55 protein-coding genes (1 of these 55 running past the window's edge) are annotated in these 57,671 nt (G+C 44.4%); 33 read left to right on the forward strand and 22 right to left on the reverse strand.

Features of this window, described 5'->3' with window-relative positions; translation table 11 throughout:
- Nucleotides 1–272: 272 nt before the first annotated feature.
- Nucleotides 273–2,366 (reverse strand): putative porin, encoded by a 2,094-nt coding sequence (locus tag F8C76_RS09390; RefSeq protein ID WP_170284014.1) that lies wholly within the window; start codon nucleotides 2,364–2,366, stop codon nucleotides 273–275.
- Between the two features lie 146 nt (nucleotides 2,367–2,512).
- Between F8C76_RS09390 and rnhB the strand changes: the two genes are divergently transcribed.
- The 4 genes from rnhB (at nucleotide 2,513) to F8C76_RS09410 (ending at nucleotide 7,741) form a co-directional block, all read left to right on the forward strand.
- Entirely contained in the window at nucleotides 2,513–3,109 is a 597-nt protein-coding gene (rnhB, locus tag F8C76_RS09395; protein WP_152131512.1) for a ribonuclease HII, read from the forward strand.
- 29 nt (nucleotides 3,110–3,138) lie between these two features.
- Nucleotides 3,139–5,592, forward strand: a complete 2,454-nt coding sequence (locus F8C76_RS09400; protein ID WP_152131513.1) for a ribonuclease HII — start codon at nucleotides 3,139–3,141, stop codon at nucleotides 5,590–5,592.
- A gap of 128 nt (nucleotides 5,593–5,720) precedes the next feature.
- Entirely contained in the window at nucleotides 5,721–7,037 is a 1,317-nt protein-coding gene (locus F8C76_RS09405; RefSeq protein WP_152131514.1) for an OmpA family protein, read from the forward strand.
- Nucleotides 7,038–7,048: 11 nt separating this feature from the next.
- On the forward strand, nucleotides 7,049–7,741 hold the full coding sequence (locus F8C76_RS09410) for a TapB family protein (RefSeq protein WP_152131515.1): 693 nt from the start codon (nucleotides 7,049–7,051) through the stop codon (nucleotides 7,739–7,741).
- 27 nt (nucleotides 7,742–7,768) lie between these two features.
- Here F8C76_RS09410 and lipB read toward each other — a convergent pair whose 3' ends face one another.
- From lipB to F8C76_RS09425, 3 genes are read right to left on the reverse strand one after another with little or no spacing between them, the layout of a single operon-like run.
- Nucleotides 7,769–8,485, reverse strand: a complete 717-nt coding sequence (gene lipB, locus F8C76_RS09415) for a lipoyl(octanoyl) transferase LipB (protein WP_152131516.1) — start codon at nucleotides 8,483–8,485, stop codon at nucleotides 7,769–7,771.
- Between the two features lie 31 nt (nucleotides 8,486–8,516).
- A complete protein-coding gene (locus F8C76_RS09420) occupies nucleotides 8,517–9,257 on the reverse strand; it encodes a hypothetical protein (protein WP_152131517.1) in 741 nt (246 codons plus the stop codon).
- Between the two features lie 7 nt (nucleotides 9,258–9,264).
- Nucleotides 9,265–9,420, reverse strand: coding sequence for a YqaE/Pmp3 family membrane protein (locus tag F8C76_RS09425; RefSeq protein ID WP_152131518.1), 156 nt, complete (start codon nucleotides 9,418–9,420; stop codon nucleotides 9,265–9,267).
- A gap of 91 nt (nucleotides 9,421–9,511) precedes the next feature.
- Between F8C76_RS09425 and F8C76_RS18845 the strand changes: the two genes are divergently transcribed.
- The 5 genes from F8C76_RS18845 to F8C76_RS09450 all read left to right on the forward strand — a co-directional run bounded on the left by F8C76_RS18845 (nucleotide 9,512) and on the right by F8C76_RS09450 (nucleotide 17,594).
- The gene (locus F8C76_RS18845; RefSeq protein ID WP_211372143.1) at nucleotides 9,512–10,561 is read left to right on the forward strand and encodes a helix-turn-helix transcriptional regulator; all 1,050 of its coding nucleotides are present in this window, start codon (nucleotides 9,512–9,514) and stop codon (nucleotides 10,559–10,561) included.
- Between the two features lie 100 nt (nucleotides 10,562–10,661).
- Nucleotides 10,662–11,207, forward strand: a complete 546-nt coding sequence (locus F8C76_RS09435) for a thioredoxin family protein (RefSeq protein ID WP_152131519.1) — start codon at nucleotides 10,662–10,664, stop codon at nucleotides 11,205–11,207.
- 65 nt (nucleotides 11,208–11,272) lie between these two features.
- Nucleotides 11,273–12,964: a lysine--tRNA ligase gene (lysS, locus tag F8C76_RS09440; RefSeq protein WP_152131520.1), complete on the forward strand. Its 1,692-nt coding sequence runs from the start codon at nucleotides 11,273–11,275 to the stop codon at nucleotides 12,962–12,964.
- Between the two features lie 241 nt (nucleotides 12,965–13,205).
- On the forward strand, nucleotides 13,206–16,058 hold the full coding sequence (locus F8C76_RS09445; RefSeq protein ID WP_152131521.1) for a TonB-dependent receptor: 2,853 nt from the start codon (nucleotides 13,206–13,208) through the stop codon (nucleotides 16,056–16,058).
- A gap of 105 nt (nucleotides 16,059–16,163) precedes the next feature.
- Nucleotides 16,164–17,594, forward strand: coding sequence for an SLC13 family permease (locus tag F8C76_RS09450; protein WP_152131522.1), 1,431 nt, complete (start codon nucleotides 16,164–16,166; stop codon nucleotides 17,592–17,594).
- Between the two features lie 498 nt (nucleotides 17,595–18,092).
- Here the strand turns inward: F8C76_RS09450 and F8C76_RS09455 are convergent, their stop codons facing one another.
- Complete coding sequence (locus tag F8C76_RS09455; RefSeq protein WP_152131523.1) at nucleotides 18,093–18,824, reverse strand: hypothetical protein; 732 nt, start codon at nucleotides 18,822–18,824, stop codon at nucleotides 18,093–18,095.
- Nucleotides 18,825–19,091: 267 nt separating this feature from the next.
- Between F8C76_RS09455 and F8C76_RS09460 the strand changes: the two genes are divergently transcribed.
- From F8C76_RS09460 to F8C76_RS09485, 6 genes are all read left to right on the forward strand, one after another.
- Nucleotides 19,092–21,590, forward strand: a complete 2,499-nt coding sequence (locus F8C76_RS09460; protein ID WP_152131524.1) for a zinc-dependent metalloprotease — start codon at nucleotides 19,092–19,094, stop codon at nucleotides 21,588–21,590.
- 176 nt (nucleotides 21,591–21,766) lie between these two features.
- Nucleotides 21,767–21,955: a hypothetical protein gene (locus F8C76_RS09465; RefSeq protein ID WP_152131525.1), complete on the forward strand. Its 189-nt coding sequence runs from the start codon at nucleotides 21,767–21,769 to the stop codon at nucleotides 21,953–21,955.
- Between the two features lie 105 nt (nucleotides 21,956–22,060).
- Nucleotides 22,061–22,507, forward strand: a complete 447-nt coding sequence (locus F8C76_RS09470) for a DUF4890 domain-containing protein (protein ID WP_152131526.1) — start codon at nucleotides 22,061–22,063, stop codon at nucleotides 22,505–22,507.
- 170 nt (nucleotides 22,508–22,677) lie between these two features.
- Entirely contained in the window at nucleotides 22,678–23,493 is an 816-nt protein-coding gene (locus F8C76_RS09475; RefSeq protein WP_152131527.1) for an SH3 domain-containing protein, read from the forward strand.
- 127 nt (nucleotides 23,494–23,620) lie between these two features.
- Nucleotides 23,621–24,220, forward strand: a complete 600-nt coding sequence (locus F8C76_RS09480) for a transcriptional regulator (RefSeq protein ID WP_129653388.1) — start codon at nucleotides 23,621–23,623, stop codon at nucleotides 24,218–24,220.
- Nucleotides 24,217–24,939, forward strand: a complete 723-nt coding sequence (locus F8C76_RS09485) for a DUF3307 domain-containing protein (RefSeq protein WP_152131528.1) — start codon at nucleotides 24,217–24,219, stop codon at nucleotides 24,937–24,939. Before F8C76_RS09480 ends, F8C76_RS09485 begins: the two co-directional genes overlap by 4 nt.
- A gap of 50 nt (nucleotides 24,940–24,989) precedes the next feature.
- Here the strand turns inward: F8C76_RS09485 and F8C76_RS09490 are convergent, their stop codons facing one another.
- The 5 genes from F8C76_RS09490 to F8C76_RS09510 form a co-directional block, all read right to left on the reverse strand.
- Nucleotides 24,990–25,820: an NmrA family NAD(P)-binding protein gene (locus tag F8C76_RS09490; protein WP_152131529.1), complete on the reverse strand. Its 831-nt coding sequence runs from the start codon at nucleotides 25,818–25,820 to the stop codon at nucleotides 24,990–24,992.
- A gap of 31 nt (nucleotides 25,821–25,851) precedes the next feature.
- Nucleotides 25,852–26,256 carry a DUF5367 family protein gene (locus tag F8C76_RS09495; RefSeq protein WP_152131530.1) on the reverse strand — a complete coding sequence of 135 codons (405 nt, stop codon included), beginning with the start codon at nucleotides 26,254–26,256 and terminating at the stop codon, nucleotides 25,852–25,854.
- A 128-nt stretch (nucleotides 26,257–26,384) separates the two neighbouring features.
- On the reverse strand, nucleotides 26,385–27,242 hold the full coding sequence (locus tag F8C76_RS09500; protein ID WP_152131531.1) for a helix-turn-helix domain-containing protein: 858 nt from the start codon (nucleotides 27,240–27,242) through the stop codon (nucleotides 26,385–26,387).
- A gap of 99 nt (nucleotides 27,243–27,341) precedes the next feature.
- Nucleotides 27,342–27,896: an FMN-binding protein gene (locus F8C76_RS09505; protein ID WP_152131532.1), complete on the reverse strand. Its 555-nt coding sequence runs from the start codon at nucleotides 27,894–27,896 to the stop codon at nucleotides 27,342–27,344.
- Complete coding sequence (locus F8C76_RS09510; RefSeq protein ID WP_152131533.1) at nucleotides 27,880–28,803, reverse strand: DUF6607 family protein; 924 nt, start codon at nucleotides 28,801–28,803, stop codon at nucleotides 27,880–27,882. Before F8C76_RS09510 ends, F8C76_RS09505 begins: the two co-directional genes overlap by 17 nt.
- A gap of 101 nt (nucleotides 28,804–28,904) precedes the next feature.
- Here F8C76_RS09510 and F8C76_RS09515 point away from each other — a divergent pair, with 101 nt between their 5' ends.
- From F8C76_RS09515 to F8C76_RS09540, 6 genes are all read left to right on the forward strand, one after another.
- Nucleotides 28,905–31,046: a TonB-dependent receptor plug domain-containing protein gene (locus F8C76_RS09515; protein WP_152131534.1), complete on the forward strand. Its 2,142-nt coding sequence runs from the start codon at nucleotides 28,905–28,907 to the stop codon at nucleotides 31,044–31,046.
- A 22-nt stretch (nucleotides 31,047–31,068) separates the two neighbouring features.
- Nucleotides 31,069–32,487 (forward strand): HmuY family protein, encoded by a 1,419-nt coding sequence (locus tag F8C76_RS09520; protein ID WP_152131535.1) that lies wholly within the window; start codon nucleotides 31,069–31,071, stop codon nucleotides 32,485–32,487.
- Between the two features lie 362 nt (nucleotides 32,488–32,849).
- Nucleotides 32,850–33,380, forward strand: coding sequence for a hypothetical protein (locus F8C76_RS09525; protein ID WP_152131536.1), 531 nt, complete (start codon nucleotides 32,850–32,852; stop codon nucleotides 33,378–33,380).
- Entirely contained in the window at nucleotides 33,377–33,745 is a 369-nt protein-coding gene (locus F8C76_RS09530; RefSeq protein WP_152131537.1) for a hypothetical protein, read from the forward strand. Before F8C76_RS09525 ends, F8C76_RS09530 begins: the two co-directional genes overlap by 4 nt.
- A 157-nt stretch (nucleotides 33,746–33,902) precedes the next feature.
- Nucleotides 33,903–34,358 carry a DUF6932 family protein gene (locus F8C76_RS09535; RefSeq protein ID WP_152131538.1) on the forward strand — a complete coding sequence of 152 codons (456 nt, stop codon included), beginning with the start codon at nucleotides 33,903–33,905 and terminating at the stop codon, nucleotides 34,356–34,358.
- A complete protein-coding gene (locus F8C76_RS09540) occupies nucleotides 34,345–35,274 on the forward strand; it encodes a hypothetical protein (RefSeq protein WP_152131539.1) in 930 nt (309 codons plus the stop codon). The genes F8C76_RS09535 and F8C76_RS09540 overlap by 14 nt, the downstream gene beginning before the upstream one ends.
- Before the next feature lie 49 nt (nucleotides 35,275–35,323).
- Here F8C76_RS09540 and F8C76_RS09545 read toward each other — a convergent pair whose 3' ends face one another.
- Entirely contained in the window at nucleotides 35,324–35,617 is a 294-nt protein-coding gene (locus F8C76_RS09545; protein ID WP_152131540.1) for a hypothetical protein, read from the reverse strand.
- A 150-nt stretch (nucleotides 35,618–35,767) separates the two neighbouring features.
- On the opposite strand from F8C76_RS09545, the gene F8C76_RS09550 reads away from it, so the two are divergent.
- A complete protein-coding gene (locus F8C76_RS09550; protein WP_129653400.1) occupies nucleotides 35,768–35,962 on the forward strand; it encodes a helix-turn-helix transcriptional regulator in 195 nt (64 codons plus the stop codon).
- 72 nt (nucleotides 35,963–36,034) lie between these two features.
- On the opposite strand, the gene F8C76_RS09555 is transcribed toward F8C76_RS09550, so the two are convergent.
- Nucleotides 36,035–36,328 carry a hypothetical protein gene (locus F8C76_RS09555; protein ID WP_152131541.1) on the reverse strand — a complete coding sequence of 98 codons (294 nt, stop codon included), beginning with the start codon at nucleotides 36,326–36,328 and terminating at the stop codon, nucleotides 36,035–36,037.
- A 111-nt stretch (nucleotides 36,329–36,439) separates the two neighbouring features.
- Between F8C76_RS09555 and F8C76_RS09560 the strand changes: the two genes are divergently transcribed.
- Nucleotides 36,440–36,670: a helix-turn-helix transcriptional regulator gene (locus tag F8C76_RS09560; RefSeq protein ID WP_249042390.1), complete on the forward strand. Its 231-nt coding sequence runs from the start codon at nucleotides 36,440–36,442 to the stop codon at nucleotides 36,668–36,670.
- Nucleotides 36,671–36,841: 171 nt separating this feature from the next.
- Here the strand turns inward: F8C76_RS09560 and F8C76_RS09565 are convergent, their stop codons facing one another.
- A complete protein-coding gene (locus F8C76_RS09565) occupies nucleotides 36,842–37,141 on the reverse strand; it encodes a GIY-YIG nuclease family protein (protein WP_152131542.1) in 300 nt (99 codons plus the stop codon).
- Between the two features lie 259 nt (nucleotides 37,142–37,400).
- Here F8C76_RS09565 and F8C76_RS09570 point away from each other — a divergent pair, with 259 nt between their 5' ends.
- The gene (locus tag F8C76_RS09570) at nucleotides 37,401–38,300 is read left to right on the forward strand and encodes a leucine-rich repeat domain-containing protein (protein WP_152131543.1); all 900 of its coding nucleotides are present in this window, start codon (nucleotides 37,401–37,403) and stop codon (nucleotides 38,298–38,300) included.
- Nucleotides 38,301–38,312: 12 nt separating this feature from the next.
- Here the strand turns inward: F8C76_RS09570 and hemL are convergent, their stop codons facing one another.
- The 4 genes from hemL to F8C76_RS09590 all read right to left on the reverse strand — a co-directional run bounded on the left by hemL (nucleotide 38,313) and on the right by F8C76_RS09590 (nucleotide 41,959).
- Nucleotides 38,313–39,590 carry a glutamate-1-semialdehyde 2,1-aminomutase gene (hemL, locus tag F8C76_RS09575; RefSeq protein ID WP_152131544.1) on the reverse strand — a complete coding sequence of 426 codons (1,278 nt, stop codon included), beginning with the start codon at nucleotides 39,588–39,590 and terminating at the stop codon, nucleotides 38,313–38,315.
- A 273-nt stretch (nucleotides 39,591–39,863) separates the two neighbouring features.
- A complete protein-coding gene (locus F8C76_RS09580; protein ID WP_152131545.1) occupies nucleotides 39,864–40,718 on the reverse strand; it encodes a glucosaminidase domain-containing protein in 855 nt (284 codons plus the stop codon).
- The gene (locus tag F8C76_RS09585) at nucleotides 40,715–41,620 is read right to left on the reverse strand and encodes a 1-aminocyclopropane-1-carboxylate deaminase/D-cysteine desulfhydrase (protein ID WP_152131546.1); all 906 of its coding nucleotides are present in this window, start codon (nucleotides 41,618–41,620) and stop codon (nucleotides 40,715–40,717) included. Before F8C76_RS09585 ends, F8C76_RS09580 begins: the two co-directional genes overlap by 4 nt.
- Nucleotides 41,621–41,629: 9 nt before the next feature.
- A complete protein-coding gene (locus tag F8C76_RS09590; RefSeq protein ID WP_116216163.1) occupies nucleotides 41,630–41,959 on the reverse strand; it encodes a hypothetical protein in 330 nt (109 codons plus the stop codon).
- A 173-nt stretch (nucleotides 41,960–42,132) separates the two neighbouring features.
- Between F8C76_RS09590 and F8C76_RS18725 the strand changes: the two genes are divergently transcribed.
- From F8C76_RS18725 to F8C76_RS09600, 3 genes are all read left to right on the forward strand, one after another.
- Entirely contained in the window at nucleotides 42,133–42,294 is a 162-nt protein-coding gene (locus F8C76_RS18725; protein WP_170284015.1) for a C1orf53 family protein, read from the forward strand.
- 63 nt (nucleotides 42,295–42,357) lie between these two features.
- Complete coding sequence (locus tag F8C76_RS09595) at nucleotides 42,358–42,930, forward strand: DUF4136 domain-containing protein (protein ID WP_152131547.1); 573 nt, start codon at nucleotides 42,358–42,360, stop codon at nucleotides 42,928–42,930.
- A 102-nt stretch (nucleotides 42,931–43,032) separates the two neighbouring features.
- Nucleotides 43,033–44,790 carry an aromatic amino acid hydroxylase gene (locus F8C76_RS09600; RefSeq protein ID WP_152131548.1) on the forward strand — a complete coding sequence of 586 codons (1,758 nt, stop codon included), beginning with the start codon at nucleotides 43,033–43,035 and terminating at the stop codon, nucleotides 44,788–44,790.
- Here the strand turns inward: F8C76_RS09600 and F8C76_RS09605 are convergent.
- Genes F8C76_RS09605 through alaS form a run of 4 tightly spaced genes read right to left on the reverse strand, consistent with a single transcriptional unit; the run spans nucleotide 44,758 to nucleotide 49,639 of the window.
- Nucleotides 44,758–45,384, reverse strand: coding sequence for a DUF4230 domain-containing protein (locus F8C76_RS09605; RefSeq protein ID WP_152131549.1), 627 nt, complete (start codon nucleotides 45,382–45,384; stop codon nucleotides 44,758–44,760). The genes F8C76_RS09600 and F8C76_RS09605 overlap by 33 nt on opposite strands.
- On the reverse strand, nucleotides 45,385–46,344 hold the full coding sequence (locus F8C76_RS09610; protein WP_152131550.1) for a GSCFA domain-containing protein: 960 nt from the start codon (nucleotides 46,342–46,344) through the stop codon (nucleotides 45,385–45,387).
- An 11-nt stretch (nucleotides 46,345–46,355) separates the two neighbouring features.
- Nucleotides 46,356–47,012 carry a hypothetical protein gene (locus tag F8C76_RS09615; RefSeq protein WP_152131551.1) on the reverse strand — a complete coding sequence of 219 codons (657 nt, stop codon included), beginning with the start codon at nucleotides 47,010–47,012 and terminating at the stop codon, nucleotides 46,356–46,358.
- Nucleotides 47,013–47,014: 2 nt separating this feature from the next.
- The gene (gene alaS / locus F8C76_RS09620; protein ID WP_152131552.1) at nucleotides 47,015–49,639 is read right to left on the reverse strand and encodes an alanine--tRNA ligase; all 2,625 of its coding nucleotides are present in this window, start codon (nucleotides 49,637–49,639) and stop codon (nucleotides 47,015–47,017) included.
- Between the two features lie 104 nt (nucleotides 49,640–49,743).
- Between alaS and F8C76_RS09625 the strand changes: the two genes are divergently transcribed.
- Genes F8C76_RS09625 through F8C76_RS09645 form a run of 5 tightly spaced genes read left to right on the forward strand, consistent with a single transcriptional unit; the run spans nucleotide 49,744 to nucleotide 52,878 of the window.
- A complete protein-coding gene (locus F8C76_RS09625) occupies nucleotides 49,744–50,721 on the forward strand; it encodes a M23 family metallopeptidase (RefSeq protein ID WP_152131553.1) in 978 nt (325 codons plus the stop codon).
- Nucleotides 50,721–51,050, forward strand: a complete 330-nt coding sequence (locus tag F8C76_RS09630; RefSeq protein WP_152131554.1) for a MerR family transcriptional regulator — start codon at nucleotides 50,721–50,723, stop codon at nucleotides 51,048–51,050. Before F8C76_RS09625 ends, F8C76_RS09630 begins: the two co-directional genes overlap by 1 nt.
- A 16-nt stretch (nucleotides 51,051–51,066) precedes the next feature.
- Nucleotides 51,067–51,666: a LemA family protein gene (locus F8C76_RS09635; RefSeq protein WP_152131555.1), complete on the forward strand. Its 600-nt coding sequence runs from the start codon at nucleotides 51,067–51,069 to the stop codon at nucleotides 51,664–51,666.
- Nucleotides 51,667–51,668: 2 nt separating this feature from the next.
- On the forward strand, nucleotides 51,669–52,106 hold the full coding sequence (locus F8C76_RS09640) for a TPM domain-containing protein (protein ID WP_152131556.1): 438 nt from the start codon (nucleotides 51,669–51,671) through the stop codon (nucleotides 52,104–52,106).
- Entirely contained in the window at nucleotides 52,087–52,878 is a 792-nt protein-coding gene (locus F8C76_RS09645; RefSeq protein ID WP_152131557.1) for a TPM domain-containing protein, read from the forward strand. Before F8C76_RS09640 ends, F8C76_RS09645 begins: the two co-directional genes overlap by 20 nt.
- A gap of 8 nt (nucleotides 52,879–52,886) precedes the next feature.
- Here the strand turns inward: F8C76_RS09645 and F8C76_RS09650 are convergent, their stop codons facing one another.
- Entirely contained in the window at nucleotides 52,887–55,586 is a 2,700-nt protein-coding gene (locus tag F8C76_RS09650; protein WP_152131558.1) for an outer membrane beta-barrel protein, read from the reverse strand.
- 336 nt (nucleotides 55,587–55,922) lie between these two features.
- On the opposite strand from F8C76_RS09650, the gene F8C76_RS09655 reads away from it, so the two are divergent.
- A protein-coding gene (locus F8C76_RS09655) for an alpha-2-macroglobulin family protein (protein ID WP_152131559.1) crosses the window boundary here: on the forward strand, nucleotides 55,923–57,671 show its 5' end (the start). It continues 3,807 nt past the right edge of the window; only the first 1,749 of its 5,556 coding nucleotides appear in the window; it begins with the start codon at nucleotides 55,923–55,925; the stop codon falls past the right edge of the window.

Consider the following 57,671-nt stretch of genomic DNA (forward strand, 5'->3'; position numbering starts at 1 on the left):
CACCCGGAAACCAGAGTCCCCGCATCAAAATGGTTCTTAATTCTCTTTACGCTGTCGTTACAATATGTATATGAACTTCTTGTTTCTTTTTTCTCCTGTTTCCGGCCTCTCGGCCTCCCAGAAGCGCCCTGCCTTATCAGCTAAGCGGGTGCAAATATACGCACGTTATTTTCTTTCCGCAAAATGTTTTGAGGTATTTTTTTTCAAAAAAATGCATTAAAAATGTAAGCCGCTGTTTTTCAGATACCATTGTTTTCAATTTACTTTTTCTTTTAAGAAAAGAAATTCCAAACCAGCCCAAAACGGATAACAAAATCCCTGTACGGGTAGTTAGGGGCCGAATAATAATTGGGCTCTGAAAACATCGAGTTAAGGTGTTCCGCTTTTAGGTATATGCGAGTTTGTCTTACCTTGGCATTTATAAAAAAGTCCAACAAAGGATAGCCCCCCAACTCCTCATTGTTCTGTATATAGAACTCCCCCAAAAGAGGATTATATGCATTCATGTTGTATGAAGTAAAGTATTTGAAGGTAACCCCGGTCTGTATATACATTGCCTTTTTAAAAACATCACTTGAAAAATACAGGCTGTTTCTGGTCAATAGCTGGGGAAGGTTCAAAACTTGATTGTCCTGCGTTACCTCTTGATACAGTATTGTATTGACCAACGCCCACTTTCTCCATTTGAACTCCTTGGTATATTTTGCCCTCAGATGGTTTATGGTGGAAGACTCTTGAAAAGGTTTCACAAAAGCAGTCTCCTGCGCATTATCTATTTGTTCCTGCGTGGCGGTCGACATGAAATAGGTGTAGTTGTCTATGGCGCTGAATTCAGCTTCGAGCCTTCCGAACAACTTTGAATCAAACCCAGCCTTTATACTTTGCACTTGCTGCTTTTCAAAAGTATCCGAGTTCTGCCAATTATAGTTCCTGTAATCACTCTGATACAATAGATAATTGAAATCTGGCATTCGGGATGACATGTGGATCCCCCCAAACACTGCATTATTTTTGTTCAATTGATAATGGACTCCAGCATTTAAAATATTCCCCGTAAGGTCCCCTACCACCGTATAGTTTAAATCGCCATACAAAGACAGCGGACCAATACGTTTTGAATATGCCCCACCTATGGCAATTTCCTGTCCATCCAATTTATTTTGGATGGTTCCTTCTTCGGTTATTATGATTCTGTTGAAGTAATAGTTGTAATTGTACAAGCTGGCGCTTCCCGTCAGCTTACCCAAGGTCCTGTTGGAAAACTCCACACTCCCTTTATTGAACATGGTCTTCAATCTGGCCCTGTCCTCAATGGGAACTTCATAAGGGTCATCCCCAAATGTATCATTCTGTGCTGATTGTTCAAAATCATACAGTTTGGTTTCATAGGTAAATTCGTGGCCAATGGTCAAGGTAGTCGGGTCTGTATCGGTGGAATCCTTTTTATGGTTGACCAATTTGTAACGCTGGTCAAAGAAATACCGCTTCCCCAAAACCCGATTGTTGGCATTGGTATACCGCACATCTATCTTGGATCTATCTTGAAAATCGGGCAAATCCCCTTCAAACTGATTTCGGTTCAACAATCCCCCGTTTTCCTGTCCTTCCAATTCTTGCGCCGCAATATGACCTCGAACCGCATACCTGCCATTTTGGGTGATATAATTAAAGGTAGTCCTGAAATTTCCCGATCGGGCCTGCTCATACCTATATTTCCCCAAGGACCTAAATCCATTGAACGCCAACGAAGCATTGAAACGCTTTGATGTATTAAAGGTAAGCATGGCATCCAAAAACTGCCCTTGCTCCATGGATGTCTTGAACATCAGTTCTGTCATGGGCGTTGCCACATTGTAGTAGTCAACATCCTCCACCTCAAAATATCTGGCGTGCTTCGCGGTTGCGCCCATACGCGGATAGTAGGATCCTTTGGAAAAGGTTTTTCCCAATTCATTATAAGGTTGCCCCATATTGGCAAAAGGCATCAACTCAAAATCATCCTCCCTTATATAATTGTATTTGTACTCCTTATATATGGTAAGGGTCGTATCCAGAATGGTGGTATCCCTAGCGTAGGAAATAATCTTATAATCCGCAATGGAAACAGAGTCGGCCTCCACTATTTTTTTCTCCATGCGTATAAACCTGCTCCTTTTTTCAGGATCAACCTGTGACGAAGAATCTTTTTGTTTTGTTTTTGGGGGACCCTTCTTTGCCACTTTTATAGAATCCATCTGCTGTATCAGCAAGGAATCCTTCTCGGCAATTTTTAAAGAGTCTGTCTCTTTTTGCGGGGGTATGGAATCCTGCTGTGCAAAAAGAACCTGTCCCAAAAAAAAGAGTAGGGCAAAAAATAGAAATCTCATTCCATGGTATTGGTCTGACAAAGGTATACGTTTTGTTTCTAAAGAAATGTGAAAAATTTCCCGGCAAGCTATAGCGGCACACCCTGAGAAGTCCAATATTTGGTGTTGAACAAATGAGCCCTTATCTTTCACATTCATTGACCAACATGCTACAGGCACTATATAAACATCCGAACGAAGCGGGAACCGATGAAGCGGGAAGAGGCTGTTTGGCCGGACCGGTGACCGCGGCCGCCATTATCCTTCCCGAAGGTTTCACCAACAACGTCCTAAACGATTCCAAACAGCTTACGGAAACCAAAAGGGATACCCTACGCCCCATTTTGGAGCAAGAAGCCGTTTCTTTCTCGGTATGCCATGTTTTTCAGGATGAAATTGATGAAATCAATATCCTCAATGCATCCTTCCTGGCCATGCACAGGGCACTGGACACCATGTCCCATAGACCCAGCTTTATTTTGGTGGACGGAAATCGGTTCAAACCCTACCCTGCCATTGCCCATGAATGCATCATCAAAGGAGATGGCAAATACATGAGCATTGCCGCCGCTTCGGTATTGGCAAAAACGTATCGAGACGAATACATGGCACAAATCCATGAAGAATTCCCCATGTACAATTGGAAAAAGAACAAAGGATACCCCACCAAAGAACATCGAGAGGCCATAAAAAAATACGGATTGACGCCATATCACAGAAAAAGCTTCAGACAGCTGCCCGAACAATTGACTCTGGATATTTAAAAATTCTAACTTTGTTCCAAACTTCAAAAATGAGACGTAAGGTACTTTTTTGCTTGCTCCCACTTTTCATCCTATCCTGCAAAACCGAGGTAAAGACCAAAGATTCGTTATTGGACCACCTGCCTCCCAACGCCGCTTTGATCATAAAGATCAATAATCTGGCCAATTTCAAGAGCGAACTCAAGAACAATTCCTTCTTGGCCAAGACCAAAGGTTTTTCCATTCATGACGAACTTATGGACCAACTAAATGGCATGAATCATGTCTCAACGGACCAGCCTTGCGTTCTTGCTTTTTATGAAATGGGCAAGGACAACTATGATTTTGTCCTAATATCCAATAAAAATCCAGACCTCTTCAACGTTCAAGAGGTGACCAACAAAACCGTTGAGACCCTTTCCTATGAAGGAAAAGACCTAACAAAATACAGCCTGGACGATTATGAGGTATTTGCCATGGCCCATAATGGTGATATGATCCTCGCTTCTTCCCAAATGCTCATGGAAAACATGATACGGGCCAAGGGCAGTACTCCCATCAATCCCACTTTGGAGAAACTTTATGAAACTGCAGGTATCAACAAATCGGCCACGTTGTTCATGAATTTGGACGGAAACCCCTCACTTTTATCCTTGAACGAGAAAAACAAAAGTGTAAAGCCTTTCTCAGAATGGGTGTCCCTTGATTTTACGGCCAACTCGGACGAGGTGAGTCTCAACGGCATTGCCATGGCCCCGGATTCCACCAAAAATTTTATCAATCTGTTCAAAGGGACGGCGCCTCTTGCCAATAAAACCCCACAGTATGCCCCTTTGAACGCGCAGGCCATTCTTTCATATACCTTTGACGATTACCAGGTTTTTGCCAAGAACCAGAACACCTATCTGGACCGAATAAAACCCGTAGATTCCCTTTTCAATACCATTGAGGAGGTGGGTATTATTTATTTGAACAACCAAAAGGTGGTACTCTTGAACTCCTATGGCACCGAAAGCTTCTCGGACTTTTTGGATCGGGACAAGGCTTCTTCACAATCCTACCAAGGCAGTGAAATCATTGAACTGCAAAAGAAAAATTTATTGACAGAGGGATTTGCCCCTTTGGTTTCCGGTTTTGAGGCCAACTATTGCACCATTCTGGAAAACAGCTTTGTTTTTTCCGAAAGCAAAGAGGCCTTGCAGACCATCATTAACAATCACAGTAGTGGCACCTCGTTTAGCAACAGTCCCATATTCCAAACCGCAAAGGCTCCTTTGGCCAACGAATCCAGCATGTTGTTCGCATCAACAGATTCCGGCATTGATTTTTTTGCCGAACAAGAACTGGCTCCCAAACTTTTTGAGCCTATCCAAAACACGGATTTGGACGAATATGCCTTTGCTACGCAGATAGTGGCCGATAGCGATTTTGCCCATCTTAATATATTGGTCTCCAAAGTGGGAAAGAAGGTAACCTCCAACACCGTGACCCCTCTGTTTACTTTGGAATTGGATACCGATCTGGCCATTGACCCCCAATTTGTGAAAAACCACAGGACCAATAAGCAGGAAATCGTGGTACAGGACCGCAACAACGTCCTTTACTTGATCTCCACCGAAGGCAAAGTGCTCTGGACCAAACAACTGGACAGTAGGATTCGAGGCCCAATCCAGCAAGTTGATATTTACAAAAACGGAAGACTACAGTTGGCATTCTGTACCAGCAACCAGTTTATGATCATAGATCGAAACGGCGAGGATGTCCCTCCGTTCAAGATCAGTTTTGAGGGAGGCAACCTAAATCCATTGGCCATCTTCGATTACGATGGAAGAAAAGACTATCGATTTGTAATCACACAAGGAAGAAAGGTCCATATGTACAACAACAAGGCAAAGGTTGTGGGCGGATTCACTTTTACCGAAGCTTCCAGCCCCATCATTGCCACCCCAAAACATTTTAGGATGGCCAATAGGGATTATTTGGTCTTCCAATTGGAAGACCAAACCCTCAAAATCCTACACAGGACAGGAAAGGACCGCATAAAGGTTACGGAAAAGATAGATTTCTCCAGCAACGAAGTGTTCCTATACAAGAACAAGTTCTCCATGACCAACAAAAAAGGGGTGCTCCACCAAATAGACACCAATGGCAAACTCACCGCTACCAATTTCAACCTCAACAAAGACCATGGCATGTATGCCACAAGCAACACTTTGGTGTTCATGGATGACAATATCCTTAGCATTAAAGGCAAGAAAGTGGAGTTGGACCTTGGTGTATATTCAAAACCCAAGATTTTCTACATCTACGATAAGATTTATGTAAGCGTGACCGATATCCAAAACCAAAAAATATACCTGTTCGATAGTCAAGCGGAGCCCATTCCCAATTTTCCCGTGTTCGGAAACTCCCTTATTGATCTAACCGATATGGACAACGACCGAAAGTTGGAGCTGGTGGCCAAGGACCAAGAAAATTCATTGATCGTATACAAAATGAATTAAGAAGACCTTCATTGCGGCTTATACATTGGTTTGCACGAGTTACACATTTTAACCAGCTATGAAGAGTACTGTTTTGTACTTTGGATGGAATTATTTTTCATCAAAAACCATAAGTAAAGTACACAATAATGAAAACCTCCAACAAAACCGTCTTCAGTTTATTGATTGTTCTGATGATTGGCTCCAGCATCAACGCCCAATTCCTGAAAAAACTGGGCAAAAAAGCCGAACAAGCCGCTCAGCGAACCATTGAACGAAGGGTTGACAAAGAAACCAGCGAAAAGACCGACCAGGCTTTGGACAGCATTTTGGAACCCGGTTCTGGCCAAAAGCAAGGTCCCAAAACTCCACAAGGAAACGATTTGCCCACAAACACCGGAAACGATTCCGGCAACAATAATAGCGGAAGTGCCACAGCTTCACAGGCCAAGAGCATTACCGTATACAGTAAGTTCGATTATGTCCCGGGGGACAAACTCATGTTCTTTGACGACTATTCCAAAGATTTTATAGGAGACTTCCCTGCCAAATGGAACACCAATGGCAGTGGCGAGGTCGTTACCATTGATGATTCCCCACAGCGTTGGATGGAGCTTGTTCCGGGATACGGCATCCATTACATTCCCAACATGCCCGAACTGCCAGAGGAATACACCATAGAGTTCGACTTGTTGACCTACGGTATGGACAACCAAACATCGTCCACAGCGGGGATTGAAATCAGCCTAAGTGATGACCCAAATTTCAATGCCGGCAACAATTATGCGGAGGCTTGGCTTCCCGTTGGTCAATATGCCGCTTTTGGAATACGCGCAAGGAATCACACCCGTGGTGAGGGGGTTACCATCAATAGTGAGGTAAGAGCCGATATACGACAGGCCGTGCTCAACCAGCCCCATATCTCCATTGCGGTAAACAAGGCCCGATTCCGCCTTTGGGTAAACGAGGAAAAATATGTGGACATTCCGCAGATGGTACCCATGAACAAGTTGACCACCCTTAAGTTCAATGTCAACGGACTTGAAGATGGCAAGGAGAAAATCTTCATCTCCAATCTTAAAGTGGCCGAAGGAGGCGTGGACCTTCGCAGAAAACTCCTTTCCGATGGCAAGGTATCCACCAATGGGATTCTTTTTGATGTGGGCTCGGCCAACATACAACCACAGTCCATGGGAATTATCCGCCAAATATCACAAGTACTCACCCAAGAAGCTTCCATGAAGCTGAAGATTGTAGGCCACACCGATGCGGACGGTTCCGATGAGAGCAACCAAAAGCTTTCCAAAAACAGGGCCGAAGCCGTGAAAAATGCCTTGATATCCGTTTATGGGGTATCTGCAGACCGATTGACTTCCGAAGGAAAAGGGGAAAGCGAGCCCGTGGGGGACAACAACACCCCAGACGGCAAGGCACAGAACAGAAGGGTTGAATTCATCAAACAATAAGAACAAAAATCATGAAGCACTATTTTTTTGCATTGCTCACCGCAATGTTTTCCTTGGGTATTGCCTTGGGGCAATCCAACTGCAGCCATTATTATCCTTTGGTGGACGGGGCCAATTTCCAATACACCAGTTATGACAGAAAAGGCAATGAAGATGGGAAGATGAGCTACAAGGTCACCCAAGTAAATGGTTCTGGGGACAATGTCAGTGCAACCATGGTCATGCAATTGGAAGACAAAAAAGGAAACACCTACGACTCGGAATACCAAGTTACCTGTGACGGGGATAGGGTCAAAATCGATTTTAAATCCCTGATGAACGAGCAGATGTTACGGCAAATGGGCGACATGGAAGTGGAAGTTTCCGGAACGGATGTGGAACTCCCAGGCAATCTTGGCGTGGGGCAGGAGCTCCCCGATGGCAATGTGAACGTACAGATGAAAATGGGCGGGGCCATGAACATGAACATGAACGTGGAGACCATCAACCGAAAAGTGGAAAAAGAAGAAACCGTGACCACCCCGGCCGGCACTTTTGAGTGTTTTGTCATCTATAGCGAGACCCGCACCAAAATGATGATGGCCAACCAGACCATGCCCTCACGGGTATGGCTCGCCAAAGGTGTGGGAATGGTAAAACAGGAATCCTACAACAAAAAGGGAGCGCTCATCGCAAGTATGGAACTGACAGCCTATAACCAGTAAAATTGCACTTATAAAATAAAACCGGGGTCATGTCCCGGTTTTTTCTTGTCTTAACTCTGCCTCAAAAAGTATCTGGAAATGATGTAGGAGTCTTTGCTTCACCTCTTCCATATCCACTTCTTTTTTCCCGAGTTCTACATTAAGGGAAGTCACGGCTTTATCCTTTATCCCACATGGGATCATTAGGTCAAAATAGCCTAAGTCGGCATTGACGTTCAGGGCAAACCCGTGCATGGTGACCCATCTACTGGCCCGTACGCCCATGGCACAGATTTTTCGGGCAAAGGGAGTACCCACATCCAACCAAACACCAGTCTCCCCTTCGGAGCGTTCCGCTTTCAGGCCATATTCGGCCAAGGTTAAAATCACCATTTCTTCCAAAAACCGGAGGTATTTGTGGATATCCGTAAAGAAATTGTCCAAATCCAAAATGGGATAGCCCACTACTTGTCCCGGGCCGTGATAGGTAATGTCCCCTCCCCGATTGATTTTGTAAAAAGTGGCCCCTTTTGCCTTCAACACCTGTTCATCCACCAATAGATTGCCTATATCCCCGCTTTTACCCAAGGTGTAGACATGGGGGTGTTCCACAAACAAAAAATGGTTGGGGGTATCCACCTCGGTGCCTTCCCTCCTATTCTTGACCTTTAGGTCAACAATATCCTTGAAAAGCGCTTCTTGATAGTCCCATGTTTCCTTGTAATCCCTATGTCCAAGGTCCTGAACCCTTACTTTCTTGTTCATGGCACAAAGATACGAAGGCTTGGGCGGAAATCTATTTTTCCAGCTTTACCTGAAGGTCCAATGCGGTAGGATCTCTCATTAGGTCCAAAAAAGGGATCTCATAAATGAGGGTCTTACCATCGGCACTGAACGTGGCCTCTTCCAAATTGGTAGACTTCACCTTTCTTGGGAAATGGTATTTAATGGTATAGGTAGACCCCGAAAGGAACATCTCGGCTCCCGCCAAACTGTCCAAACCTTGTTGGAACAATTCTTCATCCACTATTTTGGCCTTTCGCGAGAAGGTATTTCCCTTGAAGGAATAATTGACTTCCGTGGCCTGTTCAGAACCTGCCAAGGGCGCGGGTTGTTGTTTATTTTGGCCCGGACCGAGCATCCCTGCCTCCTTGAACGAATTGAAAGCATCGTTGACCTCGTTGACATTTTTGAACTCGCTGAACAAGTCAAACTTCATGATTTTTTCCTCAGGCTTCATCACCATATGGAGGTTAAAAGGCTCCAATCGTTTCAGTTTAGCCTGCTCTTCCGGCGAAAGCTGGGCAATGCTATCCTTCTTTTCAGCCAAAAGGTCTTTGAAGGAAATGATGGAATCCATAGGTTTCTCATCACTCTGTGCCATTTCATCCCCTGCCATTTGCATGAGTTCCGAACCGTCAAAATTAATGGACAGTTTCCCCGAGCCATCTTCCTTGATATGGATCTCTTCGGTAAAATTACAGGAATAGGTAAAAATGGCCACGAGGGCACAAGCCAGGATTTGGGTACGTTTCATACTGATTTTAGTTAGTGTTATTAAGAATGACCAAAGCCCCAATAACTCCCGGAACCCAGCCACATAGGGTCAAAAGTAACACAATTAAAAAAGAGCCACAACCTTTCCCGATTACGGAAAGGGGTGGAAAAAGAATAGCCAACAGAACTCTCCAAAAACTCATGATCTTGATTTTGATTGATGATACCTATTAGTATACTCATCGGAGTATTTGTTACACAAAACCCTTACTTTTAAACCCTATTGATTTTGATATGCGGCTATTGATGATCCTACTGGTTTTGCTTGCCTCTCCCACACTTTGGGGACAGTACCAGTTTTCCGGTGAGCTTTCCCAGAACCACTCCGGACAGACGGTCTATTTATCGTTGGTAGAGAATTACAGGAAGTCATCCCGCATTTATTTGGATCAGATCATCAAAAAAACCCAGGTGGACTCACTGGGGCATTTTCAATTTGCAGGGGATAATTTGCCTATAAAAAATAGGGTCTACCGGATTCACATGGATGGCTGTACCGATGAGGGAGGCGCCTTGCACTATTTGGGCGAATGCAATAACAGTCAAAGTGTGGTCTTTATAGCCAATAATCAGGACACCCTATATTTCCCCTCTTCGTTTGATGATCAACCGCTTTGCACCATTACTTCCACCAATCCAAAATCCAACCTGTTATTGGAAGTGGAAGCCTTAAAAGATGAAATGGCGTATGATTTTATGGCCTATCCCAGTGCGACCAACCAAAACCTCAATACCAAAAAATGGTTCAAGACTTTGCATACCTTCGGACAAAGCTCGGAGGAACCCCTGGTGGAGCTCTTTATTTATGATTTTCTTTCGGACAAAAGAAATGAAACCTACCCCCACTATCTTAAGGACATTGCCACAAACCCTTACTACAATGCACTTTCGCAACGGCTAGAGGCCACCTATCCCAATGCAGGGTTCACTGAGGAATTTGTTACCGAAATTGAAATGGACAGCCAATTGGTCAGTGCAGACGCATCCAGATTTTGGCCATGGAAATGGGTTGTATGGTCCCTTTTGATCCTATCGTTATTGGCCAATGTGTACTTCTTGGCCACACGAAAAATGCAGATGCAAAAAAAGGTGCATTCCCATTACCAACAGCTCACTCCCCAAGAGCGAAAAATTGCACAGGGCATTCTTCAGGATAAGAGCAACAAAGAGATTGCCACGGAACTGTTCATAAGCCTGAGCACGGTGAAAACCCACATCAACAATCTCTACAAAAAATTGGGGGTCTCCACCCGCGAAGAGATTTCGCATCTCCTCAAGAAATAACATTTCAACCGGGGGTCTAGTCCCTATTTCCATCCCATAAAATCAGCCATGGGCGTTGTTTTTATAGAATTTTCGACTCCAATCCATAATCGAAAGAACTATGAAAAACATCATTCTTACAACATGTATGCTACTCTGTACCGCAATGGTATTTGCACAAGAATTCAATCAGGAAATTGTCCAAGAGGACGGAAAACGGTTTCTGGTCGGTAAAATCAATTTGGATGGCCTACGCAGCCAACCCTACCAACAATGGTACCTTCAAGGGCATCAGAGCTATAGTGTGGACAGTACCATGGTGAACCTTTTCAAGGAGAAACTCTCCGATTACACCATCACATTATTCTTGGGCACCTGGTGTGGCGACAGCAAAAGGGAAACACCCCGGTTCGTTAAAATTTTGGAGGCTGCGGAGTTTCCCATGGACCAATTGCAGATCATTGCCTTGGACCGAAGGAAGGGGCATTACAAGAAAAGCCCGACCGGTGAGGAAAAAGGGCTCAATATCATCAAAGTCCCCACCATGGTCTTCTATAAAAATGGCAAGGAGGTAAACCGTATCGTGGAACGGCCCATTGAAAATTTGGAGGAAGACATCGCCCAAATCGTCCACGAAAGACCCTACATCCCCAATTATGCACATTAAGACAGGGACAAGGCAAGATATTAAAGCGCAAAAGTGTAATTTTGCGCTTTAATTTTTTATAGACTATGCAACTATCGGAACAAGAAATCGTTCGAAGGGAAAAATTGACCAAACTCAAGGAAATGGGAATCAACCCCTATCCTGCAGCATTGTATCCTGTTGATGCCACTTCCAAGAGCATCAAGAACGATTTTGAAGAAGGGAAGAAGGTAGTGATTTCCGGTAGATTGATGTCGCGCAGAATCCAAGGGAAAGCCTCGTTTGCCGAACTTCAGGATAGCGATGGCCGTATCCAGGTCTACTTCAATCGGGATGAAATATGCCCCGATGACGACAAGACCCTTTACAACGAAGTCTATAAAAAACTCTTGGACATTGGTGATATCATAGGGGTTGAAGGTGAACTGTTCAAGACCCAAGTAGGTGAAAAAACCGTGATGGTAAAAAACTTCAGCTTGCTAAGCAAGGCCTTGCGACCCTTGCCTTTACCAAAGGTAAATGACGAAGGAAAGGTATACGATGCCTTCAATGACCCGGAACTGAGGTACCGCCAACGTTATGTGGATTTGGTGGTGAACCCACAGGTGAAGGATACGTTCATCAAAAGGACCAAGATTACCAATAGTATCCGTGAATTTTATAACGAAAAGGGGTATTTGGAAGTGGAAACCCCCATTTTGCAACCTATTCCAGGTGGAGCGGCCGCACGTCCTTTTTTGACCCATCACAATGCCTTGAACATCCCATTGTACCTACGGATTGCCAATGAACTGTATCTAAAACGATTGATCGTGGGTGGTTTTGATGGTGTATATGAGTTTGCGAAGGATTTCCGTAATGAGGGGATGGACCGTACCCACAATCCAGAGTTTACCGTAATGGAGCTTTATGTGGCCTACAAGGATTACAACTGGATGATGGACACCACCGAAGAACTATTGGAAAAAGTGGCCATGGATGCCACAGGAAGCACCAAGGTAAAAGTAGGTGAAAACGATATTGAATTTAAGGCTCCCTATCCCAGGGTTCCCATTTTGGAAGCCATTAAAATCCATACAGGAGTTGATGTCTCAGGAATGGAGGAAGGTGAACTTCGCGAAACAGCCAAAAAACTGGGCATTGAAGTGGACGAGACCATGGGTGTGGGCAAACTCATTGATGAAATCTTCGGGGAAAAATGTGAGCACCATTACATACAGCCTACATTCATTATTGATTACCCCAAGGAGATGAGTCCTTTGACCAAGGAACATCGAAGCAATCCAGCGCTAACCGAGCGCTTTGAGCTCATGGTGAACGGGAAGGAACTTGCCAATGCCTACTCGGAGCTCAATGACCCCATTGATCAACGGGAGCGTTTTGAAGATCAGCTCAAACTTTCCGAAAAAGGGGACGATGAGGCCATGTTCATAGATCAGGATTTTCTCCGTGCCTTGGAATATGGTATGCCGCCAACTTCCGGAATCGGGATCGGGATAGACCGCTTGGTCATGTTGATGACCAACAACTCTTCCATCCAAGAAGTGCTGTTCTTCCCACAAATGCGACCCGAAAAGAAGAAAGTGGAGCTTACCGAGGAGGAAAAAATCATCATGGATATCCTGAAACCTGTAGGGGAAATGCCCTTGGCCGAACTTAAGGAAAAAGCAGGTCTTAGTGGAAAAAAATGGGACAAAAGCACCAAAGGCCTATCCAAACATGGACTCTTAAAAATTGAAAAAGTAGACGATACTCTTTTGGCCAAATTTACCGGATAAGCGCTATTCCATCACGCTGGATTGAACTAAAAAATCGATTCCGGGTGGCCAAAAATTGATACTACTTCCCAGCTACATATTTTATGAATAAAAGGTCCTTCGGGGCCTTTCTTTTTTCATTAAAGCCCTGTGCTTCAACACCTATATCAAAAAAAACCTTTACCTTAAGGAATAATTCCTTCGGAATATGAAAGGAATTTCGGCAGCCCCCATCATAATATCTAACTTAAAAACTAACAACATGAAAAAATTGAAACTACCATTTTTTCTGGCCTTCTTGGCTACCTTAACAAGCATGGCACAAGAAGTCACAGGAACGGTCTATGATGACCAAAATGTGCCCTTACCGGGAGCCTCGGTCCAAGTAAAAGGAACTACCACAGGAGCCATTACCGACTTTGACGGAAACTACACTATTGAAGCGAATACTGGGGATATCTTGGTTTTTTCTTACGTTGGCTTCAATACCCAAGAAGCAACCGTTACAGGCAGCACATTGAACGTTACACTACAAGCAGGGCTCGAACTGGAAAATGTAGTGGTGGTGGGATCACGGAATGCCAATAGAACCGCCACGGACACACCGGTACCTGTGGATGTTTTGGATGTCACCGAATTGGTGCAATCCGCCCCACAAGTATCCGTTACGGAAATCCTGAACTATGCGGCACCTTCATTTTCATCCAATCCGCAAAGTATCTCAGATGGTACCGACCACATCGCTCCTGCCTCGTTACGTGGACTTGGACCTGATCAAGTATTGGTGCTCATCAATGGAAAAAGAAGGCACAAAACCGGCCTTGTCAATGTAAATGGGACCTTTGGTCGCGGTAGCGTGGGAACCGATATGACAACCATCCCATCCAACTCCATATCCCGTATAGAGATATTACGGGACGGTGCAGCCGCACAATACGGTTCCGATGCCATAGCAGGGGTCATCAACATTGTACTCAAAAAAAGCGTGAACGAACTGCAGGTAGACCTGACCACTGGGGCCAACTTTACCAGTGAACACGGTCCGGACAAAAATGTGGATGGTGAAAAGGTCAACCTTGGACTCAACTACGGTCTCCCCATTGGCAAGGATGGTGGGTACATCAATTTCACAGGAAACTTTAATTACAGAGGTTCCACCAACCGTATGCAGGAATGGGAGGGCACCATTTTTAATGCCTACAACAGTATTGAAAGGGTTGCTTCCAATGATAATTATGACATTTCCTTGCTTTTGGATGACGATTTGGATGATATTTTCCAGTATGCCGGAAGTGCAGGAATCACCCTTAACGGCGATGAGACCAAGGAAGAACTTCAGGATATCCTCAGCGCGGATGCCACGGATTCCGAACTTTCTGCGAGAGGTCTCCAACGAAGCGATTTCAATATGCAGGTAGGGCAGTCCGAAATACGCGGGGCACAATTCTTCGCCAACCTGTCCATCCCCTTGGGTGAAAACCTGGAACTGTACAGTTTTGGTGGGCTTAGCTTTAAAACTGGTACTGCCGCAGGGTTTTACCGGTTACCCAACCAATCCAGAACCTATACCCCTGCCTATCTCAACGGATTTCTACCAGAGATCAACTCAAATATCTCCGATCAATCAGTGGCATTTGGAATCAAAGGTATGTTGGGCGATTGGAATGTTGATTTTAGCAACTCCTACGGCAGGAACGAATTTCTGTATCGCATTACCAACTCCAACAACGCCTCTTTGGCCAACTCCACACCTTTTGAAGCAGATTCGGGAGGTTTCAACTACAGTGAAAACACCACCAATTTTGATATGAGCCAGTTTTTCGATGATATTTTAGCCGGTCTCAACATTGCCTTTGGTGCAGAATATCGAGTAGAGAACTATTCCATTGTGGCAGGGGAAGAAGTGTCCTATGCACAATACAATACCTTAGGCAACGTGCATGATCCTACGGACCCCGATTCTATGGTTCCCACAGACTTTTTCGGCTCTTCCCGTCCTGGTGGCATCCAAGTGTTCCCCGGTTTTAAACCCGATAATGAAGTGGATGCTTTCAGAAATGCCATTGCTGGTTATTTTGATGTAGAGGCGGATTTCACGGAAAGTATTTTGGTGAGCGGAGCCGTCCGTTATGAGAATTTCTCCGATTTTGGAGGAACTTTAAATTTTAAGTTGGCTTCCCGGATAAAAGCGTCAGAAAATTTCAATATTAGAGGTGGACTGCAAACTGGGTTTAGGGCACCTTCCCTGCACCAGATTCACTATAGCTCCACATCCACATTGTTTGTTGACGGTATTCCCAATGAGGTGGGGATTTTCTCCAACACATCAAGGGTAGCCCGCCTTTTGGGCATAGAAACGCTTAAGGAAGAGACTTCTTTTGGGGGAACCGTTGGTTTCACGGCCAGAGTGCCCAGTGCAAACCTTAAAATCACCCTGGATGGGTACTTGGTCAACATAGATGATCGCGTTATATTGACTGGACAATTTGATGACAATGGAAATGCGGAATTGGCCAACCTGTTTCAACAGGCCAACGCCACCCAAGCAGCATTCTTTGCCAATTCGGTGGACACCCAAACCAAGGGGATAGACCTTGTAATTGATCATAAGGCAACCCTTTCAGACGATATTTCATTGACCAATACCTTGGCCTTTACCTTTTCAGAAACTACGGTAGAAAAAGTAAAGGTTCCCGAGGCTGTTGCCAATGCAGGATTGAGCGATACGTATTTTGACCCCACCAGTCGAATTTATCTGGAATCTGCCGTTCCTACCACCAAAGGGAATCTTTCCCATAACCTAAAGGTAGGAGACCACTGGAACTTCTTTTTGCGAAATGGATATTTTGGCGAAGTAGAGGAAGCTACCAATAACGATGACCCAACCATAGATACCACCTTTGGCGGAAAGGTCATTACCGACCTTACTGTAGGTTATGATTTTTCAAGCAATCTAAGGCTCACCGTTGGGGCTAACAACCTACTTGATGTTTATCCCGATGAAAATGACCCAGCCTTTAGATCTGATGGAAGGTTCATTTACTCAAGACGATCCGTGCAGTTCGGCACAAATGGGCGACACGTTTTTGGAAGGCTCACATTCAAAATAAGATAATTGTTATATCGCAACGCATATAAAGCCCCACGTTTGTTGGGGCTTTTTTTTGAAATGAAAACTGGATTTTCAAGTTTTCTTAAAAAAGCATAGTTTAGGACCTCAATGGAACTAAGCAAAAAACTAGGGCTCTTTCTTGGGCCTATCGCCTTTCTGATTCTGGTTAATTTGCCCATGGAACTAGTTTCCGAAAAAGGGGATGCCGTAATTTCCGTTGCGGTATGGATGCTGATTTGGTGGATCACCGAAGCAGTTTCCATTTCAGTTACTGCGCTTTTGCCTCTATTGTTATTGCCCATACTTAAAATATTGCCCATTGCCGAGGTGGGTGCCAATTATGGCAGTCCCATTGTGTTCCTCTTCTTTGGGGGATTTGTGATGGCCTTGGCCTTGGAAAAGGTAAATCTGCACCGGCGTATAGCGCTCAACATCATAAAATTGACAGGGACCACACCCAACAAGGTAATTTTGGGCTTTATGATTGCCACGGGCTCACTGAGCATGTGGATCAGTAATACGGCAAGTACGGTGGTCATGCTGCCCATTGCCCTATCCGTTATCAATCTATTGATCAATGATGAGGATGGTTTTACCAAAAACGACCAGAATTTTGCCCTGAGCGTTATGCTAGGGATTGCCTTTTCGGCCAATGCGGGTGGTATAGCCACCGTAATCGGCACCCCACCCAACTCGGTACTCATTGGGCTCTTGGAAAATGAATACAATACCGAAATATCCTTTTTAAAATGGATGACCATAGGGCTCCCTTTTTCCATTGTTATGATCGGTATTTGTTATCTGGTCTTGGTAAAATGGATGTATCCCAACAGGGATTTGAAGTTCAATGCCTCCAAAGAGGTCATACAATCGGAATTGGAGAAATTGGGTCCTACTTCCGGAAAGGAAAAACTGGTGTTGGCCATATTTGGGGTTACCGTGTTCCTATGGATCTTCCGAACCTTGATCAACAGTATTTTCCCCAGTTTGGGCCTTACCGATACCATGATCAGCATTTTTGCCGCCCTTGCCTTGTTTTCCGTTCCGTACAGCCTAAAAAATGGAGATTTTATTATTGAATGGCGGGACACCAGCAAACTGGCCTGGGGCATATTGATTTTATTTGGAGGCGGACTAGCCCTTGCCCAAGGTATGTCCAGCAGCGGTATTGTGGATATGGTGGCCAACGCCATTGCGCAAAGCGAGATAAGCATTCTTCTCACCGCATCCCTATTGATTTTCCTGATGCTGTTTATGACGGAACTGATGAGCAATGTGGCCCTTGTGGCAGTTTTGGCCCCAGTGGTGGCCGGTATTGCCATAGGATTGGATGTTCCCCTACTCTACCTATTGATTCCGGTTACCATTGCCAGTAGCTGTGCCTTTATGCTACCCATGGCCACACCGCCCAATGCCATTGTATTTGCCAGCGGACACGTAAAAATTGCCCAAATGGCCCGAGTGGGTGTTATTTTGAACCTGATAGCGGTGGTCTTGTTGATTTTGGTGTTCCAGTTTGTGATTCCCGTATTGTTCTAAACAACAATGCCCCTCCGATGGGAAGGGCATTGACAAACTAACTAACTCAAAAAAATAGTAGAAACTAACTCAACTCTATTCTAATCCATACTTTTTAAATCCCCCTCGGTTCAACTTATCCATTTTTTCACCTTTTCAGCGTACTTCGGAAAGATTTAAAAGCGACGTCACCTGTTCACCATCGTGGCGTCTATTATTAATAACACTACAAAGATATAACCCTAAATAGTGAAGATTATTATAATTAGTTTTTTGTTAACGTAGTAGGAAAAACAACACGAAAACAACATCGTCAAACTTGTGCCTCATCCGTTGAAAGACCTGCGTCCTTTTTTTTCAAAATTTAATGGATTGACAAAATAACCTACGTTTCTTTGCTTTCTGCGCTTTGCTGATTTTTGTGTTATATTTTTGTTAATCAGTACTTTGAAGGTGAAAGACCCTCAAAAAGAGGGTCTTTCTAATTCAAAAAAATTGTAAAATGAAAACCAACTCATTTTACCTCGTCTGATCCGCGTAGGGATCAAAGTTTTCAGGTAGATACTTGGACGTATCAAAACCCAATTCCACTTCGTCATCTTCCATATAGTTCACCGATGCGATTTCAATAACATTGGTATAAGGATCAAAATCCTCAGGAAGCATGTACTCGGTATCCAGACCAAGTTCCAGTTCCACATCATCCTCGATGTAGGCAATGGTGTTCAAATCCACATAGATTTCATAAGGAGAAAATCCTTCGGGAAGATAATCCCAGGTATTGAAACCCAATTCCATATCTTCTTCCTCAAGAAAGTTGATTCCATGGACATCCACTACTTCGGTGTAGGGATCAAACCCATTGGGAAGATAACTCTGGGTATCAAACCCTAAATCCAGTTCAACTTCGCTTTCTAGGTATATAATGGAATTCAAATCAAAATAGGTTTCATAGGGATTAAAACCCTTGGGAAGATACTCTGAGGTGTTGAACCCAAGGTCCATATCCATCTCTTCCTCCATAAACTCTATTTCGTCCAAATTCAGTTCATAGAACCATGCATTTGTCCCATCGGAAAAATCAAAGGTCGTTTCGTTCCAATCAGCACTTAGATTCAATGCTGTAAAACTGTTTTCAAAAGTGCTTTTGGTCTCCGGTTTCGATTGTTGGACCATACCGGGTTGCTGGTCAGCGGCTATGGCGGAACTACTTAAAAGTACACAACCATACATTAATAATAACTTGTTCATTTTTTGATTGAATTTTTTGATTGATGATATGCTTATAAGACTGTTCATATTCTAGATTGTTACAGTCTTTTGAAATTTTTCACAAAAACCGAATGGCCGTTCAGCCCAGTCATAGGTAGGATTTTAACGCGAAGTATCAGTAAAACGCAGGACTCCCATGAATTACATCATTTCACAAAAAAAACAATCATTAATATTTATTTAACAGTTCATTTTGTCCATTTTTTAGTTCTTTGACCCCATCGCATTTTTCAAACCGACGAGAAAATGATCAAAAAACTACTCCCTCAACTATTCATTGCATTTGTTTTATTGGGTGCTTTTCAATCTGCTGAAGCGCAACTTTTCAAAAAGAAAAAAAAGGACACCGAACAAAAAAAAGAAGACAAGCCGAAACCCGGTGACATTCAACCGTATGACAAAGTCATTACCAAAGAGGCCAAGACCGATGCGGGACTTTTTAGTGTACACGAAGTAGAGGACAAGTACTTTTATGAAATCCCAGATTCGCTTTTCAACAGGGAGATGCTGATGGTGAGCCGTATTTCCAAAACTGCCACTGGAATAGGTTTTGGAGGTGGGAAAATCAACACCCAAGTGCTCCGTTGGGAGAAAAAGCCCAAAAAAGTATTGCTCCGTGTGGTTTCCTACGGAAATGTTGCCGCGGATTCACTGCCCGTACATGAGGCGGTGGTCAACTCCAATTTTGAACCCGTACTCTTTGCATTCGATATAAAGGCATTCAATAAAAAAGACTCCTTGAACCCGGCAACGGTAATTGAGGTAGACCCGCTTTTCACCAAAGATGTAAATGCCTTGGGCATGCCCGACGCATTTCGCAAGCAGTATAAGGTAAGTCGTGTGGATGGTGATCGTAGTTTTATCGAATCCATTAAAAGTTACCCCTTGAACATAGAAGCACGCCACGTAAAAACATATGCGGCCGGGGAACCTCCCAGTAACCAAAGTACAGGTTCCATTTCCATAGAGATCAACAATTCCATGATCCTATTGCCCAAGGAACCCATGAAACGTAGATATTTTGATGAGCGTGTGGGATGGTTTGCCCGTGGCCAAGTGGATTATGGTCTGGATGCCCAAGAAAGCAAAACTGTTCGCTATTTGGATCGTTGGCGATTGGAGGTGAAAGATGAGGATATTGAAAAATATAAAGCGGGTGAATTGGTAGAACCCAAAAAGCCCATTGTGTATTATGTGGACCGTGCCACCCCAAAAGAGTGGGTACCTTATATTAAAAAGGGTATTGAGGATTGGCAGGTAGCCTTTGAGGAAGCTGGGTTTAAAAATGCCATCATTGCCAAAGACCCTCCCACCAAGGAGGAAGACCCTGAGTGGTCCCCCGAGGATGTTCGCTATTCGGTGGTCCGGTATTTGGCTTCCCCCATCCCCAATGCCAATGGTCCGCACGTAAGCGACCCAAGAAGTGGAGAGATTTTGGAATCCGACATCAACTGGTACCACAACGTCATGAGCTTGTTGCGCAATTGGTTCTTTGTACAGACTGCTGCTATCAATCCCAATGCCCGAAGCGTACAGTTCAAAGAAGATATTATGGGTAGGTTGATACGGTTTGTATCTTCCCACGAAGTGGGACACACCCTAGGACTTCCACACAACATGGGAAGCAGTGTGGCCTATCCCGTGGATTCGCTACGTTCGGCAAGCTTTACCCAAAAATATGGTACCGCACCTGCCATTATGGACTATGCCCGTTTCAACTACGTGGCCCAACCCGGAGATGAAGGTGTGGCCCTTATGCCCAATATCGGCATATATGACAAGTATGCCATTCGATGGGGATACAAGCCTATTTTGGATACATCCGCTGAAGAGGAAAAACCCATCCTGAACAGTTGGATCAGAGTACATGAGAACGATCCCATGTACCGATTTGGACATCAACAAGTTGGGGATATCCATGACCCAAGCTCTCAAACGGAGGATTTAGGGGACGATGCCATAAAAGCCAGTTTATATGGTATTGCCAATCTTAAGCGCATTATGCCCAATCTTATGGAATGGACCACGGAGGATGGCAAGGATTATGAAGACCTGAAAACCATGTACGGACAGATTATTGCGCAGTTCCAACGTTATATGGGACATGTGTCCAACAATATCGGTGGGGTATACGAATACCACAAAACTGCCGATCAAGACGGTGCCGTGTATACCCATGTAGACCGCGAACACCAAAAAAACTGCATGGGCTTTTTACAAGAACAACTCTTTGAAACCCCTGAATGGTTGTTGGATCAGAACATTATCAATAAAATCCAATATTCAGGTTCGGTGGACCGTATCCGCGCCATGCAGGAACGGTATTTGAACACCGTTCTGCATTTGGGCAAGTTGGCCCGAATCATCGAAAATGAGACCATTAATGGCAAGAATGCCTACGGTCTGTTGGAAATGATGCGTGACCTTCGTAGGGGCATTTGGTCCGAAACCCGAAGTGGAAAGGCCATTGATACGTATAGAAGGAACCTCCAAAAAGCCCATATCGATCGTTTGGAATACTTGATGACCGCGGATAATTTGGGTAAGCTTCCTGATTTTGGGGGGTATCAAAAATCGACAGTGGTCAATACCAGCCAGTCCGATATTCGCTCTGTGGCCAGGGCCGAACTCAACAATTTGAAAAGCGATATCCGAAGTGGTCTGGGTAGAATTTCAGATACGATGAGCCGGTACCACTTGCAAGATGCCTTAGAACGTATTGACCAGATTTTGGAGCCAAAATAGCCACAAAGCCTTTGTAAGAATTTACTTTGGAAATGGGGTCTTGAGGGGTAAACCGTGCATTTTATCGGTTATACCATGCTTTTTATCCCGTTCACATCTACATCGAGGTGTTTCACAACATATCGTAGGGTTTGATATTTGGATTACCTACTTTAGTAGTCCCAAATCTCAAAATCATGACCTACAAAACAAAAAGCCTTATCTACTTTTCGTGCTTTGTGGTTGCCTCTTTGGTGTATTACCAAATTGAGCAACAGGACGAGTTCCAAGAGCAAATGAATTCCGAAACCTTCGTAGAGGCAGAGTTCCAAGATGAAATGGAGCCTGAAAACCCACAACTTGATTTTGAGGAAGATCAAAAGTGATTTCCCTTTGACCCACTACTGTTAAAAGCTTCACAATATTGTTTTAGTGATTAAACCATGGGACAAAACCCTTGTCCTAGGAACAAATCATTAAAATTTAAACATATGAAACGATTCGCAGTATTGATGGCACTATTGGTAAGCCTTGGTGCCATGGCGCAAAAGCAAGATGGTCATAGAATGCACAAAGGCCCTAAAATGGATATGACCCCAGAACAGATGGCCACGCTCCAGACCAAAAAAATGACGTTGGCCCTTGATTTGACCGATGCCCAACAAAAAAAGGTCATGAAAATACATCTGGATGAGGCGCAGTCCAGAAAAGCCAAGTGGGATGAAATGAAAGCCAAGAAAGAAAGTGGCGAATGGACAAAACCCACTTCCGAGGAACGATTTGAAATGGAAAATGCCAGATTGGACCACCAAATCGCCCATCAGGAAAAAATGAAAGAGGTATTGAACGATGAACAATACCAAACCTGGAAGAAAATGAGAAAGCATAAAGCCATGCATGGCAAAAAGAAAATGCAGGAGAGAGGAAGAAGAGGATAGTGTTTTTTGTTGATTTTTTAGAAGCCGCGCCTGCCATGGACGCGGCTTCTCTGTTTTTATAAACCTGTTCGCCCTTTTTGCATAAGCTGTGAACCATTCCCCTATTTCTGGCCGTATATATAAAGACCTCCCTAAAAACTGCCTTAGTCTAATCTTTAAAATTTATAATCATGAAGGCACGTTTTTATATCACACTACTCGTTTACATCTTTACATTTTCTTCCATTTTTTCCCAGCACAACCCAGAGCATGCCGGTTTTGGCGAATTTCAGCCCGGACAACAAGTTTATGTCTTTGGCAATGAGGTACAGCTGAGAACAGCCCCGGATACCTCCTCGGACGTTTTACAAAAACTGAAAATCGGGGAATGGGTCAAAATCATTGAAATAACCCCGAATTCTTGGCCTTACAACGGTTTTGAATCTCCGTTTTACAAAGTAAAGTACAATGAAATGACCGGGTACATCCTTGGTGGACTGCTATCCATCCAAAGGAAAACCTTGAAGGGTACCCATTACTATTTTGCACTTTCCAAACAGGGAAATACCGTGTTTTTGAACATCAGGCATGTACAGGACGGCACCTATTGGGAGAAAAAGACCCGATTGGTCCACACCGATTTTAAGATTTCGGTCTTGGGCGATAAAGGGGTACCCAATTTGGATGGAATCCTTTTTGTTGATTATCTGTCCAATACCGAGGATAGGGAAAATGGGGGCATTTATTTGTTTCCCCACAACCATATGCTCACCGAAGTAGTACAACTTTCCCAAGTTTCAGAAGCCGGGAACTACTATCATTCCGAAAACCTCATCTTTCCGGATGATCACGGTGGCATCCCTGATAAAATCTTCTATAAGAAAGAGCAAGGGAAAAACTTGGATGCTTCCTCCAATTGGATACAGACTGCCGTTGAAACCCGTGAACTAAGTTGGGTGGATGGTAAACTGATTCCCAAGTACAACAAGAAGGTTCCCAATCCATGATCGGGGTCGTTGTACAGATATCTCCCGTTATCTGCCCATAAACAGATATTTACGATTATCTGCTATTTTACAGATATTTTTGTTTATCTGCCAATAAACAGATATTTTTACATAAACAAAGACCAAAATGGTAGGTATTCTTACGGGAGATATCAAAAACTCCACAGACCATAAAACCGCGAAGTGGTTGCCCCTTTTAAAGCAGGCCTTGGACCAATATGGCCATGAACCTTTGCAATGGGAAATCTATCGTGGGGACAGTTTTCAACTACAGACCATTCCAGAGCAGGCCTTGGAAGCCGCAGTATACCTCAAGGCCTGCATAAAACAGATTCGCCATATGGATGTCCGCATAGCCATTGGATTGGGAGAAAAAACCTACGAGGCACAAAAAATTACGGAATCCAACGGACCTGCTTTTGTATATTCGGGAAAGTGTTTTGAAAATCTCAAAAAACAAAATCTGGCCATCAAAACAGCGAATGCCCAGTTTGATGACCACATCAACCTATTGCTGGAATTGGCCCTTCTGACGATGGACAATTGGACCCCGGCCATATCCAAAACAGTGCAAAAGGCGATTGAAAATCCCAAAATGAACCAAAAGGAACTGGCCTCCATATTGAACAAGTCACAAGGGAACATTAGCGAGGAACTCAACAAGGCCGGATTTGACGAAGTGCAAAAAATGATCCATTTTTATAGAACCCAACTCGCACAACTATGATACTGGCCCTAAAACTCATACTCGCCCATTTTATCGGGGATTTTGTTCTGCAACCTGCCCATTGGGTGGATGACAAGCTCCAGCACAAATGGAAATCCAAATACCTCTATTGGCATATTGGGGTGCATTTGATCACGTTACTGGTTCTCCTACAGTTTCAGCATTTGGGAGCCGTAGCCATCATTATCGTTACCCATTACCTCATCGATATCGGAAAATTGGCCCTGACCAACGAAAAAAACTTCCGATGGCTCTTTGCTGCGGACCAAATTCTACATCTAGTGGTTCTTGGAGTCGTGGCACATTGGATAAGCCCTTTTGAGGTGGATGTCCACTCCATGATTACAGAGCAACATCTCCTACTCGCCACTTTCCTGGTGTTTGTCACTTTTGTGTGCGGTATTCTTATGCGGATGCTCTTGGCGCCCTACATTGATGAAATCGCCCGCGATGATGAATCGGAAGAAGGGGGTTCCCTAAAAAATGCCGGAAAATACATTGGCATGCTGGAGCGCCTTTTTGTGTTCGGATTCATCCTATTGCAACAGTGGGCTGCCATAGGCTTGTTAATCGCGGCCAAGTCTGTGTTCCGGTTTGGCGACCTCAACAAAGGAAAAAATAGAAAACTTACCGAATATGTCCTCATTGGTACACTATTGAGTTTTGGGTTGGCCATACTATCTGGATTGGCTTATAGTCATTTAAAAGAATTGCTCTGATCAGAAAACAGGCCCAAAGGGCCTGTTCTTTTATCTTTCCATCCACAAACCTAGACGGTTGGGTTCCAAATTCCGGTAGCGGCGGTTTCCTGTACATATTCCGAAAAATCCTTGGGTGCTCTTCCCAACACCTTCTCAATATCATGGGCAATTACCTCATTTTCCTTGTTCCCCAATACTTCAGAAAACAAATAATTGATCAACCAGACATAGTCCGAGGGCACACCAACCTCTTCCATCATTTTGGTATAGGCTGGAAGCGAAATCGGGGTGAAAGCAATATCTCTTCCGGTTGCTTTTGCAATATCGGCCACCACTTCCTCAAAGGTCAAGAAACGGGCCCCGGTCAATTCATAGGTCTTGCCATCATGCCCGTCGTTCATCAATACCTCAACCACCACATCGGCAATGTCATCCGTATCCACAAAGGGTATTTTTGCCTGTGCCATGGGCAAGGCTACATGTCCGGCCAAAATGGGATCTAAAAAGAAACTCTCGCTAAAATTCTGATTGAACCAACTCGCCCGGACTATGGTATAGTCTATCCCGGAATGGATTACCACCTGCTCACAAAGTTCTGCCTCACGTTCTCCTTTTCCTGATAAAAGCACCAACTTTTTTACGTTTTTCTGTTGGGCCACTTTCACCAATTCTTCAATGGCTTTTAAAGCGCCGGGTACAGCAAGGTCAGGCTGAAAGGTAATGTACACCTTGTCCATACCGTCCAATGCATTTGGCCAAGTGGCCCTGTTTTCCCAATCGAAAGGGATGGCCTCACTGCGCGACCCCACACGGACATTCTGCTTCTGATTTATAAGCTGTTCAACAACCTTACGTCCTGTTTTTCCTTTTCCTCCTAAAACTAAAATGTTACTTGTCATGATTATATGGTTTATGATTTGATTTCAATGTTTATATATTGATGGTCCTTCCTGATTCGGGCTTCACCCTGAAATACCAAAACAGAACTGTGGTGATAATAAATTCAGTCCCTATCAGCCAGAAGCCGGGTGCCGTAAAAAAACTGTAATATGAACCTCCGAACGGAACCATTAAATAAGGCACGGTAACCAAGGCATCCATCAAGGCGCTGGTCGCAAATAACACCATGCCCAACTTAAGGCCATGGATAGTGTCTCTCTTTTGGTAGTACATCCAGGCTCCAGCCCAAACCAAGGGCAGAACAACCAATGAAAGAACCAGATTGGCCTGGAAATCCAAATCCTTCATGATGGGAAAGAAATAGGAAAGTAAAAAAATGCTTACCCCTAAAACCCAAATGATAAGTCCGATCAATACTGCTCTAAAAAATTTCATCTTGCTAAACTTTTTGATTACGGCACAAAACTAGAGCAGTCACTTATGGCCCATTTGTTCCAAAAGCAGTATGATTTGTTTGAAAAGGATTATGATGAAAAAGAGGCGTGTTTTAGCAGTACAGCCTACTATTTACGAATCTCGCTGGGCCGAAATCCATATTTTTTGGAAAATGCATTGGAAAAGGAACTCAGGCTATCATAACCCACCTGCCATGCGGCTTCCTGTACCGTGGCTTCTTGGTTGCGAAGGAGCTCATGTGCCTTTTCCATGCGCTGGTTTTGAAGGTATTTGAACACGGGTACGCCAAAGAGTTCCTTGAAATTTTTCTTCAACTTAAAACTATTGAGCCCTATTTCCCGCGAAAGTTCGGTGAGGGATGGAGGATTCTCCAAATGGGCAGAAAGGATTTCCTTGGCCTGAAAAAGTTTTTCCTGTTCGGTTTTTTTGATGGAAGGCCGGTCCATTTGGGCCAATTGTCCAAAAAAGTGGGACAGCAGTGCCGTCATCTGGCTTCGAAAGAACATCATTTTGGTCTTCCCTTCGTAGGTGTTGTGAAAAACCCCATCCACAATGGACTGCATGGCAGGGGTCATCAAAAAATCGGGGCCCTCCACATAATGGTCACTGGGATCAACCAGTTCGTTCAACATACTCGAGAACAGTTCCCCTTCCTGATTGGGCAGCTTTTCAAGGTTTCTGGGCGAAGTGGCGATTACAATACACTCCAGCGGCTTGTCTGCATGGACGGTATGCTCAAATTGCACATGTTCATCTGCGTAGAAGGACAATGCCAAGCCTTTGGTATTCTGAAAATCCTTTTGTTTGGCCCCATACCTCACGGACAGATCCACATTACCGGAACCATAAAAGGCCACCGCAATGACGGGCTCATCAAAGGTGCAGACATCCTTCGTAGCTTGGCCCACCCGTGCCTCTTCCACCAAGATGGTAAAGTCGTTGATATCCAAAATATCCCTGGTCATACAACTGGCTTTTTTCAAATGTAACCAGAATGTGGATTCCCTTCAACAAAAAAGCCACCTTAAGGTGGCCTCTTACTGATTGATATGTGGTTTTTTCAACTAAAAAACTTGGTTCTCATCCAATATCTGCATGCTTTCCAAAACTTGGCCCACGGCCAAGGTCATGGATTTTGCGGAAATGGTAGCTCCGGAAATACCATCGATGTCCTCCCCATAGGTCAGGCTCTGACCTGCCTTCTTGCCTATGAACTGTTTTAACCACCGTTGGCTGCCCACCTGTCGTCCATAGTCTTCACGGTAGATGAGGATCTTGGATTTTTTTATGCTCCTATCGGGATTGAACAAGACCACATAATCAAAAATGTTCTTCATGCTGGGGGCCTGGCCCACATACACATAACCCAAAATGGAATCATCCACGGTAATTTTGAACAGGTTTTTCCCACCCAATTCCGAAGGGGTCTGTCCATTCAGTTCGCTGCTGACAGAAATATGCTCCAGACCAAAATCCGAGACCTCGTAAGTCGTTTGCACCGCATTGTCGATCTTCTCTTGAAGCTTCGATGAAATCTGTTGGGTCCCAAACCCAAAAAGTAAAAGGGCCGCCAAAAAGGCGACCCCGCTGAGAACCTTAAACTTATTTACCCTCAGCATTTTCACTTGTTTTTTCGGTGATGAACTTTTCTATGGTCTTGGATATTTCCTTCTTTTTGGCATTGGCCTTTTCCAATTCATAAAAATGCATGAACAGCGGCTTTTTATCCACGCTTTTCAACAAGGTTAGGTCTCCCTGTCTATTGTACACCTTATCCCAAGATGCCCTGGCGTTGGCCCAAAAATCCTTGTGCTGGGCCCACCACTCTTGTGCTATCTTGCACTTTTCATCGGCAATTTTAGTATAGATGTTCATTCCCTTTTCTTGGGCCAATAACACATCCTCAGCGCCTTCTTCACGAACGATCTTGTCGTTATCTTGCTCGTGTACCCATCCGTACGAAGTAATTTCCTGTCGATTGCCACGCTTCATGACATTGTAATCGCTCCTTTTGCTGTATTCCCTTCGTGGTAGGGGCGAATCCGAAGTGTTTTCCCAATAATGTTTTCCATCATAATGCACCCATGTGGCCGAACCGGAATATCGCGGGCTGTCATCCACTTGATACACTTTCTGCGTCCACTGCCCTTTCACGGCATCCACAGGCAATTTTGAAAAAATCCAATTGTTGTCCTTGTCGTAGTGGAAGACCTCTTGGTTTTCGTACAACCAATCCTGTCTCCAGTGTTTGATGATGGTACTGTCATGGATCACCAACAAATGCTGGATCGAAATTTTGTTCTCCTCATCAATAATAGGAAGGGCCAATTCCAACGCTTTGGCCGTGTAATCCAATTTTTTCTCATAATCGATTTCAGGGGCGAAGGTCTCGGTGTACTTAAAAGTGATCTCGTAGCATCCGCACATATCCATGATGGCCTCTCGGTCCAATTCTTTCTTCTCTTGGGCCTTCAAAACGGTAAAGACACCCATGAGGGCCATGGAAAGCAGCAATGATTTTTTCATAATAGTTTTCAGTTAGACGGTTAAAAATTGTGAAACAAAAATATTAAACTTATTTAGATTGAATAAAAATAAAATATATATTTGCTGCAAATCTAAATAGAATGAGTCTAAATAAAAATAAGTTGTTCATTTATTTTTCATTTTTCTTCAGCGTGGGAATCTTGGCCCAAGAACCCGCTTCCGTGGAAAAAGACTCAATGGCCATGCAAAACCTGAATGAGGTTGTGGTCACCGGACAGATCAACAAACAAAGTGTGGACAAATCTGTTTTTGAAGTCAAAGTGATCCCACGGGAAACTTTAGATCGCTTGGCAGGCAACACCTTGGCCGATGTACTCAACCAATCCCTCAACATCAGCATACAGCCCAACCCCTCCTCTGGAAAGAGCAGTGTGGAACTGTTTGGGTTGGACGGACAGTACTTTAAAATTTTGGTGGACAACATCCCGCTGATCAATGACGAGGGACTGGGCAACAACACGGACCTTACCCAAATCAATCTGGATGATATTGAACAGGTTGAAATCGTGGAAGGGTCCATGGGGGTCCAATATGGCTCCAACGCCGTTTCGGGCATCATCAACATCATCACCCGAAAAGATTCCGATTACCAGTGGGAGATCACTCCGTATGTACAGGAAGAGACCATTGGCAATGAATATGGCTTTTTTGATCAGGGCAGGCACATCCAATCCTTAAAAGTGGGGCATCGGTTCTCGGACCAATGGTATGTGAACGGCAATGTGACCCACAATGATTTTACCGGGCACCAAAACAATCGCGAGGGTGAGTTCCATGCCCTAAATGATGGCCGAAGGGGGTACGAATGGCTCCCCAAGCTCCAATATTCGGGCAAGGGACTGGTGAGTTATACCGGGGACAATTTCCGTTCCTTCTATCGGATGGAATACTTCAACGAACAGGTGGATCGCTACGATTCCGTGGTGCGGGAAAACTTCAACCCTTCCACCCAGACCAGCAACCCTACCGCATCCGACGATATTTTTACGTCCCGACGGTTCTTTAACCACCTTAATGTTGCCGGGCAGCTCTTCCAAAAAGTCAACTACGATATCTCCGCCTCCTACCAACAACAAAAACGGGATGTGGAACAATTTACCTATCGCATCAACAGCCGCGAAAAGTTTGATGTGGAATCGCAAGAATACGAATCCCGAAAAGGGTTCTACTCCCGCGGCACGTTCAGCAATTTCTTCACTTCCGAGAAATCAAGCCTTCAACTGGGGTACGAAATGAGCAACATCAACGGGTATTCCTCTTCGGCGGCCATTGCTTTCAGTGGCAACAACATTGCACGCAGGTTGGAGTCCTATGACGCCTTTGCCACGGCTGAGTTTGCCTTGGGGGAGCGCTTTTCGTTCCGACCGGGCACACGGGCCATGTTCTCGTCCCAGTTCAAGACCCAAATGGCCCATTCGTTGAGTGCCAAATATGCCTTTGACAACGGGTACCAGCTTCGGGCCGTGGTGGGAACATCGCCACGAAATCCCAACTTTGATGAACTCTTCACCTACTTTGTGGATGTCAACCACGATGTACAGGGCAATAGCAACTTGGAACCAGAACGTGGGGTATCCACCTTCCTGCACCTCAAAAGGAACTTTTTCCAAAAAGACCTGAAATGGCGCCTGAGCTCCAAAATATCGGCCTGGCACCTTACCGTGGACGATCGTATAGAGCTCACCATCGTCAATGAGACTCCCCTGGCCTTCCAGTACAACAATATAGATGAATACCGCAACTGGGGTACTTCCTTTACCAACAAACTGGTCCATGGCGATTTTCAATTTGACCTGGGCCTGTCCCTCTCCGGCGAAAGCAAGGTATTGAACAGCGAGGACTCCTTCAACGACGATTACCTCTATGCCCTGCAGGTGAGTTCCAACGTGGGTTATCAAATCCCCAAGATCAATACCACTTTCTCCCTGTTTTTCAAGTACAACGGGCCCGAGTACCAGTTTGTATTGGACCCTGAACAGGACGACCCCACCTTTATGCGCTCCAAGCGGAAGGGCTATGGGTGGATGGACGCCTCCATCAAAAAAACCTTTATGGAAGACAAGCTCCAACTGACCCTTGGCGCCCGAAATCTACTGGACATTACCCGCATCAACACCTCATCGGTGTCTGGAGGGGGCACGCATGCCACCGCCAATACGGGGCTGCTATTGGGCTATGGCCGGTCCTATTTTGTAAAACTTTTATACAACCTCAAAATTTAATCTTAATCCAAAACCAATTTTTATGAAAAATCATTTTCTATATGTAGCCGCATTGGCCGTAACGCTCTTCGGCGCAAGTTGTAGCAGCGATGACGGTGGAGACTCGACCCCTGCGGAATTTGTGGTCGCCTTTCAAAACCCGTCCCTGAGCTTTGATACGGTGGACAGCGAAAAGCAGATCAACCTTGTATTTTCCACCACGGCCCCCGAGGATGGGTCCGTTACCGTTTCGTTCACCACCGAGAATGCGGAATACGATACCGATTTCACCACCGAACCCGCTGCGGCTTCGGGCCAACTGACCGTTGATTTCACGGGCGGCGCCACCGGGACCGCATTTACCTTCAACAAGTTGCAAGATGCCATTGAAGGCACCACCAAGGCCGTGAACTTTACTATATCCGCCGTGACTGTGGCCGATGCCAAGATCCAGGGGAACACCCAATTGGCCGTAAGCTTTACCGAAACAGCGGCCCCATCCGGGAGTGTATCCCCCGAAGTGGGCGGTCCCAATGAGGACAACCAGGTGTATGTGGACCTGAGCTCCCTGACCCAGACCACTGCCAAACGTGATAGCTGGGACCTTGGGTTTTATAGCGGAAGTGATTTTAGGGTAGCCATCAACGGTTCCATTTTTATGGCCGTGGCCGCTTTGGAGAGCACCGATATCGATGCCGTTACCGAAGCCGATGTGGAGACCCTTCAGCCCCAAGTGGCCGTGGGTACTTTTGATGCCGCCAACACCGCCTATGTGGATGATGTTACCGGCAGCTTGGACGGAACCGCCATTGCCGCTATTTCCGAAACCGATGCCGATAACCCCGTATACTTGGTAAACCTCGGCTTTGCCGTGGGCACCACGGAGCCAGAGATCGGTAGCGAAGCCGCCAAAGGCGATGCCAGGGGATGGAAGAAAATACGCATCCTGCGCAGTGGGGAGGATTACGTACTGCAATATGCCGATTTGGACGCCACTACTCATGAAGAAGTGACCCTCTCAAAAGCTGCGGGACACCACTTTACCTTCTTTAGTTTTGATACCGAAGAGGTGGTGGACGTACAGCCCCAAGCGGACCGTTGGGACCTTAATTTTACCGTGTTCACCAACGAGATTGAAGGTTATGGCTCCTACGGTTATGCCGATTTTATCACCACCAATAGCTTAAGCGGTGCATTGGCCTACCCAGTGGAGACGACCACAAAAGCCTATGCCGATTTTGCCTTGGCCGATGTGGACGAAGCCTCTTTTGAGGACGACCAACGCGGTATTGGCAGCCAATGGAGAAATGGTGGGGGGCCCGGCACCTTGCCTTCTTTGAAGAACGATGTGTTCTTTGTGCTCAAGGATACCGACGGCAATCTGTACAAAATCAGGTTCACGGCGCTGACCAACGAAAGCGGCGTACGGGGCTACCCGGCCTTTGAGTTTGAACTCTTGTAGCCGAACGATTTTTATTTGGATGCTCTGGGCTGGACCGTTGCCCCCTTTTGTTATCGTTTTCGAATGTAACGGTTTAGTTTTTGAGTTAGTTTGTGTGAAGGCCGGGACAGGTAATCTGTCTCGGCTTTTGTTTTGGACTTATGGAAAAACCCTAGTTTTTTTAAGGTTTTGGTGCAATCGCCAGTTTGGAAAAAGTGGTATTTTGTACGGCAACTCCCCCTCCCTCATGTCTTAACGGAACATACTTTATTTAAAATAAAGATGACTGACCATGATTGGTTACCTACCCATTTGGGGTGTATAGGAATGCATTTTATGCTGATATAAACAAGTTGTAAAACATTTAAAACCAATAGAACTATTTGGAAAAAATATTTAACATTTTGAAAAATTTTGTAGATAACATAGCAAACTGGCTTGAATTTATTGGTTTTATTATAACAATCATTACAGCAGTCAAAGTTTTTGTCATTGATGGTAAAATATTAGACTTTAAAAAGAAACATTTATTTCAAGTAAGAAGTAAAGAGCATATTGAGGAACTTGAAAAAATACTATCGAAAATTTCAAAATATATCTCTGATTTTGACAACAAAAAAATAGAACTTAAGAATGAAATAAAAAAATCAGAGGAAATAGCAAAAAGCATCAAGAAAAAATTATTTAAAAAGGATAATTCAAATACAAAAGCTCTCATAAAGGAGGCAAAAAAAATTGAGAAATTACCTGATGATATTGCTAAACTATCTCTTTTTAAAAAACATTATCATAAGCTTTTGAAATCGAATGAGTTCAATGAAGAAATAGTTAGTGATTATTATGTAAAATTATCTGGATTAATAACATCATTAACCGAATTAAGAAAAGACAACGCTAAATCTATTAACGTATGATAGACGGAAATAAAATATCGAGATTTATTCTTGAGCTAATTAAGAAAACTAAAAAAAATGAGGTTGAATGGGACGAAGCTGATTTTTCGCCAACAATACCAGATGGAAATGAAAGATTAGTTGATTTAGCCTACAGTTCTAATATTAATGATAAGAACTTTAGAATATATAAGTATAATATCAAGCACTACCGAGATGAATATGAATGGGATTGGTCCGAAAGAATTAGATTGGAGCTAACAGATAATTATGGTAATACAATTTATGAATTTCCTTACGAATATTCTCTATATGATTTATATAACGCTGTAAGAGAGTCAACGTCTGGAATAAATGACTTTATTGATGACTTCTTAAAATCATAAAAAACGTCATACAACAATGGCTAAAAGTAATGGCACTGCTCTCTACTACTTCTGAAAATCCTAGCGGATTTTCGGTTTGATGCGTACTTGCTAAGTTAAATGCTAAACTACGCAGCTACTCATATACGAGACCGTTGGCAGTAAGTAAAACAAACGAATGACAAAACCAGAATACGACCCACTTTTACCCGCAGGATTTCACGACATCGAATTGGATAATTTAGACAATCTCTTCGTTGATAATTTTGCAAACAATACAAGAAGAAGTCATTTGGTTAATCAATTGAGAATCTTTTTGACTGAATTATCTAAGGTAAATGCAAAATTTGAAATTTGGTTAGACGGTTCTTTTTTAACATTAAAAGATGAACCTGATGATATTGATTTACTTATAGTCTACGATAAAAATCAAATGAATGCGCTAAGTGCAGATGAGAAGAGAATAATAAATAGTCTTTTTTATCGAGCTACGACTAAAATAAGATATGATCTAGATATCTTGCTATGTCCAAACGACGATGTAAATAACCGAAGTTATTGGAGAGGTTGGTTTGGATTTACAAGAAATGAAGTGCCAAAAGGAATAGCTAGATTTGAATATGGAGTCAATTAGCAGGCTAAATAAAAGTATAGAATATCTTCAATCTGTGATTGAAGAACTTTTGCCTTTGCTAAAAAGCAATCCGGACGACTTTGCTTTGAAGTTACAGATTGAAAATTATAAATCTGAAATAAGTAATCTTCAAAAATCACTACACGATGCAAACCTCAAAAGAAATAAAGAAATAATAGCTCTTAGACTTAAAGGAAACATTGCTAGATTTGGTACATTCCCGCTAGAATCTGTTGGAGGAATTACCAATTCCTTTTCAAATGCCCTTTACAAAACTTCTCAATTCCTACAATACGGAAAAAAAGGAGGAAAAAAGATTGAGAGTATTTTAAAAAATAGTCTTGACATAAGACTTGAGGGTATGGCAAGTGGTTCAACAATATTCTATATTTCTGCTAAAACAAGTCCTGATATTTTTGGTAAAAGTTTAATTCAAAATTCTCTAGAGAACACATTTGAATTGTTTTCTTCGAATAATGAAATGGAGTTGATGGAGAACATTGAGAAAGTTGGTGTTAAAAACTCGAAATACTTTTCAAAATTTCTTGACGAATTAGTTAAAGATGACTTAGAAATTGAACTGACTTGGGAAAGTCCAGATTATGAAGCGCGAGAATGGATTGGAGATAAAGACAAAATTTTAATGTTCTCGAACACTTTTAAAAGCATAGAAGTATCAGAACCAGAAATTTTAAACTTCCAAGCTGAATTAATCACTCTGAGTTTGAAAAACAAAATTGAAATTAGAGATATTGAAACAGGTCAAATTTATTCAGTAAGATACGAAAGCCTATTTACGGAAATTCTGAAAGGGTTTCATATTGGAGAGCTTAGGGATGTTACTATGACTAAAACAACAATAATAAACACAGTTTCTCAAAAAGAGAAAATCGAATATAACCTATTAGAAATTTAATAAAATACCCACTGCCAACAATGGCTATACCTAATGTCTCCGTTACCGCTTACCCCTCCAAACACCCCAACAACTTTTTATAACACTCTTCCGCCACGGGCCACAAGGCTTCTCCTAAATAGGTAGTGGGGTACTGTGGGGCTTCGTCCAAAAAGGTGCCATACACCTCTGCAAAATCATCCATTTGGTGGGGTGGTACTTCCATGAGCCGGGCTACAATAGTGATCAGATCTAAAGCATACAATCCGCCATCGTCTAAACCCATATGGCGAAGGGTTTCGCTAAGTTGGCTATGCTTTAAATCTTGCTGTATGAGCTGCACCACAAGTTCTCTGTTGTCCATTTTATATCATTTTTCAATATAAATATATATTATAATATATTATTTCACAACATTTTTTTGTATTGTATTTTGCTATATGATAAAAATTCAGCTTGTGATATGGTACAATTTCATATTACAAAGTAATATGCTGTGGTATCGCATCTGCGTATGAATAGAATCAAAGCCGTATTAAAACAACAAGGCAGGACCCAAACTTGGCTGGCCGAGCAAATTGGCAAAAGCTATGTGGTGGTCACCAATTACTGCAACAACAAAACACAGCCCAGCATTCCCATTTTATATGAGATGGCCAAGGTCTTGGACGTGGACGTCCGGGAACTGTTGGTACCTTCCAAAGAGTAACCCTGTCATTTCGAACCGACTGAAAAGGAGCGTGAGAAATCTCACAATTACCAATAATGGTGCCGTTCCCGCCTACCCCTCCAAACACCCCAACAACTTTAAATAACATTCCTCTGCCACGGGCAACAAGGCTTCGCCCAAATAGGTGGTGGGGTATTGTGGCGCCTCGTCCAAAAAGGTACCATACACCTCTGCAAAGTCATCCATTTGGTGGGGTGGTACTTCCATAAGTTGGGCTACGATAGTGATCAGGTCCAAAGCATACAATCCGCCATCGTCCAAACCCATATGGCGGAGGGTTTCGGTAAGTTGGCTGTGTTTTAAATCTTGTTGGATCAGGCGAATGATGTGGGACTTGTCAAACATATTGATTAAATTTTCGATGCTTAAATGTAAAACAAAATTACATTAATGCAAATAATATTTACATTTTAAATCACATTTATGAAATAAAGATTTTCATAAGTGTAAAGCAGAATGGCATTTTGTACATTTGGTTGGATGAATGAGAAGTTCAACAGAATCAAAGAAATCTTGGTCAGACAAGGTGTTAGCCAAAAAGACTTGGCATTACAACTTGACAAGAATGAGCACACCGTCTCCAACTGGTGTATCAACAAATCCCAACCTCATTTGAAAGATCTATTTAAAATCGCTGAGATTTTAGACGTGGATGTATGTGAACTGTTGGTGCCTTCCAAAGAGTAATCCAGTCATTTCGAACCCCAGTCCCGAGCTTGTGAGGGAGCTAAAGGAGCGTGAGAAATCTCACAGTTACCAACCAAAAGAAAAAATAGATTTCTCAGTCGCTGCTCTTCTTCGAAATGACTTAGTCCTTTTCTTGGTCATTTCGAACTGACCGAAGGGAATGTGAGAAATCTATACCACATCATGGTCCAAAAATTTCCAATCAGGGTTAAATGAAGTAATCAACCTATCTTTCTTTTCCCTACGCCATTTTTTGAGCTCCTTTTCACGGGCGATTGCCATTTGAATCGAGTCGAATCGTTCATAATACACTAGATGGTAACAGTTATATTTTCCAGCAAAAGATTGTTTGGAGTTTACACCATCGGAATAATGCTCTGAAAGTCTTCTTTGAATGGCATTGGTGACCCCGATGTAGAGTACTGTCCTATTCTCATTGGTAGTGATATACACAAAATAAGGTGAGAGCATTGCTTTTCAGGTTTTAGATTTCTCAGTCGCTACGCTTCTTCGAAATGACAAACTCCACTTTATTGGTCATTTCGAACCGACTGAAAGGAGTGTGAGAAATCTCAAAACTATCAAAAACAAAAAACATCAATAGATTTCTCAATCGTCACTACGTTCCTCATTTCGAAATGACAAAAGTTAATAAAATGCTAAAGCCCACCTATGCTGTAACGCATGGGGCATAATCCCGTCTTGTAGGCAATCATCAAAAAACCTAAACATGAAAAAAGCCTACGCTATCGTAGCACTCTCTTTATTTTTACTTGCCGCATGCTCCAAAAGCGATGAGCAACCCAATCCCAACGAAGACGCCTACCTGCACATTCCGGATCCCCATTTTGAGACCGTTCTGGTAGAACAGGGCATAGACACGGACGGTACCGTGGACCAACAAATGCTGCGCACCGATGCAGAAAAGCTAACCTATTTGGACCTCAGCCCTTCGGGCCAGTTTGGCGATATTGCCGACCTTACCGGTATTGAGGGTTTTGTAAACCTAAAGTTCCTGGCCGCCAGCGGGCAAAAATTGGAGGAAATCGATTTAAGTGCCAACACCCAGTTGGACACCCTGTACCTGCAGGCCAATTACCTTACCCATATTGATCTGGCCAACAACCCCAACCTCTTGTTGGTGAACGCGGAGTCCAACGAACTGACTTCCATTGAAGGCCTGTCCGAGGCCACCCAACTGAAAAAGTTGTACCTGTCCTTTAACAACGTGGAAGATCTACAATTGGACAATCCCAATTTGGAGTTGTTGCATATGGGCCAGAACCTGTTAACATCCATAGATATCAGCGGGGCGGTGAACCTCAAGAACATCTTCTTGATCAGCAATGCACTCACCACGGTGGACCTGAGCCAGAACACTTTGGTGGAGACTATTTTACTTTCGGACAATGCGATCCAAACCATTGACCTTTCGCACAACAGCAACCTGACGCATCTCTATATTTCGAGCAATGTGCTGACCAGTCTCGATGTGAGCAACAACCACGAACTTATCGATCTACGTGCCGATAGGAATCCGACCTTGAACTGCATCAAAATTGGGTCCGGGCAGGAGATTCCCACCGTATCAAAATCGGATTACCAGGAACTGAACACGGTTTGTGAGTAGGCCTAAAATGGACTAAAACACTTTTCGGACCGCCTCAATGGTCCTGTCCAGATCATCGTAGCTGAGGGCATCGTTCAAAAAGTAGCTTTCAAAGGCAGAGGGCGGTAAGTATACCCCGTTCTCCAACATGCCGTGGAAGTATTTCTTAAAGGTATCGTTGTTCCCTTTGGCCGAGGAGGCAAAATCCACCACAGGTTGGTCCGTAAAGTGTACGGAGATCATGCTTCCATAGCGGTTGATCTGGTGTACCACCCCTTTTTCGGTAAGCACCTCGGCAATGCCTTTGTGAAGGTGCTCGGTTTTTTCCGCCAAGCTGGTAAACACCTCAGGGCGATTGTTGAGTTCGGTGAGCATGGCCAGTCCGGCACTCATGGCCAAGGGGTTCCCGCTGAGGGTCCCTGCTTGGTACACTGGCCCTTCGGGGGCCAAATGCGCCATTATCTCGGCACGTGCGGCAAAAGCTCCAACGGGCAGTCCGCCACCGATCACCTTTCCGAACATCACCATATCGGCATCCACGCCCAAGGCTTCCTGTGCACCACCTTTCCCCAAACGGAAACCGGTCATCACCTCATCGAACAGCAATAAAATGCCTTCCTCGGTGCAGAGTTTTCGGAGTCCATGAATAAATTCATCGGTGGGGATGATACAGCCCATGTTCCCGGCAACAGGTTCCAAAATAATGGCGGCTATCCCGCCTTTATTGGCCTCCGTCAACGCCTCTACACTGGCCAAATCGTTATAGGTGGCCAAAAGGGTGTCCTTGGCCGTACCTTGGGTGACCCCGGGACTGTTGGGGCTCCCGAACGTAACGGCACCACTCCCTGCCTGGATCAGAAACGAATCGGAATGACCGTGGTAACAGCCCGCAAATTTGATGATCTTGTCCTTGCCCGTGTACCCGCGCGCGAGGCGAACGGCACTCATACAGGCTTCGGTACCACTGTTCACAAAACGGATTTTGTCAATATTGGGCACCATGGAAACGGCCAGTTGGGCCAGTTCGGTCTCAATCTCGGTGGGCATCCCAAAGGAAGTGCCCTTTTTGGCCTTTTCCACCACGGCATTGATCACGGGTTCAAAGGCGTGGCCCAAGATCAGCGGGCCCCAAGAGGCAATGTAATCGATAAGCTGGTTGCCGTCCACATCATAGAGGTAGGCGCCTTTGGCTTCCTTTACAAAAATAGGGTCGCCGCCCACCGCTTTAAACGCCCGTACGGGTGAATTGACCCCTCCGGGGATGTATTTTTTCGCCTCGGCAAACAAGGCACTGCTTCGTTGGTAGATCATAAATTTAAATATCCATGTCATTCCCGTGAATGCGGGAATCTTTTTAATCCATAATTGTCAGTTCGAGCGCAGTCGAGAACAACATCAATAAGCACCCCTCGACTGCACTCGGGATGACAGAAACATGCTATTCGAACAGCTCCCCGCAAAGGTAAGTAACCTCATACTTTCATGGAAATTGAAAATGTCAGTTCGAGCGCAGTCGAAAACGACAATCAATAAGCATCCCTCGACTGCGCTCGGGATGACAGCTCGATATAACAAGGAAAATTTTTATTTTGATTTTTCTTTTCGGATGTTCAATACCTGACCGATGGAAATGATATTGTCATTGAGATTGTTGAGCCTTCTTATCTCATCCACGGAGATGGCATATTTTCTGGAAATGGCATACAGGGTCTCTCCCTTTTCCACCACATGGGTGAGCACTTCAAAGCTTTTGGGTTCCCGGACCACTTCCAGCCCTCCTCGAACCACATCCTCATCGTATTGGTGCAGATCGTACCGCTCGATCAAAGCGATGAGCTTTTGGGGATACGCACGGTCCGTGGCATAACCCGCCTGACGGAGGCCGTGGGCCCATTTTTTATAGTCGTCCTTACGGTAATTGAACAAAAAGGCATATCGGGAACGGGACGAAAGGAAGATACTATGGTCCCGGAACGAAAACATGGGGTGGTTGTATTTTCTAAAACACTCCCCTTTGGCGTCATCGTCATGAAAATCGTATTCCCCCTGCCATCCGGTATGGCATTTGATCCCAAAGTGGTTGTTGGTCTTTTTGGTCAGCTCCCCTCTTCCAGAGCCACTCTCCAAAATACCTTGGGCCAAGGTGATGCTGGCCGGAATGCCAAAGGCACGCATTTCGTACTGGGCAATCTCGGCAAAGGTCTTGATATATTCCTCGGTATTTGTGATGGGAAAGTGCTCAAACCTTCCTGGATCCGCAGGCATGGGATACAGATCGGAACCTTCCGCGTTTTCTTCCGCAGCGACAGGCCTTTCATCCTTGTTTTCGTTATTCCTGACAATGGGAGCGCCCTTTTTGTGGGTCGAGGTCCGTTTTTTGGCACCACAAGAAGTCAACAGCAGTGCCACAACAAGTACATATCCAATTCGCCTGATCATATATCCAATAAGGGTAAATTTTTCTTTTTCAGCACAGTGTTCATTCCCGCTATCCCTTGCAGACCCCCCGTATGGATGGCCAAAATATGGGTTCCCTTTGGGAAAAAATCCTGTTTTGCCAGTTCAAAAATACCAAAAAGCAGTTTACCTGTGTAGATGGGATCCAACGGAACCCCGGTTTCTTCTTTAAAGGTATTGATGAAATGAATCAATTCTTCACTCACTTTGGCATATCCCCCAAAATGAAAATCGGTCATCAATTCCCATTGATCGTTCCGTACAAATGTATGAATATCCTGTTTCAAAAAATCACCCTTCAATGCGGGAAAGCCCAAAATGGTCTGGTGGGGTTTTGCCGAATTGATGAGTCCGGCCAAGGTTCCTCCCGTTCCCACACTACTGCAGATATAGTGGAAGTTGGAATCGGCCTCCGTTACAATTTCCTCGCAGCCTTTTACGGCAAGGGTATTGGTACCGCCTTCGGGCAGTAGGTAGAAATCACCAAATTCCTCTTTTAAAGTACGGAGAAAACCCTCTTCGCTTTTTTGTCGATAATCGCTTCGCGACACAAAATGGAACCGCATGCCATGGTCATGAGCCAAGTTCAAAGTGGGATTGTCCTGCCACTTATCCTGCAATTCCTCGCCCCTGATCACGCCAACGGTCTTAAATCCTTCTTCATGTCCGGCACAGGCCACTGCGGCAATATGGTTGGAAAAGGCCCCACCAAAGGTGAGCAGGGTATGGTGTCCCAATTTTTGGGCTTCGAGCAGATTGTATTTCAGCTTTCGGTATTTGTTCCCGGAAATCTGCGGATGGATGGTATCTTCCCTTTTGATATGGAGCGTCACGCCCTTTTCTCGAAGCAAGGGCACATCAATATGCTGATTGGGAATGTTCAAAGTGAATGCTTATCGCGTCAGGTACTGCATAAAACCAAACCGTTTCCGCTTGGAAAGATACTCCATATCCCTTTCATTGGCATAGGCCTCACGCTCAAAACTGATGTTCTGGTAGGCCCGGTAGCTATCCAAATATAGGACGGTACGCAAAATCCATTCTGAAAAATAGAGGAAGTAAAAAGGTACAAGTAACAGTTCCCGCTGCTGTCGGAGATGGATGCGCTCGTGGTTGATGAGCACATCATCGGTTCGCAGGGCACCTTCCTTCAGGATGATGAAAGGCCAGAGCGATAGCCCGACATAGTTTTTGTAGAAGAAATGTTTAAAGATCAATATCACTTGAAAACGTTCAAGGGTTCCTCACAAATATAACAGCTTACGGAAAAGAAAAATGGACCTTATCGACAATACCATTAACATTTTCGGTGAATAACCTGTTTCGGAAATCTTAAAATCCTAGCGGTTTTGCCATATAAGCCTTACTTTTAAATAACGAATCGGTGCCGTAGTGTATGAAAGAGCGTATTCCCTTGGAAGAGGGTGATTTTTACTTTTCGGAGGAGGGATATAAGGTATTTACAGCCCAATACCACCTAAAAAGGGGGTATTGTTGCGAAAGTGGCTGCCGTCACTGTCCGTATGGCTATAGTGCGAAAGCGAACACAAGGCGCTGAAACCGGTTTTCGGCATAATCTTTGTGGTTTTTATTATAATCTCAACACTTCAAAAAAAGTACTATGAAAAATTTTAAACTATACATTTTGACTGCACTTTCGGTGGTTCTGTTGGCCTCCTGCAGTTCCGTTAGGGTGGTTTCCGACTACGACAAGCAAGCGGACTTCAACACGTACAGAAGCTATGCTTTTTACAAAACTGGGATTGACAAGGCTCAGATTTCAGACTTGGACAAGAAACGTATTTTACGGGCCATTGAGGCCGAATTGGGTTCCCGTGGTTTTGTCAAATCCGACAACCCTGATGTCTTGATCAGCATTTTTACCAAGGAACGGGAACGTGTGGACGTCTACAACAACAACTTTGGTTGGGGTTATGGCGCATTCTACAACCCATGGGTCTGGGGTCCAGGCTGGGGATGGGGCTGGAACAACAATAATGTGAGCACCCGAACCGAAGGCTCTCTTTATATTGATGTCATTGACGCCAACAAAAAGGAACTGGTATGGCAAGGTCGCGGTGTGGGCACCTTGAACAATACCAAGGATATTGAGAAAAAGGAAGCGCGCATCAAAGAATTTGTGTCGCAGATCCTACAGGAATATCCTCCTACCACGGCAGTTGCCGTCAACTAAAAATATAAGCCGCCCTTTGGGCGGCTTTTTTATGGTCCTTCTTCCAAATTTTCTGGTTTGCGATAACGATTTCGTATCTTTAGGCAGTACAAAATTGCACGTATGAGTTACGAATCCAATCCTATACTGGACAAATTGCCCAAACACCTCAAGCAGTTCATAAAACCGCAAAATTATGGGGACTATACCGCTATTGACCAAGCGGTTTGGCGTTATGTGATGCGCAAAAACGTGGACTATTTAAGCCGCGTGGCCCATAGTTCGTATGTGGATGGATTGAAAAAAACCGGGATTTCCATAGACCACATTCCCAATATGTACGGCATGAACCGAATCCTCAAGGAAATCGGTTGGGCCGCCGTGGCCGTGGATGGGTTTATTCCCCCATCGGCCTTTATGGAATTCCAAGCATACAATGTGCTGGTCATTGCTTCGGATATCCGACAATTGGAAAATATTGAATACACCCCGGCGCCGGACATCATCCATGAGGGTGCGGGGCACGCTCCTATCATTGCCAATCCCGAATACGCAGAGTACCTCCGCCGTTTTGGGGAAATAGGCTGCAAGGCCATTTCCAGTGCCAAGGATTATGAACTGTACAATGCCGTTCGACACCTGAGCATCATCAAGGAGGCCCATGGCACCCCGGAAAAGGAAATCGAGGAAGCGGAAAAACACATAGAACACCTTCAAAAAAACATGGGCAAACCCAGTGAAATGGCCCTGATCAGGAATCTGCACTGGTGGACGGTGGAATACGGCCTTATTGGCACGGTGGATACGCCTAAAATTTATGGGGCGGGATTGCTTTCCTCCATTGGCGAAAGCGCATGGTGTATGACCAACCAAGTAAAAAAAATACCCTATTCCAATGAGGCAGCGTATACCGAGTTCGATATCACCAAACCACAGCCCCAATTGTTCGTCACGCCCGACTTTGCCTTTTTAAGTCAGGTTTTGGAGGATTTCGCCAACACCATGGCCTTGCGGAAGGGCGGACTATCGGGGGTTCAAAAATTGATTGAATCCCAAGCATTGGGCACCATTGAACTGAGTACCGGACTACAAGTTTCGGGACAGTTCCATGATGTCCTCGAGCATGAGGGCAAACCCATATACATCCAGACCAAAGGGGCAACGGCCCTGGCCTATCGCGAAAAGGAACTGGTGGGGCACAGCACGGCACAACATCCTGACGGTTTTGGCATGCCCGTGGGCAAACTGAAAGGCATCAACATTGCCATTGAGGATATGGGACCCCGTGATTTAAAAGCGTATAAAATCTACGAAGGCGAAGAAGTCTCTTTGGAGTTTGAAGGGGGCGTAAAAGTTGAAGGAACCATCATCACCGGAACCCGAAACCTCAGGGGGAAAATTCTCTTGGTAACTTTTGAGAACTGTACCGTGACCCATAATGGCAAGTTGCTGTTCGCTCCGCAATGGGGCCTTTACCATATGGCCGTGGGGCAGCACGTGGTCTCCGCTTTTAACGGTCCGGCCGATTTGGGCAGTTTTGACCTCATTACCCATGAGATTACCGAAACCACCATCAAACCCAAGAAAAGTCCAGAACGCCAACAACTGGAACTCTATTACCAACAAATCCGGGAGTTCAGGGAAGGAAAGAACACAACCATCTCCCGTAACAAGGTATTTCAGGAACTCAAGGAAAACCATCCCCATGATTGGTTGTTGCCCGTTGAGCTGTACGAATTGGCCAAAAAAGGAAACAATATTGGGTTTCAGGAAGAAATCCTATCCCATTTGGAGGATATCAAACGGAACAATCCCAAAGTGGGGCATTTGATTGATGACGGTATTCGCTTAATCGACCACAGTTTTTTGAAGGTCGATTAGTTTTTCGGGAGAATCAACACTTTCATCGCCATAGACCAAGGTCCATCCCAGTGAGTTGGTGAGCACATAGATTCGGGAAAGTTCGCTCAACAGTCGGTTTTCGGCATTTTTCCTCAATGAGGAAGCTTCCACCTTTTTGGAAAGGGACACATTCACATTTCGTTTGATGGCGTTATAATCTTGCGCATTGAATGGATTGAAGTAATCCGCCGTGACATCGTAGTACTCAAAATCCGGATTGATTTTTACTTCTGGCTGCGGAATCTCCGTAATGCGAATGGTCTTGTTGGCCTCATCCATCTCATACCCAATCTTGGATAGGTCATAACCAATGGTCACCTCGGCATTTACCACCACCAAAGCTTTTTTATTCGCCGTGACCAAGGAACCGAACAATTCCCTGGAATCCTTATAGTTGTATACTTCCACAAAGTGGCCTTCGGTCACAATGAGTTTGGAGACATTTTTCAGTTCCTGTTGGATGAGCATGGAATTCTCCTGCAATACCGTTTTCCGTTCCCGTTCATCAGCACAGGATTTGTAGATCAATACGGAGGCCAGTGCAATCACGGCCCCAATCAAAACTTTCTTCATTTATTCGAATTTCATGAAAGGATACCTCTCTTGAAGATACGTAATTTTTGTTCGGAGCGATGTTTTGAATTTTTTGTGTGCTTCAGAATCGGGGTTGAAAGGACGGTGTTGCAATCCTTTTTGAACGCTATCGACCTCTTCCATGACCGAATAACAATCGGGGGAAATCCATACAGACTTGAACTTTTCCCAAATGTACTCCACCGCAAGTTCATTGGGGTGCACCAAATCCTTTCCGTAAAAACGGTAGTCGCGCAGCTCGTCCATCATGATTTCATAGGCAGGGAAGTAGAACATACCTCTCGACTGCGCTCGAGATAACAAAACTGAATGAAGCGAAGTGATTAAGTGTGCCTTGCTCTGTTGATTTTCCACAAAACCATCTTTCAGGTGCCTAACTGGTGACACTGTAAAAATGATGTTTACTTTTGGATTCGCTTGTTGTACCCAATTCACCAAACGGTCCAGACTTGACCGTATCTCCTCCGTTGAAAGCAATTTTTTCACGAACTCTTTTTGGGGCACTTTATGACAATTCGCCACGGTCTTGCCCAATAATTGATGTTCATACACCCAAGCCGTTCCTAATGTGATGATCACATGGGTGGCATTTTCCAGTTCCGATTTGGTTTCTTTCAAACCCTGATTGAGATGGTTAAGCAAATCCTCGCATGAAAGTGCATTCAAATCGGAATGGGCATCAAAGCAATGCCAAATCCCGTTTTGTTCAAACACCTCATCCAAATGATAGGTTTTACCTGACAGGGCCCGTTCCACCAAATTCTCCAGTGCAAACGGGTGAAATAGGATTCCAAAAGGGTTTTGCAGTTGTTGAAATTTGAAGTAATCCAACTTGCTTCCCATATTTTCCACAAAACAAGACCCTAAAAGCAGTATTCTACTCGAATAATCGATAGGGTATTCTGCTTTTTGAAGTGGAACGATGGTCTGTAACTTCATGGAAAAGGGTTTTATCTGCAATCCTTGATATTTTGGAGCATGTCCCGGTATTGCTTTTCCAACTGTTCCTCCAGTTGCTTCAAGATGCCCAGGGTACGCACCAAATCCTTCATGGATGTATTGCGCAAGGCTTCCGTGGCCTTGTTCAATTCGTTTTTCACCAAATCTTGGGTATTGTACAGGGATTGCAGATCGTACAGGCAATCATAGCCAAACTCATGGAATATCCCAGTGGATTTAGAGATTTCCCATGCAATACTGCTCAAATCGGTGATCTCTAGATTGATGTAGGAATCGATTCGATAGGCATACTGGCCGTCACTGACTTCGGTAGAGTCCACTTCCCGGATATACTCAGGATATTTTTCTCGAAGCTTCCCCATGGTCTCAGGGGAGGCAACAAACCGTCCATCTTCAGCCTCTAGGGCATCAAAATCAGAAAAAAAGGAAGGGATTTTTTGGTTCACCTCATGGTCTTTTACCAATTGATCCAAATTGGCCTTGATCTCCCCTTCAATCTTTTCCAAGGCCACCACCTTGTCCTTTTCCATACTTTTGGAAGTATTCCAATTGTTGAACCAAATGGCCAGATTGATACCCACAAACAATAGGAAAATCTCTCCGAAGATGTATTTCCAATTGATGTTTTTTATGTTGAAGAAGCCCATGCTTACGTTGTTGTCCTGATCATCTCTTCGGCATTTGCCAAAGCGACCGGAATGCCTTCGGGATTTTTACCCCCGGCAGTGGCGAAGAACGGTTGTCCGCCCCCACCTCCTTGGATGTGCTTGCCCAGTTCGCGGACTATGCTCCCAGCATTCAGTCCCTTGTTGGACGCCAAATCCTTGGAAATGTAACACGAAAGCAACGCTTTTCCGTCATTTTCAGCAGCGAGCAATAGGAATACATCCGAAACTTGCCCTCCAATCTCAAACGAAAGGTCCTTGATACCAGCCGCATCCAAGTCCACCTTTTTGGCCAAAAACTGAACACCATTGATGTCCTTCAACTCGGAAATCAATTCGTTTTTGAGTCCTTTGGCCTTATCTTTCAACAACTGCTCCACCTGCTTTTTAAGGGCTGTATTTTCTTCCTGCAACCCAGCAACCGCCTTTACGGGATCTTGGGCATTGCTCAACAGATCTTTGATTTCATAAAGCATGCGATTGTTCTGGAAGTAGAAATCCTTGGCCGCATCGGAGGTGATGGCCTCTATCCTACGAATTCCTGCCGCAACGGCCCCCTCAGAAACAATTTTGAAATGCCAGATATCACCAGTATTCTTTACGTGGGTCCCACCACACAGTTCTATGGATTGTCCAAAACGGACCGTACGGACGGTATCGCCATATTTTTCACCGAAAAGTGCCATGGCACCTTGCTCCATGGCCTCCTTGATGGGTATATTCCTATTTTCCTCAAAGGGCAATTGGCCTTCAATACGGGCATTCACAAAGTTTTCCACATCACGCAGTTCCTTGGTAGTCAACTTTGAGAAGTGGGAGAAATCAAATCGAAGGTATTTGGAGTGGACGGCAGATCCTTTCTGTTCCACATGGTCACCCAAAACCTCACGAAGGGCTTGGTGCAACAAATGCGTTGCGGTATGGTTGCTTGCGGTACGCCAGCGCTGTTTTTTATCCACTACGGCCTTAAAGCTTCCTGAAACATCTTTGGGAAGACCGTCGGCAAAATGGACAATTTCATTGTTCTCTCTTTTGGTGTCGACGATATAGGTGACGTCTCCATTGGAAGCCTCCAGATACCCTTTGTCGCCTACCTGCCCTCCTCCTTCGGCATAGAACGGGGTAAGATTGAACACGAGTTGGTATTGATCCCCTTCCTTTTTGCTGGTCACCTTTCTATATTTTACCAACTTTACGGTTGCCTCAAGGCTATCGTAACCAATAAATTCCTGTTCGGAATCCTGCATCAGTACTGTCCAATCATCCTTGGAAACCTCGGATGCGGCACGGGAGCGGTCTTTTTGGGCTTTCAAGGCCTTTTCAAATCCTTCCACATCCAATTGATAGCCTTTTTCCTCCAAAATCAAGGAAGTAAGGTCGATGGGAAATCCGAAGGTGTCATACAATTCGAAAGCCTTTTCCCCAGAAACGGTTTTGTTTTTTGAAGACTTGATGACCGAATCCAACAATACCAATCCTTGCTCCAACGTACCCAAAAAGGAATTTTCCTCCTCCTTGATCACATTCTCGATCAATTGGCGGTGTTTGGAAAGCTCGGGAAAGGCTTTTCCCATACTTTCCACCAAAACGTTCACCAACCGGTAGATAAAAGGTTGCTTGGTCCCCAAGAAGGTAAAGCCATAACGGATGGCCCTACGAAGTATCCTTCGTATAACATACCCAGCTCCTGTATTGCTCGGCAACTGCCCATCGGCAATGGCAAAGGCCACTGCCCGGATATGGTCTGCCACTACCCTAATGGCTATGTCCGTCTCTTCATTCTTCCCATATTTTTGACCTGTAATCGTATCAATTTCACGAATAAGGGGGGTAAATACATCGGTATCGTAATTGGATTTCACTCCTTGCAATGCCATACACAGGCGTTCAAAGCCCATTCCGGTATCAATATGCTTTTCGGGGAGGTCCTCCAAATCACCATTGGCCTTTCGATTATACTGTATGAATACCAAGTTCCAGATTTCCACCACAAGTGGGTCATCTTGGTTGACCAGCGATGCGCCGGGAACTTTTGCTTTTTCTTCTTTGGAACGAAGGTCCACATGGATTTCGGAACAGGGGCCACAGGGACCTTGATCTCCCATTTCCCAGAAATTGTCCTTTTTGTTCCCCATGATGATGCGGTCCTCGGGCACTATGGCCTTCCACAGACCATAGGCTTCCTTGTCCATTTCCAATTGATCGGCGTCCTTACTGCCTTCAAAAACGGAAACATACAGACTGTCCTTATCAATTTTGTATACCTCGGTCAACAATTCCCAAGCCCATTGGATGGCCTCTTTTTTGAAGTAATCGCCAAAACTCCAGTTGCCCAACATCTCGAACATGGTATGGTGGTAGGTATCCTTGCCCACTTCTTCCAAATCGTTGTGCTTACCGCTTACCCGAAGACACTTTTGGGTATCCGTAACCCGTTTTGACTTTGGGACGGTGTTTCCCAAGAAAAACTCCTTAAACTGGTTCATACCCGCATTGGTGAACATCAACGTGGGGTCATTCTTCATCACCATGGGTGCGGAAGGCACTATTTTGTGGTTTTTCTCTTTGAAAAAGTTTAAAAATTGGTTTCTAACTTCTTGGGATGTCATTGCGATTGCTAGGGTTTTCTTAAATTTAACACTTTAAGCAAAACAATTTTTATATTTGCTTGTTTTGATAAAAAGAGTGAGCAAAAATAGGATAAAATCCATTCATGTCTAAAGTTAAGTACTATTACGACCCGGATACGCTTTCCTATAGAAAGATCGAACCGAAGAAATCCAAGAAATATAGGAATCTCTTCCTATTTCTATTGGGTTCTGCCTTGTTCGGCTTTCTTGGCCTTATCATTCTGTTGAACACCCGATGGGTGAACACTCCCAAAGAGCTTTCATTGGAACGCGAAGTGCGGAACTACGAGCTTCAATTTGAGATTTTGGGCAAGAAGATGGAGCAAATGGAGCAGGTATTGGCCAATATTGAAGATCGCGACAACAATATCTACCGCCTTTATTTTGAGGCCAACCCTATCCCTGAAGAACAGCGCAGGGCCGGTTTTGGGGGAATCAACCGATACAAATCCCTGGAAGGTTTCAACAACTCCGAGATCATTACCAACGCTACTAAACGTTTGGACATCATCCAAAAACAGATGGTGATCCAGTCCAAGTCTTTGGATGAAATTGCCAAACTGGCCGAGGAAAAAGAAAAATTACTGGCGGCCATCCCTGCCATTCAGCCTGTGAGCAACAAAGACCTAACCCGAATGGCCTCCGGTTATGGATGGCGTTCCGACCCTTTTACCAAAGCCCGTAAGATGCACTGGGGAATGGATTTCACCGCGCCACGCGGAACCCCAATCTATGCATCGGGAGATGGAAAGGTAACCCGTGCGGACAACAGATCTTCCGGTTACGGAAAACATATCCGAATTGATCATGGATATGGCTACGTTTCCTTGTATGCACACATGAGCAAGTATAATGCCACCGTAGGCCAAAAGGTCAAGCGAGGCGATCTTATCGGTTTTGTGGGAAATACAGGACGTTCCGAAGCCCCTCACCTTCACTACGAGGTCTTCAAGGACGGTGAGCGCATCAACCCCATTAACTTCTATTATGGAAGTTTAACGGCGGAAGAGTTTGAAAACATGCTCAAGTTCGCCAATCAAGAGAACCAATCCCTGGATTAATGTACGTAGACCTTCCCGAAAAACGGTACTATGGCATTGGCGAAGTGGCCAAGGCCTTTGGGGTGAACACTTCCTTGATTCGTTTTTGGGAAAAAGAGTTTGATGTACTCCAACCCAAAAAAAATGCCAAGGGCAACCGCAAGTTTACCCCCCAGGACATCCATAACCTACAATTGATCTATCATTTGGTCAAGGAACGTGGTTTTACGCTGGATGGTGCCAAAACACATTTAAAGGAAGAGAAGCAAAAGACCCTTTCCACCTTTGAGGTCATCCAAAAGTTGCAAAAGGTCAAAGCCGAGCTTATTAAGATTAAAGAACAACTATAACACAAAACCATAGAACATGAAAAAAGGTATCATCGCCATTATCATCCTAATTGTATTGGGGGTAATCATAGGAGGTTGGTATGTCCGTACCAATAATATGTTGGTTGATATGAAAGGTCAGGCCACTAAGCAATGGGCCAATGTGGAAAGTTCGTATCAACGAAGAAGTGATCTTATCGGAAATTTAGTGAAGACGGTCCAGGGTGCTGCCGATTTTGAGCGGGAGACCCTTACCGATGTTATCGAGGCAAGGGCCAAGGCCACTTCGACCACGATAGATGCCAATAATTTGACTGCAGCACAATTGGCCGAATTCCAGCAGGCCCAAACGGGTCTTTCCTCCGCTTTGTCCCGACTTTTGGTGACCGTGGAGCGCTATCCGGAACTCAAGGCCAACCAAAACTTTCTGGAATTACAATCGCAGCTTGAGGGGACGGAGAACCGGATCAATGTGGAGCGGAACCGATTCAATGATCTGGCCGGGGAATACAATATCAAGATCAAGCAGATTCCCACCAATATTATTGCCAGTTTGGCCAATTTTGACGAAATGGCCTTGTTCGCTTCCAATCCAGGAGCTGAAAATGCTCCGGACGTCAACTTCGATTTTGAATAGACATGTCGTATGTAGAGGAATTTTTAACAGCAGAGGAGGAGCAAGAGATTATCAATGCCATTGTTGAAGCCGAGAAAAACACCTCTGGTGAAGTTCGTGTGCATATTGAAGCCACTTCCAAAATAGATCATTTCAGCAGGGCCCAACAGCTATTCCATTTCCTAAAAATGGATAATACCAAGGAAGCCAACGGCGTACTCATCTATGTGGCCGTGGATGACAAAAAGTTTGTGATCTATGGCGATAAGGGCATTGACCGCGCCGTACCAAAAGGGTTTTGGGACAGCACCAAAGACACTATGGCATCCCACTTTAAAAATGGAAACTTTAAACAGGGGATTGTAGAGGGTGTATTGACCGCTGGAAAGGAATTGGAGGCCCATTTTCCATGGGACCATAACGACACGAACGAATTGAGCGATGCCATATCCAAAGGGTAGCCTTCTTATACTTGCTTTTTTAAGTTTTACCCTGTCATGGGGTCAATTCACCATACCCGAAAAACCCCAAAAACAGACCAGCGTATACGACTATGTAAATCTGCTTTCCGCACCCCAAAGCCAAGCTTTGGAGCAAAAGCTTATTCGATATTCGGACAGTACTTCCACACAGATTGTCATCGCCATTATTAGCTCCACCGAAGGAGAGAACATTAACTATTTGGGCGCCCAATGGGGACAAAAATGGGGCATTGGACAAGCGGATAAGGACAATGGCGTGTTGGTACTTTTGGCCCGGGACGACCGAAGAATCGCCATTAATACCGGATATGGCGTAGAAGGTTCCTTGACAGACCTTATGTCAAAACGCATTATTGAATCCATCATCATCCCTGAATTTAAACGAGGGGACTATTACAGTGGTCTGGACAAAGGGGCCGATGCCATTTTTCAGGTCCTGAACGGGGAGTTTACGGAAGACCGCACCTTTGGAAACAACCCAGGGTTTCCTTTCAAGGCCCTGTTCCCTTTTATCATTTTCATTGTTATCCTAATCATTCTTTGGAGTAGAAAGAACAACAACAATGGCAGAGGGGGCGGACGCCGTGGCAGCGGTCTAGACATTTGGGACATGATCATCCTCAGCAACATGGGCCGAAGTTCTGGTTCCTCCGGGGGCTTTGGAAGCGGTGGTGGATTCAGTGGAGGCGGTTTTGGTGGCGGCTTCGGAGGCGGAGGCTTTGGCGGAGGCGGTGCTTCCGGCGGATGGTAAAAAATCCATTAAAGCCTCATAAAACGAGGACCTCCGCGTCTTTGGGGACCTCCTCCCTCACCAAAGGAATTGAATTTGATGGTGAGACTTCCCATAAAATAGCGTTTTAATGCCGTTCCTTGAAAATCCTGTACAAAATCCTGCCCTGTGGTCCTTCGTGTATTGATATTCTGGTTGAGCAGGTCATACGCCAACACTTTAAGGGTTGCCGTCTTCTTGAACATTTGTACGCCCAAACTCATGTTCCAAAAGAGGGCATCTTTATCAAAACCACTTCCCAAGTTTCCGTTGTAGCTGTATACCACATCATTGCCCCACACCACATTTTCGGGCCAGAAAGTGGTCATTTTAACCGATAGGCTGTGTGTTATAAAATCAATATCATCCACCATGTCCAAATTATAACGAGTAGCATTCATACCCAAGGTGTAATTGGGCTCCAGCTCCACCATTTCCATATAATTGAACCTTAAACCTATCCTCGGGTTCAGGTTTATATTACTGGCCTCCAATTTATTGCCATTGGTAAAACCCACCTCTTTTCTAAAGTTGGCATTGGGGTTGAACGTAATCCCCAGCGTGTACAGACTGTCTTTTTTAATCTGTTTTGAATAGTTGATTCCCGCCCATCCACGGTAATTGCCCTCAATATTTTGATAGGTTGTGGTCCGTATAAAGTTGGCATCGGTGGTCGTACTGGAAACTACCTTGTCCTTTTCAAAACTCATCCCGGAATACAAAAATATTCCGGTGCGCTCCTTCCAATTATAATCATTGAAGTTGAGATAGATGTTATGCGTGACCTGAGGCGCCAAATCCGGATTTCCAACCACAATGTTCAAGGGATTGTTCACATTGGGCACAGGCTGTAATTGGTTCACGGAAGGCACATTGACATTGGTATTATAGTTGGCACTGATTCTTTTGTTGTTCCCCAAATTGTAGTTGAAATAAGAACTGAGCAAGAACTTGGAATAATCCTTGGAAAACGAAATGGACTGTATACGGTCCTCATTTTCAAGGTCAATGCCCTCATATCTTGCCTTAAGGTTGAATCTAATTTTTTGCCCATTGGACACAATCCCAACTTCAGGGACATGTTTTTGGGTGCTAAAGTCAAAATCCGAACTCAAGGTGGGATTAAAGACATAATCTCCGGTTGCCTCACTAAAATCCATGACCGACCGGCTGTTTTTTTGGTCACTATCACTGTACTGATATTCAAAATCCAGAAAAAGGTCCTTTTTCAATGGCTGCCTATATACCATTCCCATTTCATAGGAATCCTCCGCATTGTCCATTACGGTCTGCTGGTCCAGAATCTGCCCACTAGGGTCATCCCCATAAATAGTACGTTCCGAGTTCAATGCAGACTCGGTGTCATTTATTCTGTTGTTATTATTGAAATAGACCCGGACAAATCTCCCCAAAGTATCCAGCTTCTTCATGACATCGAGCCTATTGGAAAAATTGCGCTGCATCCCATCACTGGTTCTAAGGGAGGTATTGCTATTGATCAAATCCCCAGCTTCGTTCCTGGATATGGTATTTTCCGTATCGGTTGAGTTGGTCCGGTTTACACTTAGGGAAGGTTCCAGACTAACGCGGGTAGTCTTATCGATATCAAATTCCATATTGGCCGTAGCTTGATTCGAATTGGTGGTTCCCACAAAATTGGTTTCGGTATCGGTGAAAAAATTACCGGTGGGCAATATGTTCTCCCTTGATATTCTTTCATCGTTGTAGGAATCGCTATAGGAATAGAAATAGTTGCCATCTGTTCGGTAGCGATCCTTCTCCTGATTGGCATAACTGGCCCCAACGGTAGAGGAAGTCGCAATTCCCTGGCCAAATCCAAAAGAGGTGTTTCCCACGGCAAAGGACCCATTCTGCCCAAATCTCATCCCATTCCCTCTTGCCCTTCCTACCATATCATAGATCTCATCGAATGAAAAACCCGGATTGTTCACATTATTGGAACTTCCCAACAGGCTTACCCTTTGGGTATCGTTAAAGTAGTTCACCAAGCCATTGGCCTGGTATCGATCATCTGTACCATATCCTGCGGACAGGCGTCCCATGTACCCCTTGTTCATGTTCTCTTTCAAGGTAAGGTTGATGGTCTTGGTTTCCCCATCCCCTTCTTCACCCATAAACCGCTGTTGTTTGGTCTTGGTATTGGTAATTTGGATTTTACTGATCACATCCTTGGAAAGGCTCTTGGTAACCACCTTGGGATCTTTACTGAAAAACACCTGATCGTTCACCAAAACCTGATTGACCTCTTTGCCGTTTACCGTGATTTTGCCCTCGCTATCCACCTCCACACCCGGAAGCTGTTTCAATAATTCTTCCACCGTGGCATCGGGTCGGACAGTAAAGGAATCGGCATTGAACTCCAAAGTATCCTTTCGTATCGCTATGGGAACTCTTTCGGCGATTACATCAACTCCTTGGAGTTCTTGCAAGCGTTCTTCCATTTTTATTGTGCCAAGATCCACCATGGGCTTAAGCTGTACTTCAATGCTCTTTGACTCAAAACCATTATAGGAAAAATTCACTCTAACCCTTTTGACCGAAGTTTTGCCCTCCAAAGCAAAGCTTCCATTGGCATTGGTAATAGTGTATGAAATAAGGGTACTATCTTGGGCGGACTCTGCATATATAGTGGCCCCCTCCAAAGGAGTTTCATTGGTTGAATCCACCATTTTCCCCTTAACAAGAAAATCTTGCGCCGAAACGGATAAACACGATAAAAAAAAGAGAGCAGATACTATGAACGACTTGGTCAAATGGTTGTCTATTTTCTGGTTTTGAGATAATTCCTACAGAAAAATATTATTTTATATAAAGCCAACCATTCGGTTTAACGAAAATTTGGTATCAAATATCCCCAAATCATAAAAATATCATAATGAGACATCCTTGTTAAAAGATCTCCTCGTAAATCTTAAGACGCCATCCGTAAACTAGTAAAGCCTTGTATCCAATTTTAACTATCTTGGTTCTGGCAAAAGTCTTAGTTTAATCAATTCCCGTTTGGCATGTCCCGTTTTTGTAAATTTCTTTTCGTATCCCTACTTGTTTTAACCGTTTCCTGTAAGAAAAAATCTGATGAAACCGCAACTGACAACCTCTTCAAGTTCAAGGAGTATATCAGTTACCATACCCACGGCAACCAAAGTATTTCCACCCCCATCACCCTTGCCTTGGCGCAACAACTAGATCAATTTGAGCTTACCCAGGAACTCCCCAATGACTATTTCAAGATTTCTCCCAAAGTCGATGGAAAACTGATCATAGAAAATGGCCGGGAACTTACCTTCCAACCTTCGGAATACCTAAAACCTGACACGGAATACACCGTCACAGTGGCCCTCAACAAGCTTTTTGAGGGTATTGAGGGAGATTTTAAAAAATATACCTTCAGCTTTAAGACCATTGCCCCAAACTTCAAGATCAATTTGGGCACCCTGCAATCCTATAGCAAGGATTGGCAATATTTGACAGGGACCTTGGATGCTTCCGATATCTTGGAAGCCTCAAAAGCCATTCAAGTACTTTCTGTACAACAAAATGGCAACAACGTACCGATCACATGGGACGAAACCACGGAAAATGCCCAATATTTCAGTTTTCGAATCGACAGTATTTCACGCAAAACAGAAGACAGTGAGCTACTTATCAATTGGAATGGAAAAGCATTGGGTGTGGACAACCAAGGCTCCGAGACCTATCCGATTCCAGGCTTGAACAAATTTGTGATCGTGGATGCCAAGACCACTTCGGCTCCCAATGCAGTGTTGACCCTAAACTTTTCGGAACCCCTTAAACCCAATCAAAACCTAAAGGGTCTGGTCACCATTGAAAATGCCGAAAGTCTCCGTTATGAAATCGATGGAAACCTTCTAAAAGTATATCCATCCAACCGAATCTTGGGGGAAGTCCGCGTCAATGCATTTGAAGGCATTAAAAGTGAGTATGGCTTTACCTTAAAAAACACATTTTCCGAACTGGTTTCATTTGAGCAATTAAAGCCTGCCGTTCGGCTCATTTCCAAAGGAACCATCCTGCCCAATGCCGCATCCACTCCCATTTATTTTGAAACCGTAAACCTTTCCGCCGTTGAAGTAAGGGTCATCCAGGTGTATGAGAACAACATGCTGCAATACCTGCAGAACAATGACCTCACCCAAGATTACGACCCCGATTTAAGACCTGTGGGTCGAAGGGTGGCCTACAAAGTGATTCCTTTGGCGAAAAAAGGTGGTGAAAACACAAGCTATTGGAAGGCTCATGCGTTAGATCTTTCCGAGTTGATAAAGATTCACCCGGGGTCCTTGTACCGGGTAGAGTTCAGCTTCAAAAAAGAACACACTACCTATGATTGTGGCAATACGGACAATCCTGAAGAAGTCGAGGAATACGTCTCCCAAAGCTCCAGCGATGAATCGTTGGAGGAACGGTACTGGGACAATGAAATCTACTACTGGAGAAATTACAGCTACAACTGGGAAGAGCGCGACAATCCATGTCACCAAGCCTACTACAATTACGACCGCATTGCCTCCACCAATTTATTGGGCAGTGATCTTGGACTTATTGTAAAAAAGGGGAACAATCGCTCCCATCATTTTGCAGTGACCAATCTATTGACTACCAAACCGGAAGCTGGAACCCCTATCAAACTGTACAATTTCCAACAGCAATTGGTGGGCGAAGTAACCACGGATGCTTCTGGCTTCGCTGTTTTTGACAGTGATACATCCATTGCTTTTGCCGTGGCCCAAAAG

The organism is Flagellimonas olearia (assembly GCF_009184425.1).
Lineage (GTDB): Bacteria > Bacteroidota > Bacteroidia > Flavobacteriales > Flavobacteriaceae > Flagellimonas > Flagellimonas olearia.

What these genes read in the sequence shown, in the direction of transcription:
- F8C76_RS09390 (WP_170284014.1), bottom strand. Translation starts at nt 2,366, where the DNA reads ATGAGATTTCTATTTTTTGCCCTACTCTTTTTTTTGGGACAGGTTCTT.
- F8C76_RS09470 (WP_152131526.1), top strand. Translation starts at nt 22,061, where the DNA reads ATGAAACGATTCGCAGTATTGATGGCACTATTGGTAAGCCTTGGTGCC.
- F8C76_RS09400 (WP_152131513.1), top strand. Translation starts at nt 3,139, where the DNA reads ATGAGACGTAAGGTACTTTTTTGCTTGCTCCCACTTTTCATCCTATCC.
- F8C76_RS09515 (WP_152131534.1), top strand. Translation starts at nt 28,905, where the DNA reads ATGAGTCTAAATAAAAATAAGTTGTTCATTTATTTTTCATTTTTCTTC.
- F8C76_RS09595 (WP_152131547.1), top strand. Translation starts at nt 42,358, where the DNA reads ATGAAAAATTTTAAACTATACATTTTGACTGCACTTTCGGTGGTTCTG.
- F8C76_RS18845 (WP_211372143.1), top strand. Translation starts at nt 9,512, where the DNA reads ATGCGGCTATTGATGATCCTACTGGTTTTGCTTGCCTCTCCCACACTT.
- alaS (WP_152131552.1), bottom strand. Translation starts at nt 49,639, where the DNA reads ATGACATCCCAAGAAGTTAGAAACCAATTTTTAAACTTTTTCAAAGAG.
- F8C76_RS09545 (WP_152131540.1), bottom strand. Translation starts at nt 35,617, where the DNA reads ATGGACAACAGAGAACTTGTGGTGCAGCTCATACAGCAAGATTTAAAG.
- F8C76_RS09650 (WP_152131558.1), bottom strand. Translation starts at nt 55,586, where the DNA reads ATGGTGGATTCAACCAATGAAACTCCTTTGGAGGGGGCCACTATATAT.
- F8C76_RS09555 (WP_152131541.1), bottom strand. Translation starts at nt 36,328, where the DNA reads ATGTTTGACAAGTCCCACATCATTCGCCTGATCCAACAAGATTTAAAA.
- F8C76_RS09615 (WP_152131551.1), bottom strand. Translation starts at nt 47,012, where the DNA reads ATGGGCTTCTTCAACATAAAAAACATCAATTGGAAATACATCTTCGGA.
- F8C76_RS09640 (WP_152131556.1), top strand. Translation starts at nt 51,669, where the DNA reads ATGTCGTATGTAGAGGAATTTTTAACAGCAGAGGAGGAGCAAGAGATT.
- F8C76_RS09460 (WP_152131524.1), top strand. Translation starts at nt 19,092, where the DNA reads ATGATCAAAAAACTACTCCCTCAACTATTCATTGCATTTGTTTTATTG.
- F8C76_RS09600 (WP_152131548.1), top strand. Translation starts at nt 43,033, where the DNA reads ATGAGTTACGAATCCAATCCTATACTGGACAAATTGCCCAAACACCTC.
- F8C76_RS09480 (WP_129653388.1), top strand. Translation starts at nt 23,621, where the DNA reads ATGGTAGGTATTCTTACGGGAGATATCAAAAACTCCACAGACCATAAA.
- F8C76_RS09420 (WP_152131517.1), bottom strand. Translation starts at nt 9,257, where the DNA reads ATGAAACGTACCCAAATCCTGGCTTGTGCCCTCGTGGCCATTTTTACC.
- F8C76_RS09495 (WP_152131530.1), bottom strand. Translation starts at nt 26,256, where the DNA reads ATGAAATTTTTTAGAGCAGTATTGATCGGACTTATCATTTGGGTTTTA.
- F8C76_RS09570 (WP_152131543.1), top strand. Translation starts at nt 37,401, where the DNA reads ATGAAAAAAGCCTACGCTATCGTAGCACTCTCTTTATTTTTACTTGCC.
- F8C76_RS09465 (WP_152131525.1), top strand. Translation starts at nt 21,767, where the DNA reads ATGACCTACAAAACAAAAAGCCTTATCTACTTTTCGTGCTTTGTGGTT.
- F8C76_RS18725 (WP_170284015.1), top strand. Translation starts at nt 42,133, where the DNA reads ATGAAAGAGCGTATTCCCTTGGAAGAGGGTGATTTTTACTTTTCGGAG.
- F8C76_RS09425 (WP_152131518.1), bottom strand. Translation starts at nt 9,420, where the DNA reads ATGAGTTTTTGGAGAGTTCTGTTGGCTATTCTTTTTCCACCCCTTTCC.
- F8C76_RS09500 (WP_152131531.1), bottom strand. Translation starts at nt 27,242, where the DNA reads ATGACCAGGGATATTTTGGATATCAACGACTTTACCATCTTGGTGGAA.
- F8C76_RS09580 (WP_152131545.1), bottom strand. Translation starts at nt 40,718, where the DNA reads ATGATCAGGCGAATTGGATATGTACTTGTTGTGGCACTGCTGTTGACT.
- F8C76_RS09445 (WP_152131521.1), top strand. Translation starts at nt 13,206, where the DNA reads ATGAAAAAATTGAAACTACCATTTTTTCTGGCCTTCTTGGCTACCTTA.
- F8C76_RS09535 (WP_152131538.1), top strand. Translation starts at nt 33,903, where the DNA reads ATGACAAAACCAGAATACGACCCACTTTTACCCGCAGGATTTCACGAC.
- F8C76_RS09565 (WP_152131542.1), bottom strand. Translation starts at nt 37,141, where the DNA reads ATGCTCTCACCTTATTTTGTGTATATCACTACCAATGAGAATAGGACA.
- F8C76_RS09560 (WP_249042390.1), top strand. Translation starts at nt 36,440, where the DNA reads ATGGCATTTTGTACATTTGGTTGGATGAATGAGAAGTTCAACAGAATC.
- lipB (WP_152131516.1), bottom strand. Translation starts at nt 8,485, where the DNA reads ATGAACAAGAAAGTAAGGGTTCAGGACCTTGGACATAGGGATTACAAG.
- F8C76_RS09625 (WP_152131553.1), top strand. Translation starts at nt 49,744, where the DNA reads ATGTCTAAAGTTAAGTACTATTACGACCCGGATACGCTTTCCTATAGA.
- F8C76_RS09530 (WP_152131537.1), top strand. Translation starts at nt 33,377, where the DNA reads ATGATAGACGGAAATAAAATATCGAGATTTATTCTTGAGCTAATTAAG.
- F8C76_RS09505 (WP_152131532.1), bottom strand. Translation starts at nt 27,896, where the DNA reads ATGCTGAGGGTAAATAAGTTTAAGGTTCTCAGCGGGGTCGCCTTTTTG.
- F8C76_RS09630 (WP_152131554.1), top strand. Translation starts at nt 50,721, where the DNA reads ATGTACGTAGACCTTCCCGAAAAACGGTACTATGGCATTGGCGAAGTG.
- F8C76_RS09550 (WP_129653400.1), top strand. Translation starts at nt 35,768, where the DNA reads ATGAATAGAATCAAAGCCGTATTAAAACAACAAGGCAGGACCCAAACT.
- hemL (WP_152131544.1), bottom strand. Translation starts at nt 39,590, where the DNA reads ATGATCTACCAACGAAGCAGTGCCTTGTTTGCCGAGGCGAAAAAATAC.
- lysS (WP_152131520.1), top strand. Translation starts at nt 11,273, where the DNA reads ATGCAACTATCGGAACAAGAAATCGTTCGAAGGGAAAAATTGACCAAA.
- F8C76_RS09485 (WP_152131528.1), top strand. Translation starts at nt 24,217, where the DNA reads ATGATACTGGCCCTAAAACTCATACTCGCCCATTTTATCGGGGATTTT.
- F8C76_RS09605 (WP_152131549.1), bottom strand. Translation starts at nt 45,384, where the DNA reads ATGAAGAAAGTTTTGATTGGGGCCGTGATTGCACTGGCCTCCGTATTG.
- F8C76_RS09510 (WP_152131533.1), bottom strand. Translation starts at nt 28,803, where the DNA reads ATGAAAAAATCATTGCTGCTTTCCATGGCCCTCATGGGTGTCTTTACC.
- F8C76_RS09410 (WP_152131515.1), top strand. Translation starts at nt 7,049, where the DNA reads ATGAAGCACTATTTTTTTGCATTGCTCACCGCAATGTTTTCCTTGGGT.
- F8C76_RS09520 (WP_152131535.1), top strand. Translation starts at nt 31,069, where the DNA reads ATGAAAAATCATTTTCTATATGTAGCCGCATTGGCCGTAACGCTCTTC.
- F8C76_RS09540 (WP_152131539.1), top strand. Translation starts at nt 34,345, where the DNA reads ATGGAGTCAATTAGCAGGCTAAATAAAAGTATAGAATATCTTCAATCT.
- F8C76_RS09475 (WP_152131527.1), top strand. Translation starts at nt 22,678, where the DNA reads ATGAAGGCACGTTTTTATATCACACTACTCGTTTACATCTTTACATTT.
- F8C76_RS09450 (WP_152131522.1), top strand. Translation starts at nt 16,164, where the DNA reads ATGGAACTAAGCAAAAAACTAGGGCTCTTTCTTGGGCCTATCGCCTTT.
- F8C76_RS09635 (WP_152131555.1), top strand. Translation starts at nt 51,067, where the DNA reads ATGAAAAAAGGTATCATCGCCATTATCATCCTAATTGTATTGGGGGTA.
- F8C76_RS09455 (WP_152131523.1), bottom strand. Translation starts at nt 18,824, where the DNA reads ATGAACAAGTTATTATTAATGTATGGTTGTGTACTTTTAAGTAGTTCC.
- F8C76_RS09610 (WP_152131550.1), bottom strand. Translation starts at nt 46,344, where the DNA reads ATGAAGTTACAGACCATCGTTCCACTTCAAAAAGCAGAATACCCTATC.
- F8C76_RS09405 (WP_152131514.1), top strand. Translation starts at nt 5,721, where the DNA reads ATGAAAACCTCCAACAAAACCGTCTTCAGTTTATTGATTGTTCTGATG.
- F8C76_RS09490 (WP_152131529.1), bottom strand. Translation starts at nt 25,820, where the DNA reads ATGACAAGTAACATTTTAGTTTTAGGAGGAAAAGGAAAAACAGGACGT.
- F8C76_RS09645 (WP_152131557.1), top strand. Translation starts at nt 52,087, where the DNA reads ATGCCATATCCAAAGGGTAGCCTTCTTATACTTGCTTTTTTAAGTTTT.
- rnhB (WP_152131512.1), top strand. Translation starts at nt 2,513, where the DNA reads ATGCTACAGGCACTATATAAACATCCGAACGAAGCGGGAACCGATGAA.
- F8C76_RS09435 (WP_152131519.1), top strand. Translation starts at nt 10,662, where the DNA reads ATGAAAAACATCATTCTTACAACATGTATGCTACTCTGTACCGCAATG.